Raw genomic sequence first — 57,671 nt, forward strand, 5'->3', positions numbered from 1 at the left:
AATTCGGTGGTATGAATCTGCCAACGTCAATCAACCTTATTAAAGCTGAGATGATCGGTACTGCTAACTGGTCATGGTCGATGTATCCTGGTCTATCAACAGGTTGTATCAACACATTGCTTCAGTACGGTACTGACGAGCAAAAAGCACTGTATTTACCTAAGTTGGTCGAAGGCTCATGGGCAGGTACCATGTGTCTGACTGAGCCACAGTGTGGTACGGATTTGGGTCAAGTTAAATCAAAAGCCATTCCACAAGATGACGGTACCTATAAAATCAGCGGTACCAAAATCTTTATCTCAAGTGGTGAGCATGACTTAACAGATAACATCGTCCATATCGTTCTAGCACGCCTACCAAATGCACCAGAAGGCACGCGCGGTATATCACTATTTATCGTACCAAAATTCACGCCGAATGCTGAAGGTGAAGCTGGCGAGCGCAATGCCGTTGTTTGTGGTTCAATTGAACATAAAATGGGCATCAGCGCATCTTCGACGTGTGTATTGAACTTTGATGGCGCAGTCGGCTACTTGATTGGCGAACCGCATAAAGGCCTAAAAGCTATGTTCACATTCATGAACACGGCTCGTATCGGTACTGGCATCCAAGGTCTGGCCCATACTGAATTGTCTTTCCAAAATGCACTGCCATATGCCAAAGAACGCCGTTCTATGCGTACGCTATCTGGTACTAAAGATCCTGAAAAAGTAGCTGATGCTATTATCCATCATGCTGACGTACGCCGTATGCTACTGACGCAAAAAGCCTTTGCTGAAGGTGGTCGCTCAATGATTTATCATTCAGCACGTTATGCCGACAAAATGGCACAAGGTATCGTTAATGGCGATGACGAAGAGTTCGAAAAATGGGACGACAAATTGGGCTTCTACACGCCAATTCTAAAAGGTTTCTTGACTGAGCTAGGTATCGAAGCTGCTAAGCACGGTCAGCAAGTCTATGGCGGCCACGGCTACATCAAAGAATGGGGCATGGAGATGATCGCTCGTGATGCTCGTATTGCGACGATGTACGAAGGGACTACTGGCGTACAAGCACTTGATCTACTAGGTCGTAAGGTTATCTTACAGTCTAAAGGTAAGATTATCCGTGACTACACGTCAAGCATCATGAAATGGTGTGGCGAGTACGCACTCGATAAAGAAATGCGTAAATTCGTTTGGGCACTGACCAAGCTATGTGCTGAGTGGAATACCTTGACGGTACGCTTGATGCTGATGGCACGTAAAGACCGTGAAATTATCTCAGCAGCGTCAGATGATTTCCTAATGTACTCAGGCTATGTGATGATGGGTTATCACTGGGCTCGTATGGCAGCAGTCGCTTATGAAAAGCTAGAAAATGGTGGTACAGAAGCACCAGAATTCTACAAAGCAAAAATTCAAACTGCTGAATTCTACTTTGATAAGTTGCTACCACGTACTTCTGGTCACGCAGAAGCGATGGTTGCCCCAAGCGAAAGCATGACGTCAATGGAAATCGATCACTTTGCTTTCTTGGACTAAAACTGACTAAAACTGCATCGATAATCAATAAAAAAGCGCCTATCATTTAGGCGCTTTTTTATGCTTAACTGAAAATATGCTTATTTAGAATTCACAGCAACGAGCAATTTAAGGCAAGTACTGTTAACTACCAAGCATTTTCTTATGATAGACCTCACTTATCTCTTCAACTTCTACACATATCTGCAATGCTGCACGTCCTGATTGCTCTGCGCCTATTTTTTCCTCGATAGTAGCAACCAACAGCTCAGCTAACTGGTCACGAGTAGCCATATCACGTCCGCTCATCAGCTTTAGGTGGGCATAAATAAATCCATTGGCCTGCTCATCATCTTCAACACCAACTAGAAATGACTTAATAGGCACAATGCGGGCTTTGATATCAGCAGGCTGCTTAAACTGACCACTATCCCACAACGCCTTGTTTAGCGATTTGAGCAATGATTCTTCGTGAGCGATACTGACGTTGGGTGTCACTTGAATAGTTAAATGTGGCATGAGCATGTCCTTAAATGTAGATAAAAATAATAGATAAGCTGGTGTATAAGTCTACGCCTTATCGCTATGGTCAATCTACAACAATCTTGCGCCAAAATATCTTCAATACAAGCGAACCCAGTATAGATTACTCATAAATATGCTGAGCGAAATTGTCGACACGGCCATTTTGTAATAGACAGATTACAACCTCCGTATAATCTTTTATTCATCCGTAATAGCGTCAAAACAAGCATCAAGCGTCGCGGCCAACTGTGCAGGCGGCAATTCAATCTCTAGACCGCGGCGACCCCCACTTACATAGACAGTGGCCTGATCTTGAGCTGTACTATCTATCACGGTTTTTAGTCGCTTTTTTTGACCCAGTGGACTGACGCCGCCCAACACATAGCCCGTGCTGCGCTCTACTTGTTTGGGGTCAGCCATCTGTACTTTCTTGCAGGATAACAATTTATTAGAAGATAGCGCCTTCGCCATTTTTTTAAAATTAAGTGTTTTATCTACTGGTAACACCGCCACAGCAAGTACACCCGTATCAGTGGTCACCACTAAAGTTTTAAACACTTGTGCCACCGCTACGCCGAGTTTTTCTGCAGCTTCTAAACCAAACGATGCGGCATTGCTGTCATGAATATATTCGTGTACTTGGTAATCAAGGTTACGTTTTTTGGCAAGATCGATAGCTGGAGTCATAAGTTTTAGGCTTAATAAAATGAAATTGAAAGTAGACGCTATATTTATGAGTCATCGGTGATAAAAATATATTATTACGCTAAACATGTTAACTTTCAAATGTTTGAGCATTTTGTATAATTTGTCACTCACTACAGCGTAACCAAACCGTATTAATATTGGTAGTATATACAGACACTATATATCGCTTTGGTGGCTTTTATGGCATCATAAGCGCAACATATTTGACTATTTTTGATACTGATTATGATACCGAAGTTCCTAAAAAAACGGATTTTTAAAGCGCCAGTCGCGACTGATAGCACTGCTAAAACTGATGGTGTCGCGACTGATAGCACTGCTGAAACTGACGGCAATGCAATCGCTACTAAGCCTTATTCTAATGCACCGATCAATCAGCTGTATCGTAAGCTGTCAGGTCAGATGCTCGATATCGCCGTAAAACCTAAGCTATTAGGCGAGCTACCTGAGTTCGACAATGATGATCAAACGCTACGGTTTTATGTACTACAGGACTATTCTCGTTCCAACAGTATTCTGATTGACTTGCAGACGCAAGAGCACAACTTACCGCCAGCACTGGTTGGAGTAAATGATGCTGCCCATAATATTAAAGAAAATGCGGCCATCATATTTTTGAATCATCCAAGTGCCAAAGACAGTCAACTGTCTCCTCGCCTTTCTCGCCTGGTATCTGCTGTGTTGCAATATCCAGAGTTGAAAGTACGTCTAGTACCAGTATCGATTCTTTGGGGACGTGCACCTGAAAAAGAAGATTCGCTATTTAAGCTGCTAACTGCTGACAACTGGCAAGACCCTAGTATTACCAAGCAACTATTCAATATCGGGGTGATGGGCCGTGATACTTTTGTACAGTTTCACCCACCGCAAGACTTACGTACTATTATCAATGATAATCTTAAAGGCGATGTGGAAGGACCTGCTACCTTTGACTCAGTTGCTACAGATGCCCTGAAAGCAGATTTAACCGCGACGGATTCACTCGTTACAGAGTCAACGGCTACTAACAGTGATGCTGACGCTGAGCAGACACCAAGCTATGCGCTAGTCGCATCGGCTGATAGCAATCGTGAACTGGTTCGTATGTTGCAGCAGCAACTGTCAATTTATTTAGATAAACAGCGCGCCAGTATGCTTGGCCCAGACCTATCAGATAGACGTAACTTGGTAGACAAACTGGTGTATTCGCCAGCGATCAAGCATGCGATCGAGATGGAAGCGGCAGAAAAAGGAACTAGCGTTCGAGAAGCTCGTAGTCAGGCCAGAGGCTATGCTAATGAGATGGTCAATGACTACTCTCATTCTATCATCCGTGGTTTTTACAAGTTTTTGACATGGTTGTGGACGCAGTTATATGACGGCGTAGAAGTTCATCACTTCGAGAGAGTACGTGACCTTGCGACCGATTATGAGCTGATTTATGTACCTTGTCATCGCAGCCATGTCGACTATCTATTACTGTCTTATGTTATCTACAAACGTGGCCTGAGTATCCCTTATGTCGCAGCAGGTGATAACTTAGATGTACCGGTATTAGGCCCACTATTACGCGGTGCAGTCGCTTTTTATATTCGTCGTAGCTTCCGTGGTAACGCACTATATACCGCTGTACTGCGCGAATATATGCATACCCTTATAACGCGCAACACCCCGATTGAATACTTCATCGAAGGTGGTCGCTCACGTTCAGGTCGCCTACTACCGCCAAAAATGGGTATGCTAGCGATGACCGTCCATAGCCAATTACGCCAAACCAATAAGCCCGTGGTATTTATACCGACTTATATTGGTTACGAGCGTATTATGGAAGGCGGCACGTATGTCGGTGAGCTAAAAGGCAAGCCAAAAGAATCAGAGTCTTTGATTGGATTACTCAAAGTTGGTCGTAAAATCGAACGTATCTTCGGCAATGTGCACTTGAGCTTTGGTACGCCGTTACACCTTAGCGACTTTATGACAAAGTTCGATGTGCCAGCCAATAGCTTGCCATCCGATCGTACTGACTCACCGCTCGATGAAAAGACCAGCGCCATGGTTGATAACATCGGGGTGAAAGTTATGCAGCATATCAATAAAGCTGCGGTTGTCACCCCTGTATCGCTGCTGTCATTAGTGTTGCTATCGGCACCGAAAGCTGCATTGGATGAAAACATCTGCCGTGAGCAAATTGCTTTGTATCAAGGTCTGGCTCAGCAGCTGGTCTACTCGGATGATACAGTTATCACTGATATGACGCCGCAGCAAATCATTGATTATGGTATTAAGCTAAAACTTATTGAGCGTACACCGCACATCTTGGGTGATATCATTCAGGTCGCAGGTAAGCAAGCAGCATTACTCAGCTACTTCCGTAACAACATCTTGCATGTCTTTATTTTGCTGTCATTCCTGTCTGCACTAGTCGCACGCAACGGGCGTATCAAACGCAGCCGTCTCGATAGTATCGCTGAGCAGCTATATCCGTTCTTACAAAGTGAGCTATTCTTGTATTATCCAGCACATGGCTTGGCTGATACGCTTAATAAGAAAGTTGATAACCTGCTGTCTCATGGACTTATCGTTGACTTGGGTGATGATACGCTCAGTGTTCCTGAGTCTAATAGTAAGCACTATCAACAGCTGCAAGTGCTGGCAACTCCAGTTGGACAAAGCCTTGAGCGTTACTTTATGACGCTTGCTCTACTTGCTCAACAAGGCTCTGGCAATTTAACTGAAAACGAAGTTGTTGACCTATGTCACCTGCTCGGGCAGCGTTTGTCTGTACTCTATGCAGATGATATTCCCGATTTCTTTGATCGCGCCTTGTTTACCAGTTTCATTAGTGCGTTGACTCGTCTTGACTATCTACAAAAGGATGATGAAACAGGCATACTGACTTTCGATCATCGTATTAATGACATTGCTCATCATGCTAAGTACGTGCTAACGCCTGATATGATGCAAATCTTGCAACAAGTCGCTAGTTTGGACGAAGAAGAAATCACTCACGCCATTACTGAAATTAGTAATAAAAAGCAGCGTAAGTTTGGGCGTAAGCGTTAATTTTAACGACTACCCATACCCTTTAAGATTTTAAGCTAAACAAAAAAAGACCGCTAATGATTAGCGGTCTTTTTTTGGATTGGACTATATTAAACAGCCGTATTAGTTGGTAATTTTCTTATACTTGGCACGTTTAGGACTGGCGTCATCACCCATCGTTTTCTTACGATACGCTTCAAACTCAGTATAGTTACCGTCGAACCAGACTGGGCCTTCTTCTTCGAACGCCAAGATATGAGTCGCGATACGATCAAGGAACCAGCGATCATGCGATACGACCATTACTGTACCTGGGAATACTTGAATTGCATCCTCTAGTGCACGTAAGGTTTCGATATCCAAATCGTTTGATGGTTCATCGAGGAGTAATACGTTGGCGCCTTGCTTTAGCGTCTTCGCTAACTGCAGACGGTTACGCTCACCACCTGATAATTGACCGACGTGTTTTTGCTGATCTGAGCCTTTGAAGTTAAAACGTCCGATATAGGCACGGCTTGGCGTGGTGTAGTCGCCAACGGTAATGATATCAAGGCCATCAGAGACTTCTTCCCATACGGTTTTATCATCATCTAGATGATCACGTACCTGACCGACATAGGCAACTTTAACACTTTCACCCAAATCAACTGAACCAGTATCTGGCGTATCGCGCTCAGTAATCATGTTAAACAACGTGGTTTTACCCGCACCATTTGGACCGATAATACCAACGATACCACCAGCTGGTACGTTAAAGCTTAGGTTTTCATATAGCAGACGATCGCCAAATGATTTAGAGATGTCATTAATCTCAATAACCTTGTTACCCAAACGTGGACCAGGTGGAATATAAATCTCAGAAGTCTCATTACGTTTTTGGAACTCAGTTGAGTTCAATTCTTCGAAACGCTGTACACGAGATTTAGATTTGGCCTGTTGGCCTTTTTGGTTTTTGCGAATCCACTCAAGCTCTTTTTTCAGCGCTTTAGCAAATGATTCTTCTTGCTTATTCTGCTGCTCTAGACGCGTATTCTTTTGCTCTAGCCATTCAGTATAGTTGCCTTCATACGGATAGCCATGGCCACGGTCAAGCTCCAAGATCCACTGAGCTACATTATCCAAGAAATAGCGATCATGGGTAATGGCAACGATAGTACCGCTGTAGTTCTGCAAGAACTGCTCTAGCCATGCAACAGACTCGGCGTCCAAATGGTTGGTCGGTTCGTCAAGTAATAGCATGTCAGGGCGCGACAATAGTAGACGGCATAGTGCCACACGGCGTTTTTCACCACCTGACAGTTTGCTAACGTCGGCATCCCATGGTGGCAGACGTAGTGCGTCGGCCGCTTTTTCTAGCTGGTTATTTAAGTTGTGCGCATCCCAAGACTGGATGATATCTTCCATCTTGCCTTGCTCTTCAGCAAGCTTATCAAAATCAGCATCAGGCTCTGCGTATTCAGCATAGATAGCATCTAGACGTGCTAGCGCATCTAACGCTTCGCGCATACCGTCTTCGACATTACCACGAACGTCTTTGCTATCATCTAGCTGTGGTTCCTGTGGTAGATAGCCAACTTTGGTACCTGCTTGCGCGCGTGCTTCACCACTAAACTCAGTATCCACGCCTGCCATGATACGTAGCAAGGTTGATTTACCTGAACCGTTGATACCCAAAACACCAATTTTGGCACCAGGGAAAAACGATAGGTTAATATTTTTTAGGATTTCACGCTTAGGGGGAACAAGTTTTGACACGTTGTTCATCGTGTAAATATATTGAGCCATTAACACTCCGATAGACTGCATAGAAGAGAACAGCAAATGCAACTCAGCGATGATGCCAAGCGTGCCGTACCTCAAAATCAGGGTTACAAATTATAGGTCATTATCGCATTGTGGCGCATACCCTGCAAGCTGACAGGTTGTTTTACCAGTTGTTTTACTGTTTTTGGCAGCAGGCTATGCCCTTTAACTATAAAACACGCGTTGGAAAAGTGACTCAAGAAGTCTTATCTTAATGAACCAACTTAACATTTTGATTCATTAGCGTTTTATAAAGACCACAAAAAATAGCATCAAAACTTTCGCAAATTTAATCAATAGCCGTTAGCATGTTAGTGTGGCTTAACAAGGTCTAATGGTTCGATTTCATTTTCGACTATCAAAATGACTTATTAGCTGACTTTGTACGCGTTACATTACTCACTTTCATAGCAATCATACAGGTACTGATAATATGGCCAACGGCTATCGCTCTGAAATTATTCAACGTGCGTTTGTCGATTTTATCGGATCGCGCTTACATCCGTTTTGGTCATTGACGACCCCCAAGTTACGCCTGATCGCACGCTATACATTAAGTGATGATTTGATAGCACTTCATTTTGAGACCAATAGAGCCTTTAAACAGCAGACTTCTGAGGTGATGGGTGGTTGGCAAGGCGGTCAATATCTTGATTTGCGCGTTTGTATCGATGGAGTTTATTATCAGCGTAGTTACTCAATAGTGGGCTTGGCACATCAACCACTCTGGTGGCTCGACGATGATACCGAGAGTCATACGGCAGACCAATGCCATACGGTAACTATCGCGATTAAACCGCAAGGATTGGTATCTGACTATTTAACCAAGCAGATGCCACTGGCTAGCGTCATTAATACAAGTCTGCCACTTGGGCATTTCACTTTGGAGCAGACCTCGATACTAAGGCATGAAATATCTGATAATAAGCAGCTCACTCCTTTGCTATTTATCGCTGGTGGTAGCGGTATCACACCCATGCTCGGACTCATCACTCAAGCGCTGAGTAATGGACATCAGGTGACGCTATTGCATTACAGCCGGACTGTTTCATACCAGCTTCAACATCAGTGGCAACAGCTGAACGAGGCACATCCAGACTTTATTTATCATCTAATCCATACTGAAGGGCCGACTACCTATTTGGCTGACACTAGATACTTGAGTGCAGAGAGTCTGCTGTCGCTAAACTTATCTCTAGCAGATACGCAAATATTTGCCTGCGGTTCACAAGCGTTATTAGCTGGCTTATATACGGCCGCCGCAGAGATAACTTTACCTACAGACAAACAGCTGCGCGATAACATCATCGTAGAGAACTTTGGTAACTCCCTAGCTAATGTTAATAACGGCAGCAATCAAACATTCGATAAGACGATACCTGTAGAAGAACACACTGTCTATTTGCGATCACGGCAGCGGCAATTTGTCAGCGACACGACCATACTGGCTGCGGCTGAGAATGCAGATGTACGACTAGCACATGGTTGTCGGCAAGGCATTTGCCAATTGTGCCGCTGTAATAAAGTCAGCGGCGTGGTCAAAAACGTCCAGACAGGGAAAGTGAGCGGGGATGGTTACGAGTCTATTCAGACTTGCATCAATATTGCCATGACTGATGTGGTTCTTGATGTTTAATGACTGATTTAATAGAACGACTGGCTCAATAGAAAGCATATGCTAGACAACCTATGAGAAATAAAAGACAAACGTTACTTTATAGGCTACAACTCAGATAACTTATCAAACCGGATGCAGTGCTGCTTATTCATGCCGTTTCGGTTAAGGATTTATTTATGCGCTTATTACCACCCGTTACTACGCCACAATCTGCTGTGCCTATCTTGACGCCTTTGTCCGATGCACAGCTAGTAAAACACGCGCCTTTACCTTTGACGCCGCAAACGCCTTACACGCAGCTTAATGATGAAGCAATCAATGATAGCGATCAGCCAGACACGTCAACACGGACTCGCTACCCAACAGTAACTGGCGCACCTTTATCAAAGCTTCAAAGTGATGCTTTAGCTGCAGAGCTCAATGCCCTGTATAAAAGCGTTATGGACTCGCTAGGTAGTAAGGATGCACGCTACATACAGCGGATATATGCCGCCGTGGTATATAGTGAAATTATCGCCCGTGGTCTACTTGCAGCGGCTGGGCGTATGCCATCGAAACGCAGTCTGGTCGCTACTTGGCTACTAGGTACGTCTTTACTTAGCTTTAGCAAAATATTGAACAATATGGAGCTGGGTCATAACGTCATGCATGGTCAATATGACTGGATGCAACACCCGCACCTTAATAGTCAAAAATTCGACTGGGATATTGTCTGCCCTGCTCCATTATGGCAACACTCTCATAATTATCTACATCATACTTTTACCAATATCGTTGGTCGTGATCATGACGTAGGCTATCACTTGATTCGAGTGACTGACGAGCAGCCTTGGACGCCAGAAGATCGCTACAATATGTTTAGTACAGCGGTACTGGCATTTGGCTTTGAATGGGCGGTAGCCTTTCATGACATCCAAATCAGTGCAGATGAATACGCCGACTCCCCTGATCTGCACAAAATCATGCAACAAAAGTCTCGCGCCTTATTTGCCAAAATTGGACGGCAAATAGGCAAAGACTATATCGCACTGCCATCTGTAGTAGCGCTGACACTAGGTCGTCGTAGCGCCTTTAGTACGCTGAGCGGTAACATGACTGCCAACACTGTCCGAAATCTATGGACGTGGGCGGTGATTTTTTGCGGCCATTTCACTGAGCAAGCGCATATCTATACCCAACTTGATGCCAATGAAAGTAAAGGCGATTGGTATGTACGCCAAATCCTTGGCTCTAGCAATATCAAAGGCAGCAAATGGTTTCACCTTTTGACAGGTAATTTGTCTCATCAAATTGAGCATCATATATTTCCTGATATGCCAGCTGGCCACTATGCAAAGATTGCACCGCAGGTACAGGCCATATGCCGTAAGTATGATTTAAGCTACAACACTGGCCGCTTTGGCACACAACTAAAGCAAGTACTGGGACGTATTTATCACTTTAGCAAACCTAGTGAAAAAGAATGGCAAGCCTATATGCAATCAACGGAAAATGCAGATAGTACTACTCTTAAAGATGATAGGTCAGCGAACGATTTAGAAGACAAAATAGAAGATAAATTAGCGATAGAAAATACTAGTGGTCTCACTCGCTTTTTACCTCCAGTCGTTCGTAAAGCCATATCCTATGCATGGTGACATATTCAGATTTGCAACCAGATACGACCATGATAAGGTAGGACAACAAACATAGATGACGTTAACAGTCGTCTTATCAACCATTACGGTAAGCGTCTAGATTGTTAAGCATCAAACCTACATACTAAACTGGCACTATCAAAATTAATAAAACATTTAGTTCATAATAAAAATTCGATAATAAAAAATGGAGTATATTAATGAGTAACCAAACTTCTAAACCAAATCTAGAAATTGTTCATAATCAAGCAGCGAACCGCTTTGAGACATCTGTCAATGGGCAGACAGGTTATATTAGCTATCAGGAAAGTGCTGACAAGTTGGTCTACGATCATACTATCGTACCGCAGCAATTAGGCGGTCAAGGCGTTGGTTCAGCACTGGTAAAGCACGCATTGAATTATGCACGTGAGCAAAACAAAAAAGTGATACCGCAATGCTCATTTGTCGCGTCATACATTAGCAAAAATCCTGAGTATCAAGATTTGATTTAACTGGCTAAGTAATTAGACTTAATCAATTCGTTAACGAGACTCAGTTAAGTGACATCGGGCGAAGCAGAAAAATATGTAGATATTTATTCAGCATAGGAGACATACCCCAACACCACTTTTAATAAACCAATTCGACATAACAATAAAGGTTATTAATATGAGTAGTTTATCTGACAAACAAATCAAGCTACAGCTAGAAGAGCTTGCTGGCTGGCAGCGTGACGGCAATAGCATCGTCAAGACATATCATTTCAGCGATTTTATCGAAGCTATGAGCTTTATGAATCAAGCGGCATTTCATGCTGAAGCGCTTGAACATCATCCTGAATGGCGTAACACCTATAATATCGTAGAAGTTCGTTTAACCAACCACGATACAGGCGGTATATCTAGTCTGGATATTCGTTTAGCCAAGCGCATGGAGCATATTATTCAGCCAAAACGGTTATAATCGCAAGTCTACAATGTATGCCTTGATGCCGATTAGTCTGGCGCTGTACCGATTATTTTATCTGAAACAGACAAAAAAAGACCCTCAATTGAGGGTCTTTTTTGTAGTAGGTGTTTACAACGATAAGCTGTATTTACATTTTACGACTGACAAAGGCAACGATAAACAAAATCACCGCAACTGCTAAGAAAATGTATGCCAAATTAGCAGACAAACCTGCGACACCGCCAAAACCTAGGAAACTCGCTAATAATGCGATCACTGCAAAAATAATAGCCCAACGAAACATAATCTTCTCCTCAAATAATGGTAAAAAACAGATATTAGAGTTTATATAGCATCCATTTAACTTGTTTTTATATAATGCTAGTTATTACTGTTTACGTGTATAGATTAGCAATGTTCGTCTCTAAAAAACGTTCATTTTAGTAATAATATCGGTAGGTTATGTAAAGTTTGTAGTAACTGTTAATGTCTCATACCTCTTTTTCTTTAATAGATGATATTTTCAAAATAGAATTATATTTCTGAATACAGCTTTATTTAACTGAGAATTCTTAGACTACATGCTTTTTTACTGGACTCTATTTCTCTAGCTGTATGCAGAACTATTTTAAATTTCTAACGTTATATGCAATGTTGTATGGGAGGTAGGCTGCAAACTATAAACTGTAGCGACCTCACAAACCCCTAACCTAATCAAACGACTTGGTTTATAGTTTACTATCCACCTATTCTCAAATCTATTAAGGACAATACATATGGATACTAATACGGATACTGAAACCCCTACACAAAAAACCAGCGGCGACACACGCCCTTATGCAGTTGTTCTATATGGTGCGACAAGTTTCGTCGGTCAGATCACTGCCCACTATTTAACCAATTTTTTATCAAATAATAAGAACGAAGATGGCTCAAATGTATCATGGGCGATCGCAGGCCGCGATGAAGACAAGCTCAACAAGCTACAGGCCAAACTTGAGAGCAAGGTAGACATTATTATTGCCAACAGTAACGATGCTGACAGCCTTGATAAGATGACAAAGCAAACTCAAGTCATCATCTCTACTGTAGGCCCATATCTGAAATATGGTGAGCCACTGATCAAATCTTGTGCTGAAAACGGTACAGATTATGTCGATCTTACTGGTGAGGCTATTTTCATTAAAGATATGATGGACAAGTACCAAGACACTGCCAAGCAAAGCGGTGCTCGTATCGTCAATTCTTGTGGTTTTGACTCTATCCCGTCAGATTTGGGCGCGTACTTTACCCAAGCCAAGGCAGAAGAAAAGTTCGGCGAGACCTGTAATGTCATTCATATGCGTGTCAAAGCCGCGAAAGGTGGTATCTCAGGCGGTACTATCGCGTCAATGGCATCAATATTTGAAGAAGCTGGTGAGGACAAAGCACGTCGCAAACAAGTGGCCAACCCTTACTTGTTAAACGATGATACTGATGCACCAAACGTACGTCAGGACAATGTCAGCAAACCAGTATATGACAGTAATCATAAGCGCTGGTTAGCACCGTTCGTCATGGCAACCATCAATACGCGTATCGTCCATCGTACTAACCAATTGCTCAGCTATGAATACGGTCGCGATTTTAAATATGACGAAGCAATGTGGATGAAAGACGGCGTCAAAGGAAAACTGTCTAGCTATGCTATGAGCGCAGGTTTACTAGGTTTTGCCACTGCGATGATGATCAAACCAAGTCGCGAGTTACTATCCAAGCACGTTTTACCAAAAGCTGGCTCAGGCCCTTCTAAGGACGAGCAAGAGAACGGCTACTTTGATATTCGTCACTTTGGACAAACGGCCAAAAATGACACTATTACCGTTAAAGTAACAGGTGATCGAGATCCTGGTTATGGCAGTACCTCTCGTATGATTTCGCAGGCGGCATTATGTCTGGCACAAGATATCAGCAAAGAGGACGTTGGCGGTGGTTTCTGGACACCAGCATCTGCGATGGGAGATAAGCTAATAACTCGCTTAGAAGCGCATTCTGGTCTTAGCTTTGAAGTGATTGATAGTTAATCTATTGAATGATAACAAAGGCTCAATGTCTTTATGACCGTATCTTGGTTTCGAGATACGGTTTTTTTATAGTTTACTCTAAATATTTAGACGAAAATTAAATGAAGAACAACGTATTTTTTTGGTGAACAATGTTTCTGTTTACCGATTATTTAATACTTTATGATACTAACCATTAATCCAATATTACTACTATCGTTTTATAAATATTGTAGAAAAATTATATGTAAACATTAGTTTAATTAAATGTATATTATCAAAAAACTTATGTACTAAAATCTGATAATTATCTAAACACTGGTTTTGAATTATAAATAAAAACTACTGATGAAAGTCTCTGTAATACTGACAAATAGCACTCAAAAAACTATTAATAACAATCAGCTAAGTTAAAATAACAACTATGAGCAATCAAATATTCATATTCTCAATACTAGAAACGTCGGTAGATATTTATTATTAGCAGATTCATTTATTAACAGTTGTAATAACACAATCAACCTTTGCTACTAATGAGTTTTGGGGAATCTAGAAGTTAAAATATTAGCTAGACTTTAGGTATGGCAGTTTCATAACGTCACAAGAAAACATTAAACTGTTAGAACCTTAATGAGTTTGCTACTGAAATATAAACTACATCGTTGATAATTTGCATACAGTATTTACAGACAACTTTAAATAAAAACAGCTCATCATTAAATATGAGTTATCGTTTTTAACTACTGCTAATTATGTATCATGGAGTTTTATAATGAAAAAGAATGTTTTATCACTAATCGTAGGCGCTACCCTTGTATTACCAACTATGGCAATGGCAGCACCCGTTAACAATAGCGATTTAATGCCAGCAGATATGCGTAATGCTGCTGTCGAGAGCACTGTGCAAGCCGAAATAGAAGGTCCTGATGGTGAGTTGCTAGCGACACAACCTGGCGCTGTAGATGTCGAAGCGTCAACTACTGCTGATGTCGATATGGACATGGGTAACGAAGCAGATGAGATGAACGACGAAACTGACGATATGGATAATGAAGCAAGCAATGATAATGCAGCTTTGATGAATAACGCTCAGGCAACAACCAATGCGGCAACAATGACTACTGCTACAACTGCTCAGGCTCCTGTACAGAACGCTCAAGCGCCTAACATGCAACACAGTAATGCAGACTATCAGCCTTTAATCGCTGGTGAAGCGGCTACTGAGAATAAAATTGCAGATGCTGCTAGTACCTTACAAGAAAAGAAAAAAGACAAGCGTGGTGAGTTATTAGCTACTCAGCCAGCAAATGTACAGTTTAAAGAGAACCGTCGTATCGCTGTATCACGCTAAGCAGATAATTAGTTTATTTGATTAGTTTGTAAGCGTATTACTTATATAAAAAGGCAGCCATAGGGCTGCCTTTTTTGTTATATCAAACTATAAATTTTAGCTGTTGTTAGCAGTGTTTATTTCTTAGTTTTAGTCACACCAGCTTCTTGTAATAAAGCGCCGAGTGTACCCATTTTACTTGGGGCTTCAGCTTTATCATTTTTCACTGGCTTACTACGATTGCTCGCGTTGTCTTTATCCTGACGCTTGCCACGTGGCTTAGACGGACGTTTGTCAGCAGCTGGACGGCTATTATTTGGACGGTCACTATTTGCATTATTGTTGCGTGGGCGACTGGTTTTCTCACCATCTGTACTAGCTGTCGTAGACTTGGCAGCCGTACGGACAGGTTTTTCAGATTCAGGTTTCATGCTAAAGCCGATACGACCACGTTTCTCATCAATAGAGATAACCCGTACCGATACGATATCGCCAGGTTTGACACGGTTCATAGGATCGGCGACAAAATCATTGGCCATCTGCGAGATATGTACCAGACCATCCTGATGGACACCCACATCAACGAAACAACCAAAGGCCGTTACGTTAGTGACTACCCCTTCTAACGTCATGCCTTCGCTCAAATCTTTGATGCTATTGACGTCATCACGGAAATTGGCCGTTTTAAACTCAGGACGAGGATCACGAGCAGGTTTAGCAAGCTCTTCGATAATCGCTTTTACGCTAACATTATCATCGTTAGCAGCCAGTATAGTCGTATCAATCGTATTTAATACGCTATCATTACCGATGACTTCTGACAACGGCTTGCCCGCTTGTGCGAGTAAGCTATCGACCAATGCATAGCTCTCTGGATGCACACCAGTGGCATCTAATGGATTGCTACCATTATGAATACGCAAGAAACCAGCTGCTTGCTCAAATGTCTTAGCGCCTAGACGTGGGACGTTTTTAAGCGCTTCACGGCTATCAAATGCACCGTGCTCTTTTCGATAGGTGGCAATTTGCTGCGCTACATTGCGGTTAAGACCTGCGATGTGAGCCAAGATAGCTGGGCTGGCTGTATTTACATCCACGCCAACGGCATTTACGCTATCTTGAGTTATTTTATCCAGACTGTCTGCAAGCTGGTTTTGATTGACGTCATGCTGATATTGACCAACGCCAATGGCTTTTGGATCAACTTTAACAAGCTCTGACAATGGATCCTGCAAGCGACGCGCGATAGAAACCGCGCCGCGTACAGAAACGTCTAGATTGGCAAGCTCATCACTAGCAAGTTCACTCGCTGAATAAACAGACGCGCCCGACTCATTAACGATAACGGCTTTGGCTTTTAGTGCATCGTTCGCAGCCAAAATCTCTTTGATCATCGCATCTGTTTCGCGACTTGCCGTACCATTACCGATAGCGACCAAATCAACGTTATAAGTACTTAATAACGCATCGATGACTTTTTTAGCTTCATCCATCTTATTATCAGGTGCGAACGGATACACTGTCGCTATGACAGGCTTCTCTTCGCTATCTGACATGACATGACCTTGCGCATCGACGATGGCCATTTTTACGCCATGACGGATACCAGGATCGACACCTAAGATTACTTTAGGGCCTGCAGGTGCAGACATTAGCAAATGCTGTAAGTTGCTAGCGAACACATCAATCGCATCCGCCTCTGCGGCTAGGCGCTTTTCAGTTAATAGGCGATGCTCAATATGCGGGCGCCATTTGTCTTTCCACAAGCTACTGGCTGCCGCTGCCAAAAACTCACGGCGTTCTGCTGGTGCTTTGGCATCGACGTCGAAATGACTGATGATTTTTTCGATAAATGGTGCGTCTTCGCCTTCAATTTTTAGACCCAAGACGTTTTCTTGACGGCCACGTAACATCGCCAATAAGCGATGATTTGGCAGTCGAGCAAGGCTTTCGCTATGTTCAAAATAGTCTTTGAATTTTTCGCCAACTTCGCGCTTTTCTTCGCTCGCAACGCTCGATACGATACTGGCAGTTTTGGCAAAACCACTGCGTAAGTTGTCCAACAAGCCCAATGCTTGTGTCCATTCATCAACGATAATCGCTTGTACGCCAGCGAGTTGTTTTTCGATATCGCTAAAATCAACCTCAATTTCATTACCACTGTCATCAGTGATACTTGACTGGACTTGATAATCAGCCAAGGCATCCGTCGGGGTGGTTTCTTGGGTCAAGACCGCTTGGGCAGCAGTATCAAGACCAGCGGCGCGAGCTTTGGCAGCAGGTGAACGACGACGCGGACGATATGGCAGATAGATATCTTCAAGCTCAAGCTTAGACGTCGCGTTATCGACACGCGTCTGTAGCTCGTCAGTCAGATTGCCCTGTGTGCTTAGCAGCTCAGTAATTTTGAGTCGACGTGTTGCCATGTCACGCTCATAGTTAAGCGACTTCTCTAAAGCACGCAGCTGCGCATCATCAAGATTCTGTGTCTTTTCTTTGCGGTAACGTGCAATAAAAGGAACCGTCGCGCCTTCATCATAAAGTTTGACAAACGCATTGACTTGAGCAGTCTTAATGCCAAGCGCGCGAGCAAGCTTGTCGTGAATATTCGCGTGTGTGGTTGCATCTAAAACCTGTGCATTTGTCGAGGTTTGAGATGACGTTAAGGTATCAGTGCTACTCATATACGTATCAATCGTTGAGAAATGTAGCTTTGCATTATAGCAAAAGCTGCATGAATAAAAATCCTTTTTATCTTTTCGTTATTTATTGCGCATTTTAGGACGCAAATCATTCTATATCACACATCCTATGGACTTGTTAAACAAACGCATACAGCATTTATTATCATGGGTGATGCAATTCTCGGTGCAATCTTATACACTAAAGTATCAATAACACAAATATTGATATGTGCTGACATATTGAACAATAGTTTTTAATTTTATGAAGTGCTTATTCGTAACCAATAATTAAATAATGATAATTAGTGGCAGTGTTTTTGCTCATAACTATTTACTTGTAGTTTCTGATAACAATAATTTTTATAAAAGGATGCCTGTATGACTGATAACAACAGCCCTGACACGTTAACTCAGCGTATTTTAGTCGTCGATGACGATGCTCGTCTGCGCTCTTTGTTGCAACGCTTCCTAGAAGACGACGGTTTTGTCGTTCGTACCGCTCATGACGGCAGTCAGATGGACAAACTCATGCAACGTGAGCTTTTCTCTTTAGTCGTACTCGATTTGATGCTACCAGGCGAAGACGGTATCAGTATCTGTAAGCGTCTGCGTGAAGACAATGCAGATATTCCTATCATTATGCTTACTGCCAAGGGTGGCGATGCTGATCGTATCGCAGGTCTAGAAGCGGGTGCAGATGATTATCTGCCCAAGCCTTTTAACCCAAAAGAGCTATTGGCTCGTATTAAAGCTGTACTACGTCGTCAAAACCGTGAATTGCCAGGTGCGCCAAGTCATCAAATGGAAGTGGTCGAGTTTGGTCCATGGACACTAGATCTATCGACTCGTACGCTCAAACGTGATGGCAACGTAGTCACTTTGACGACAGGTGAGTTTTCAGTACTAAAAGCGCTCGTACAACATCCACGTGAGCCATTGACTCGTGATAAGTTGATGAACCTTGCCCGTGGTCGTGAATGGGGTGCGATGGAGCGTTCTATCGACGTCCAAGTATCACGTCTGCGTCGCCTGATTGAGGACAACCCTTCACAAGCGCGTTATATCCAGACCGTATGGGGCGTTGGTTATGTGTTCGTTCCTGATGAAGCTGAGGTAGAAACCATCAAAAGTGAATAACTTTTGACTGATCTAATTTCTTTTAATATAGGCCGTGTTTGGTTACTCACAAACACGTGCCAATATGATGAGCATACCTGTGAAAAACCCTATTATTTTTCAAAACATACCCTGCACGTTAGTGACAGGGTTTTTAGGTGCTGGCAAAACCACCGTCATTAATCAATTACTGGCCACAAAGCCGAATGACGAACGCTGGGCTCTCTTAATCAATGAGTTTGGCCGTATCGGTATTGATGGTGCACTCCTAGCAAGCTCCCAAGATAACGATCTTGAGCAAAAAAATATCGCCATTCGTGAGGTTAGTGGTGGCTGTATTTGCTGTACCAGTCAGCTGCCCTTACAGATTGCAATCAGTCGCCTGCTCAGTGAACATCATCCGCAGCGATTACTCATTGAGCCCACAGGATTGGCACATCCACGCGAGCTGATACTACAACTCAGTGCTTCACATTGGCAAACGGCACTAAAAATGAATGCGGTCATAACCGTACTGAGTGGCGAGCAGTGGCAACAGAGTAAGTATCGTGATCATGATGGTTTTCAAGCGCATGTCCGCGATGCCGATGTGCTGATAATCAATCGTTATACCCAATTAGATACTAGCGAAAAACAGGTCTTGGTAGAATGGATAACCAAGCTAAATTCACAAGTAAAAATTATTTGGGCAGCATCAGGACTAACGGCATCTGAGGCAACAGGCTCATCAGACGTCCATTCATCAGATAAGTTTGTAGCAAACAAACTTGTAGCAGATGCATACTCGTCTACTTTAAACGACCAACTGAATAAGCCCAGCTATATCATTTCGAATCAACGAAAAGTCAGTATTGCTAATCCTAAAAAATCGTTGATTGGTGTACAGTCTCAATCCAACTCTTTAGCAACTCTACCATCATCGAGTTCATCTACCGATGAGAGCGAAGCTCAGGCCAATCCTCAGGCTAGTGCTGATAGTGATCTCCCCTATCGCTACCATGAAGATCAGCAAGATTTTCAATTGGCTGGATGGCGACTACCTGCACACTACATACTAAACGCTGACGATTTACAGAATTGGTTGTTAGCATTGCCAAACTGGCAACGTATAAAAGGCGTGGTGCATACTTCTGATGGCTGGATGCAGATCAATTTTAACCCTGGTAGTCTAACCACCAAAACCATTGATCCACAGACGGATAGTCGATTGGAAATTATTTTGCAATTAGGCAATACTGTCGATACACATGCTGTCGATAAAGCTACAGGAAAATCAGAAACTGAGAATGATGCCAAAGCGTCATCAGTATTGATAGATTGGGAAGAGTGCGATCGCGAACTGATGGCACTGGTTATATAGCAACAGACAAAAAAAGGGCGGACATTGCTATTTTATCTAGCAATGTCCGCCCTTTCTTTTTTCAACGCAACTAGGGCGTGTCCTCATTTTAAAAATGGTGATAAAAATGAAATAAATCGCAGTCAAACAAGGAAAATAGTGCAGATAATATCGAGATATTAGTCAGCTATTTGACGCCGTTTGGCAAGATTTAGCCATTTTTAACCCATTTAGACGACTATCGATTGAATTGAGGACACGCCCTAACTATTTTTTAACGCAATTGACTGTCTTTACTGCCACGACGATTGAATAGCTCAGCCGCTTTTGCTTCTTGTTCAAGCTCCGTCTGACAGCTAACACAATGCTGAATACCGGGCACTGCCAGTCGCCTTGCCTCTGGAATAGGCTTACCACATTCGTCACACAGCTCAGCACTCACACCTGTCGGTAACGAACGTCGCGCTCGCTCCAATGCATCATTGACAGTTGCATCCATTTGTTCGTGCTCAGCACCATCTCTTGACCAGCCACCTGCCATAATCTTATCCTATTTTTTATTCATTATAATTAGACAATACAAATGTCTTTAATAACAAATAGATGGGGCTAGTTATGGTTAATTGCAACCTGCGATAGTGTATAAAACCATCAATAAAGAGTGACGTAATTATTTTGACTCACCTTAAAACTTTGCTACTAATCTTTAGGTTGTAGCTCAATCACTTGACCGCGTACGCCAATGCTTTCATCACTCATCAGGCAGACATAGCCTGCCATGATATCCTCAGGTGTTTTTAAGCTCATAGGGTTTTCACCTGGATACGCATGTGCGCGCATGTTGGTACGAGTACCACCCGGATTAACGCAGTTAAAACGTAGATTGGTAGTGTTCTGAGTCTCTTGAGTAAAGATATCACTCATACCTTCTACTGCTTGTTTGGAAAGTGCATAAGCACCCCAAAATGCGCGAGGATGTGTACCTACAGTGCTAGAGGTGAAAACGACAGAGCCATGATCAGCATCTTTTAATAACGGCAATAGCGCTTGAGTCAGCATAAAAGTCGCTGTGAAATTGACTTTCATCACTTGGGCAAAAGTATCGACGTCATACATCTCAAGCGGCGTCAATTGTCCTAATACACCAGCATTATGCAATATGCCATCTAACTGGCCGACTTCTTTATTGATTAGCCCTTCGAGCTGCTGCATTTCAGCGTAAGTTGCCCCTTCTAGATTCATCGGCAACATAGCAGGCTGCTTACCTCCAAGGCTTTCAATCTCATCGTAGACATATTCAAGCTTGCTACTAGTGCGTCCTAATAATAAAACAGTGGCTCCATAACGCGCATAGGTCAATGCGGCAACACGGCCAATACCATCCCCCGCTCCTGTTACCAAAATAGTCTTACCATCTAGGCAATTACTTGACGGTACAAAGCTACGAATATCATCATGAGTCAAAGGCTGAATAGGACTTTGAACAGTTTGTTTATTGTCTTGTGGATCGACTGGTTGATTATTATTGTCACTCATGGCATTGCTCACTACTTATCATTAAATCGTTGAGGATATGTGCTTATGGTTGAAAAACTGGTGATATATAGCAGTCTATAAATACTCAAACTTACCAGACGATAGCAGTAATTTGTTTAACTGCTCAGGCGTATCCGTAATATAGTCGGCGCCCCATTTTTTTAAAGACTTTTGATCTTCAGGTGGAATATATCCATAAGCGGCCAAAATCGTTGGCATGCCAGCGGCGTTGCCAGCTTCAATATCACGCACATGATCACCGACATAGAGCACGCAGCCTGCCGCGCCTCGTGGAATACCCAGTTTTTCCAGCGCCATATACATTGGCTCTGGGTCTGGTTTGGTACGTGATACATCATCTGGACAGACCAAAACCGCACAGCGTTGATCCAGTTGCATCTCACTTAATAGCTTTTCGGCTAAATAACGTGGCTTGTTGGTAACGATACCCCACGGCACACCTTTTGCTTCAAGTTCAGTCAGTACCGCTTCAAGCGCCTGAAACACGCAGCTATCTACACAGATATCTGCTTCATAATCATCTAAGAACTGCTGACGAAACTCAAGCAACGCTTCCTCGCTGACTTCGAGTTGATCGTTATGTCTTAGCATCAATTGCACCATGGCCGAGGCACCCGCAGAGACTTGCTCGCGGATTTCCGCTTCAGGCGGTGCCTGCCAGTCATTTTCGAGACTCATTTTACCAATGATACGAACAAAATCAGCAGCAGTATCGATTAATGTCCCATCAAGGTCAAATAAAACAGCTTTTACAAATTGGGTCATAGTGAATGCTCTTGAGATTGATGACGTGTTTAGTGAAAGTATGGCAAATAAATGGCTGCGTGCAGCATTAAACCAATGGCTTTTGTACGGCTATCATATAATTAACATCGACGTTTTGGGCAAGCCAGTAGCGTTTGGTCAGCGGATTATAATGCAAACCGATAATATCCTGACGAACAAATCCAGTATTAAGTGCAATCTTGTCTAATTCAGCTGGCGTAATAAACTTGGCATAGTCATGGGTACCACGATCAAGCAATCGCAGCACATACTCTGCACCAACGATGGCAAACAGATAAGATTTAGGATTGCGATTAATCGTTGATAGTACACAGACACCGCCAGGAGCCAGTAACTCATAACAAGCCTGCACAATCGAGCTAGGATCTGGCACGTGCTCTAGCATCTCCATGCACGTCACCACATCAAACTGACCAGCCTGCGTTTTTGCCAACTCTTCAACGGGTATATGCTGATAGCGTAGCGTATTGTCTAACTGGCTTTGCTCCGCATGTAATGCTGCAGCCTTTAGGTTCTCTGTACCTAAATCAATCCCTGTCACATCAGCACCGCGGCGTGCCATAGATTCTGACAATATTCCGCCGCCGCACCCTACATCGAGTACTTTTTTGCCAGCAAGTCCTTGCTCAGCGGTTTTATTAGCAGCGTTTTGATAGCCACGTTTGACGTTTTCTTCTATCCAGTTTAAACGTAATGGATTGATCTCGTGTAGCGTTGCAAAGGCCCCTGTGTTGCTCCACCACTCACTCGCCAAGTTATTAAATTTTTCGACTTCGCTAGGATCCACGTTGATGGTGTTAGACTCTGTATTATTGAAAGTGCTATTGTTATTTTGATCACTCGAAGTTGATGAAGAATTTAAAACTGAGCTCATGGTATGTTCCTTGATTGTCACTATCGTATTATCGTTTACAGTGCACGATTATGTACTTAATATTAGCATGAGAGTAGCAGTTTTGTCGTAAGCACATCGTCACCGATTGTGAATAGGCTTAAACTTTACCCTGTTTTTTGGGCAGTATCTTAATATAGAAGAGCTAAATACTTTTGTGACAATATCGCATCCTAATACTTCCGACTATCTTAAATCTTACATAGAAATAAAGTAGACGTTTGAGAAACAGTAGGTTCAGAAAGTAACAAGCAATATACCTTAAATAATAGCTAACAGCTTTACAACTATCGGTTAAGAATGCGATTCACAAGTACATACATTTTACGTTATCATAGTCGATACTTTGCTATTGTTCGATTATACTCGACACTGTCTGGTTTAGACCCTTTAAAAACTATATATTTTAAAGGGTCACATGTTTAACAACCATATAGACACCAACCTCTTAACCCATTCTAAGTCTCCACACCTCAAGGATAAAGTATGAAACGTGTCATCACACTGACTGGTCTAGCCATGGCCATTGGACTTGCCTCTATGGGCGCACAAGCTGCAGACTATGTCGCTGGAAAAGATTACCGTGTGCTAGACAACCCAGAGAAAATCAGCGGTGATGCTATCATTGTTCGTGAATTCTTTTGGTATGGCTGCCCACATTGTAATGCGCTTAACCCGCACATGGAAAAATGGGCAAAAACCAAAGACAAAGATGTTGCATTCTTCAAGACACCAGCAGCACTTAACCCTGTTTGGGAAGCCAATGCTCGCGGTTTCTATGCGGCTCAGCTTTTAGGCTTTGAAAGCAAAACTCATGACGCATTATTTGACGCTATCCATAAAGATGGTAAAAAACTGTTTGACCAAGCGTCACTAAGCAAATGGTATGCATCAAAAGGTGTTGATGAAAAGAAATTTAATAGCCTATATAACTCATTTGCTGTTGGCACAAAAATCGGTCGTTCTCAAGAAGGCGCCAAGCGTTATCAAATCACTGGTGTCCCATCTGTCGTTGTACAAGGCAAATATGTGGTAACTGGTGAAAACGCTAAAGTCGCTAAAGTTGTTGACTATTTAGTTGACAAAACTCGCGCTGAAAAGAAATAATTCGAGCCATAAGTACTTGAATAACTCACATGACGTATAGCACATTTGTATGTCGTGCACAAAAAAGCCAATCATATATTGATTGGCTTTTTTGCATCTTAACCTTTTAGCTATACGTCTTTTAATTACTCATTTTTTAATTGCTAGTCTTTCAACTAATAAAATTCTAATTAATAGATTTCTAGCTTGGTATATAGATATTATTTCTTCAGCTGCGATAAAATAGCCACTTCACGAATATAACTTGCCAAATCTGCTTTAGATTCTGCTAGCAACTCATCATCTTGCATATGTTTGGCATACTCTATCCACAATAATAACTGATACATACTGTGGTGCTCAGAAGCTTTATATTGCTTCACAAATTGCTTGAGCGTACCTTCATCATTGATATTCAGACGCTCGTACCAGCTCTCTATTTTTGAGACTTGCTCTTTAGGAAAAAAGGCATCAAATAGTGCCTTTATCAGCTCATGACGATTCTCTTCAATCATAAGCTTGCCAACACGTTTGGTCTGACGATTACGAGCATTGGCACTAGTAATATCAGCCAATGCCATTAGCTCAGCCATAAAATAATCACTGGCAGGTAAGGCTTTTAGCTGTTTTTTCGATAAGCTAGCAAGCGGTATCGACAACTGTTGCAAGCGCTCGTGGGCTTTTTTGAGTTCTGTGCGCGAAACGCGCATGTCCTGTTCTTTCCAGTCGATCATAAAAGCTTTCCAAAATAATAATTAATAAATTAAATAGTGTCTGATATCATTACCAACGACTTTTTTCGCGGTGTTTTGCCAATACCTTCACGCCTTTAGGCATGGCCTCAGCAAGGCGGTGTTGTAGATGATCAGTGATAAAAACAGAGCGATGTTTGCCGCCCGTACAGCCTATGGCAACCGTGACCGTATGACGATTATTGTGCAAAAACTCTGGTAGCCAACGGGTCAAAAACTTATCAATATCACCCATCATTTCTGCTACTTCTGGATAATCTGAGAAGAATGCGCCTACCTCAGTATCCAGACCTGTCGAGTCACGTAACTCAGGGTTCCAATGCGGATTCGGTAAAATTCTAACATCGAATACAAAGTCAGCATCAATAGGACTACCGTATTTAAAACCGAAAGACAGTAGATTGATGACAATCTGATTGTCCATGCCTATGTGTTCACGCAAGCTGTCTTTTAACTGATGAATATTTAGGCTACTGGTATCAATCCTAATATCAGCATGACCAGCAATTGGCTCTAATAGCTCAACTTCTTTTTTGATAGCAGCAGGTAAATTAAAGGCAATATGCTTAGCATTGTCACTATCAATATCTTGAGACATTAGCGGATGTACACGGCGTGTCGCATTGAAACGGGCTATCAGCGTACTCTCTTGTGCAGTCACATATAAAATTTGTACCGCATGAGACCCATAAGTTTCCTTGAGAGAAGCATACGTCACTGCAAAGTTAGATAAATCAGCACGTGGCGTTCGAATATCGACACCCAGCGCAATACGATGAATGCCGCTTTCATTGACCAGTTTATGAGCGGCATTAGGTAACAAAGACAGTGGTAAGTTATCAATAGAGTAATAGCCTAGATCTTCTAAGATATTCAATACTGAGGTTTTACCAGATCCTGAACGCCCTGAGACCACCAGTATACTGAGCTTATTCGTAGACGTCTGATCCGCTATCGTTGCTGCCGCATTACTATTTTGATCCTGACTTACACCCATGATCTACTCATCCAAGTCTATTGTATCTAGTCTACTGCTACGTCATAAAAGCTAATTTACCACTACCAACTGATTGTCTAACAAACGCGCTTTTCCTAGCCATGCTGCAACTAAAATAACGATGTTTTTGTTCTCTGTATTAAAGGTTTTAGAGTCACTTACGACAGAACCTAACTCCTCAGTCTTTACTTCCAGATAATCAATAATAAAACCTGCGTCACTAATACGTGTCCGCGTATCTACTAATAGCTTATCAAATGCTTGCTGACTAAGAGCCGTACTTTTCAAACTCTGCGCTAATTCTTGCAATGCTTGATGTAATACAGGGGCAACTTGACGCTCATTTGCACTTAAGTATTGATTACGCGATGATAGCGCTAAGCCATCATCAGCACGAACAATAGGCGCACCAATGATATTAATAGGATAACTCAAGTCACGTACCAACTGCTTAATAATAGTAAGCTGCTGATAGTCTTTTTGTCCAAATACTGCCACATCTGGTTGTAAGATATTGAATAGTTTAGCGACAACAATACCAACACCATCAAAGTGTCCAGGACGTGATTGACCACATAACTGATTGGCAACAGCACCAGCTAATACAGCAGTAGGTGGTGGTAATACTGGATACATTGCATCAATGCTAGGTGCAAATACGTAATCTGCATTCACTGTCGCAAGCTTAGCCACATCTGCATCTAGTGTACGCGGATAGCTGTCAAAATCTTCCCCAACGCCAAACTGAGTGGGGTTAACGAAGATACTGACCACCACTACATCTGCATGCTGTTTGGCAATCTTTACTAGCTCAAGATGACCGTCATGCAGATTACCCATCGTTGGTACTAACGCAATGCGCTGCTGACGGCCTTGTTTGTCACTTTGCTGACCACGATAAGGCTGAAGCGCTTCACGTAGTGACGAGATATCATGATAAATAATTGGAGACATGATTACTTTTCTTCTATTCAAACGTTCTGTTGTTCAATAGCTTCAAAATCAGCTAAATTGGTGCTGCTCAGTCGGGAAGCTACCTTCGCGTACTGACTGCTGATAGAGCCCAAAAGCACCTTCGATACTGTGTGCACTATTGCGCTCATCTGTTAAAAAGTCATGGATAAAACGTGGCACTCGGCCATGCGCCATACCTAGCATGTCGTGCATAACCAATACCTGACCATCAGTATCGGCTCCAGCACCAATACCAATAACTGGCACGGCTACAGCTTCAGTAACGGCTTTTGCAAGCGCAGCTGGCACACATTCTAACACTAGCAGTGCAGCGCCAGCTTCAACGACTGCCTTAGCATCGGCAAGCAGTTTATCAGCTGCTTCATCGCCGCGACCTTGTATTTTATAACCACCAAACACGTTGACTGATTGCGGAGTCAAACCAAGATGCACACAAGTTGGTGTACCTGCTTGCGCTAAGGCTGTTACCAATTCACACAGCTCACTACCACCTTCGATTTTTATGACATGCGCCCCTGCTTGCATTAGCGTGCGGCTATTAGTAACGGCTTCTGGCAATGTCACATAACTCATAAACGGCAGATCAGCCAATATCAACGCGTGTTTGTTACTACGGGCAATATTAGCAGTGTGATAAGCCATATCATTAACTGTCACAGGTAGTGTTGAGTCATGACCTTGTACAACCATGCCCAAGCTATCCCCAATTAAAATCGTATCAATTTCGGCCTTTTCCATCATTCGTGCAAACATCGAGTCATAACAGGTCAAGCAAGTGAACTTGGTACCGTCTTTTTTAAACTTATTTAGAGTAGATAATGTCGTCATATGACCCTCAATTAATCTGCAATGCCTTTGATTATCAATACTGCTACTATTCTAGCTGTGATCGAGAGGTCTCAGACCAATCTCTCAATCATTTATCGTCTATTACCTAGCATCATTTACTTATAATCAATCGCTTGATAGTAATGTTAAACCTGTCCAATCGCGACTTTGTGAATAGTCACCTATCAACTTACCTGCGATGGTTAAATTTGGTGCCAACTCTCGCAGTGGTATTAAGACAAAATTGCGATCACCTAAACCAGCGTGCGGTATTGTCAGTGTTGGATCAGTAATCTGTGTTTCACCGTATAGCAAAATATCAACGTCCAGACTACGTTCACCCCAACGGCGCAAACGTGCCCGCTTGGCCATGCTCTCTAACTGCTGACAAAAAGCAAGCAACTCATAAGGAGCAAACGTTGTCTCAAAACCAGCCACTGCATTGACAAAATCTGGTTGGTCTTGTGGCCCCATCGGTGCTGAAGCGTAAAAAGAAGAGACACTTACCTCACGTACCTGCTCATGTGCTCGCATTACTGCAAGCGCCTGCTGCAAATGATCGGCAGGCGAACCCAGCTCATTAGCGAGGTTGCTACCCAAGCCCACATAACAGGTAACCCAGTTACTATTATCTGTACTGTTATCCATATTATACGCTTTCAGTACTAGGCTGACGGCGGCGGCGCTTCGATGGTACAGGGCCTTTGTTATCAGTTACTTTCACAGCAGGCATCTGATCATTCGTATCTTGCTTCGCTTTAGCAGCCTTTGCAGTAGTTGCTTTCACCGATTTCTTGGCTCTCGCAGGTGCAGCAGTTTTTGTAGTGTCTTTGCTATCTACTGCCTTGCTAGCTGCTACCTTTACACTTTTAGTATCGCTTTTATCAGTCGATTCCATTGCAGGTTTAGGCGCTTTTTTCACATACTTCGCTGCTGGCTGTGCTTTGCCATTACTGCCCTTCGCATCTCTATTGCTTTGTGCTTCAATGTTGCTCGCACTATCTACAGTAGGTTGACGACGGCGACGCTTATGCGGGATCGGCTCGTTATTCATACTGACTAGCGCAGGTGATCTTGCGATCGAGCGAGCTGGTCTAACCTGACTAGCTGACGCTTGAGCTTCTGGCTGATTAGTATTAGACGGCTGAGTGCTACTATCTACGCGCTCAACTTTAGCCGCTTGTTTTGGTGCATTTTGATTGGTTGATGCTGGCTTTCGTACAGGCGCTTTACTACGTTTCGACGTACCATCGGCTGACAATTGCTTCTGCAATGGCGGCACAACGTTCTCATGCTCGATAATAAATAATGGCTTAGGCTTTGCCTGTTGACTTGCCGATTGTTTGTTATTAGCAAGAGACAACTGCTGTAGCTGAGCAAGCTCGTTATTATCTTGCTCTACTTGCTGCACGTTGTGTCTGCCGCTGTCATTGCGACCAGCTTTAGATTGGCTGGCAGCACGGCGACGACGGGCTGGAATATTTGACGAATCATTTACCATTGTTTGATCATTTCTACCTTTTTCAGCACGGTCATCGGCTTTATTTTGCTTTGTACTGTTCTGATTGGGTGTTGCGTTATCAGTAGTCTGTGTTTTTGATTCTTGACGATTACGTCCGCGACCACGTTGCCCTTTTTTATAAGCGCCTCGGCGAATATTTTCGTCAAATTCATCAATCGCCTGCTGCTGCTCTTGTTCAGACAAGGTTTGATACGTCTGCCACCAGTCACCCATATCGTTGGTTGACTCTGATAGCGGATGCTCAGCATCACCACATTGCTCACGCAATAACAAAAAGTCAAAGCCCGCACGGAAACGTGGATGCTCAGATAGCTGAACGATTTGTTTGCTACGTGGAGCTGCAAGTCTTGGCTGCAATATCCAGATATCACGGATAAATTGCTCAGCAAATTTCGGAATAGCGGTTTTGATACGCTGACGGTCGATGACTTTACCAGCAGCATGCATTTGCGCTTCGGCAAACGGCATATTGCGCTTCTTAGCTTTTGCTAATTGATGTAGGTAGTTTTCCCACAGTAAGGCAGCATAGAAGAACGCAGGGTTGATACTCTTGCCCGCTGCAATACGCTTATCAGTATTGATAGCTACCTGATTGACTAAAGCACTTGGCTCAGACGGTGGATAGATAATGAGACTATCAATCGCACCTGATTCAAACAATAATGGCAATAGGGGTACTAGATAGCCACCGGTAAACATCTTTTGCGTTTCATCATAGAGACGATGCGGTGATATTTGCTCAAGCAGCGCCCAGTTCCCATCATTAAATTGAGCAGACAACGCTTCATCAAACTCAAAACCTAACTTGGCTTTGAAACGTAAGGCACGTAACAAGCGCACAGGATCTTCTTCGATACGTACTGGCGCATTGCCCAATAGACGAATGATTCTGTTATCAATATCATCAAGCGCGCCGCAGAAATCATGGACGATGCCTTTGAGCGGTTGATAATAAAGCGCATTAATAGAGAAATCGCGACGGGAGAAATCTTGTTGGATATCGCCCCAAACATTGTCACGCAGAATCATACCGTCTTGATTGGTATTAGCATCACTGGTTGGTGGACCACGGAAAGTAGCAACTTCAATCAACTCGCGACCTGAATACACATGTGCCAACTGGAAGCGGCGACCGATAATGCGGCAGCGCTTACCAAAGACATCTTTAATCTCATGTGGCTTGGCATCAGTGACGGCATCAAAGTCTTTCGGGCGCAGACCTAATAAAGTATCGCGCACACCACCACCGACGATATACGCATCAAACCCAGCACGGGTCAATGTGGCAATCACTTCAGTAATGGAATTGGGTAATTCAGATTTGTTCAGTTCTAACTGCTTGGCGGCACGCTCGGCCATGCATCTACTCCTCGCCGGTATTCTTTAACTACCCCTGAATAACACAGCGTTTATCAGGCGGATGTACCCGCTAGTTTAACAAATTTTGGACCTACTGGGGGTGTTATGACATTTACTTACATGCTATTTTGTCAATATTGGGGTTAATTAATGCAAAACACCATCATTAATCACGCACGCTTAAACGTCTTTGGTTTTTCTCGACTGTTTTTGCACCGATACCTTTAACCTTTACCAACTCGTCCACAGTCTTAAAATCGCCAAACATATCACGATATAAAATTATCGCCTGAGCTTTACTGCTGCCGATACCATCTAACGAAACCAGCTCACCTTCATTAGCTCGATTGATATTGATAACTTTCTGCTCACGCGCTTGTGTAACAGCTTTTTCTTTCGCGATCAAATACTCATAAGCACGCTGAGGTTCGTCAAAACAAGGATCTGCGTTGGCGTTACTGAGTGCGACCACAGACAATAGGAGACTAAAAACTGTGGTCGTCAGTAAACTGGCAAATGAAAATTTACGATGAGCGTTCATACTGTTTCGCCGCTTCCCACAGTGCATCCATTTCTGTTATATCGCTGTCTTCAATACGCTTGCCAGCAGCAGCCAATTGCGTTTCAATATAACCAAAGCGTGACTTAAACTTGTGCACGCAGGTTAAGGTTGCTGTCTCTGCATCCAAATTTAATTTGCGTGCAACATTTACGAGTGCAAACATACAGTCGCCTAATTCTTTTTCGACCTCTCTGATGTTAGCTTTAACCTCGATTGTAGACTTATCTGTTAGCTCATGTTTTAGCTCAGCAATCTCTTCGTCTAACTTGTCTACAGCACCTGCAATACCTTCCCAATCAAAACCTAACTTTGACGCTTGCTTTTGTACATCCTGCGCCTGCATCAAAGCACTACCCGCTTTGACTTGGTCTAAGCGACGTTTTGATTTACCACGTGCTTCGCGTGCCTGCTGCTCCTCGAGCTTAATCTCATCCCAGCGTACTTTTACTGCCGCATCGTCTTTGAGCGTTTCGGCTTCAAACACATGTGGATGACGGCGAACCAACTTCTCTTGTAAAGTCGTAATAACATCACTCATATCAAAGCGCCCTTGCTCCGCATACATCTGACAATGAAACACCACTTGCAGCAGCACATCGCCAAGCTCACCTTGGATGTCTTCATCATCTTCGCTTTGTACCGCTTCGCCTAGCTCATAAGACTCTTCAATGGCATACGGAATAAGGCTATGGTTGGTTTGCTTTTTGTCCCACGGACAGTCTGCCCTTAGTCGTGCCATCAACGCTAACAAATCATCAAGCTGGCCAGTGGCTTCTGGTGTTCCTTGTACTGGTACAGGCACGGTAACTTTATTGTCTGAAATACTCATAAGGGCGGCTCTTATCGTTTTATGTGTTGTTTGCTGATTCGTCTAATAGTTAGTGTATCATTGAACACAGCTTGGCTTATAATTGTGCTACTAACCTCTTCATTTTACCACTGCTCATGCGCGAGGAACTTTATCATTATGTCCACTTCTGCGACCACCAGCTATCAACCAGCCGCGACATTCGACCCTGTTACTATCAGCTCATTCAAAGCCTATGACATTCGGGGTGAGCTTGGGGTCAATCTCGATGAAGAGATTTCCTACCGTATCGGGCGCGCTTTCGCACAGATTTTATATCAGCGTTATCAGGCAGCAGCTCAAACCCAAGCCGATGATGTAGCAACTCTAAAACCAGCTATCGTTATCGGTAGTGATATTCGCCACTCTAGTGAGCAATTAAAACAAGCCGCTATCAAAGGCATCGCTGATGCAGGCGTTGATGTGATTGATTTGGGCATGAGTGGTACTGAAGAAGTATATTTTGCTACCAGTCACTATCAGGCGTTAGGTGGTATCGAAGTGACTGCCAGTCATAACCCTATCAATTATAATGGCCTAAAACTGGTTAAAGAACATTCAAAACCAATCAGCGCTGATGATGGGTTGGCAGAGATTCAAGCACTGGCAGAATCTGGGCAGTTCACTACGGACAACCAAACGGGCAAATTGCAGTTATTGACGGATAAAAGCGCGTACATCGATCATGTCATGACTTTTATCGATACTGATAAACTAAAACCACTCAAACTGGTCGTTAACTCAGGCAATGGTAGTGCAGGTCCTGTGGTCGATTTATTAATAGATAAATTAGCACAAGCAGATGCACCGATTGAAGTGATTAAATTGCATCATACACCAGATGGTAGCTTTCCTAACGGCATCCCCAATCCAATGATTGAAGCCAATAGAGTGGCTACCCAGCAAGCCGTTTTGGAAAACAACGCGGATCTTGGTATTGCTTTTGATGGGGACTTTGATCGCTGCTTCTTATTTGATGAACGTGGCGAATTTATTGATGGTAGCTACATCGTCGGCATGCTCGCTCAAGCATTTTTGAACAAATATCCGAGTGAATCAATCGTCTATGATCCACGGGTAATTTATAATACCGAAGCAGTGATAGAAGAACATAACGGTACAGCTGTCATTAGCAAATCTGGACATTCATTTATCAAGCAAGTCATGCGTGACTCAGGTGCTGTATATGGTGGTGAAATGTCTGCCCATCACTATTTCCGGGACTTCTTCTATTGCGATAGTGGCATGATTCCATGGTTATTGACCATTGAGCTGTTGTCTATCACTGGTAAAACACTATCCGAATTGGTCACAGGCTATATTTCCGCCTATCCTAGCTCAGGTGAACTAAACTTTCGTCTTACAACCTATGACGCACCAACAATTATTAGCGCAATTGAAGATAAATTCAGCAACGAGCAACCAATTAAATCAACACTCGATGGTTTAAGTCTGAGTTTTGGCGAATGGCGCTTTAATTTGCGAGCATCGAATACTGAGCCGCTTATCAGATTGAATATCGAAAGTCGCGGTGAGCAGCCGTTACTGGCTGCTAAAACTCAAGAAATTCAGCAATGGCTAGCAACGCAAGGTGCCGTACCAGCATAAAGTCATTAACTCAGTAAAAATCATTCTGATTGTCAGTCGAAAAAGGCTCGCTAATGAGTATTAGCGAGCCTTTTTTCTATACACAGAAAACCTTAAATCAAACTATTTAGTTCGACCAATACCCATATAGTCACCTATTAAGCTATTAATTTGCGAGCGTGTCAGGGCATTTTGCGCATCAAATACTGGCATGGCTTGCTGATTGATTTTGGCAATATCTAATTGATCTCGCGGTGACCAACTAACGATGAAAATAGCATGGGTATCGCAAAGCTGTTGATAGGGACTAGTAATAAGCTCAAGCAATGGCTGTTGCTGATAGAGCTCGGCAAGTTCATGCTGTGCCTTATCGCTATAAACCAGTGTGCGAATATTATAAGACCACAGTAATGCTAACAACGGATGGATAGCTGAACCAGCGGTACGTCCTGAACCTGATTTATAACTACCGCCCCAAATCATAACTGTTTTATTATCAATGAACCCATCAAAATATTGCCAAAATTTACGGAATATCAGCTCTTTTTGATCTTCATTGATATGCACGATAGATTGTAATAGAGGCATATCCAAACTGTGTGTACGGCTTGATTGTTGCAATTTAGCCAGCTCGGTAGGCAAAGTATTACCACCGAATCCCCACCCTGCTTTTAAATAACTGCTGCCTACCCGCTCATCCAATCCCATAATGCGACTGACTTGACTGATATCGACGTTTTGACTATCAGCCAAACGTGACATCTCATTCATAAAGCTCACTCTAGTCGCTAGCATCGCCATGATACTACTGCGAGCAAACTCTATCGTTGCGATATCAGCATGATGAGTAGCGCGTGCGTGCTGCATCAAGGGCTTCAATACATTCAAGTGCTGGCTGCTACTTGCTGTCTTTTCACCCAGTAGCCATAACGAAGGATTCAACATCGAGCTATACGCATCGCCGTCTTGTAAGAATACAAATGGCACATAATAGACCCAAGCACGTCGTAAACGCTGAGCCAAATCGGCTACATGGCCTAATTGCTCAATGCCGCTCATAATCACAGGTAGCGCCTGCTGATGGCTTTGATTAAACGCGGTAATCCAACTGTCTTCTGTCCATGCTAGCTTGACACTGTCTAAAAACAACCAATAAAGCGTCACCGTACTTTGAATATCAGTTTCGTTATGACTAGCTGCTTCATAGCCCTTTATTAGCATATCGGCACTAGCTGGCAATTCCTTACTGATAATGACCTGCTGCTGCTCATACATTTGCCATAGGGCTTGCAGATGATGCTCAAAACCATATTGCTGTATCTGCTGTTTCAGTAGCGTCTTGTCTGCATAAAGATGTACACACTGACCGAAACTTGCCAGCACCACTGCACTGGTAATCGCCTCTATGCTATGACCGATAAGCACACAGACTGTGGAATCAGTTAATTGGTTTGGTTTAGATTTATTGTTATATTTATTCATATGGCTACCATCTAAAGCCGTCTCCATGAGCGTGCTTTCCTATATTATTGACGTATCAATACTACTAAGACAGCTGTTTAATACGCTGTAGTAATTGGTCAGTAGACGTATCGAATAGACCTTGAGCATCTTTCTGAATATGCTGCATAGCATGGTGTACGGAGTCTGCCATTTGCTTGCCCATCTCGACGCCCCATTGATCAAACGGATTGATATCCCAAATGCTGGCCATGACATAGACCTTATGCTCGTAAAGCGCTATCAATGCGCCTAAGCTATGCGGCGTCAGCTCATCAATCAGTAACGTGGTTGAAGGTTGGTTACCACGGTAATACTTATATTTGTCTGCTTCGGAAACTGTCTGTGGATCGACCAGATCTGTTACAGCAGCATTGCCAAATGCCAATACTCGACTTTGCGCCAAACAATTTGCTAAAGACAATTCGTGCTGTTGCTGCAATGAGGAGTTTCGCGCCTCATCACCGTAGCGACGTACACAAGCGATAAAGTCACAGGAAACCTGCTGCGTGCCTTGGTGTAGCAGCTGATAGAATGCATGTTGTGCATTTGAGCCGATTTCACCCCATAGGATTGGGCAAGTATCATAGTCAATATGATCCCCGTTCCGAGTAACGGACTTACCATTACTCTCCATCTCTAGCTGGGTAAGATAACTCGGCAAATAGCCTAGCCTGCCATCATAAGGTAATACAGTGTGCGCATTTACTTGTAAAAAAGTACTGTTCCAAACGGCAAGCAACCCTAATAATACCGGTAGGTTCTCCGAAAAATCAGCCTGTGCAAAATGCTCATCCATACTATGAGCACCGTTTAATAGTGCCTTAAAGCCATTCATACCAATACGAATAGCAATGGCAAGGCCAATCGCCGACCATAGAGAGAAGCGACCGCCGACCCATTCCCAAAGCTGCAACTGATGCTCAGGATGAATTCCCCAAGCTCTCATTTTTTCACTATTGGCTGAGATGCCGATAAAGTGACGACGCAATACACTATCTTCTGTTCCTGCACGGAGTTTTGCCGTCGCAAGTAGCCAAGATAATGCTGTCTTGGCATTTGATAAAGTATCAACTGTCCCAAAGGATTTGGAAGAGATAATAAATAGTGTGGTCTCAGGATTTAAATGCTTGAGTAGATTATCAAGCTGCGTACCGTCCATATTGGAGACAAAATGCACCTCAATACTGGTATCTGCCCACTCGTCGAGCGCTGTAGTCGCCATGAGTGGGCCTAGATCAGAGCCACCAACCCCAATATTGACAACATCTGTAATCGCCTTGCCCGAAAACCCGCGCCACGTGCCATTGCGCACGCGCTCTGAGAGGCGTGTTACTTGTGCCAAACTATGATGTACATCAGCGACGATATTTTGTCCATCGACTTGTAATGTCGCTGCCGCTGGCAATCGTAATGCTGTGTGCAATGCAGCACGCTGCTCGCTAGTATTTACCATCGCCCCTTGTAGTAACGCATCAATACGAGCATCCAGCTCACAGCTATCAGCCAAACTCAGTAAGTTAGACAATACTGCCTGATCGATACGCTGCTTACTAAAGTCCATATACAGCGCACCAACCTGCACGCTAAAATGCTTAGCACGCTTATCATCTTGCGCGAATAGCTGTGCAAGCGACCACGGGTGCTTTGCAAGCGTCTGTAGTTGCTGCCAGTATTTAGAATGTCGAGCACTGCTATATGCCTTATCGCCCTTTATCTCTTCCATCAGCTATTCATCATCTGCTAATTGATGCTTGGCAAAGTAGATGAATGCCTGCATATACGAGCGCATATCGCCTGCATCGTAGCTATTGCCGCGCATAGTTGTGACATGGACACCATATTCACTAATGAGCGCGTCAATCGCATCCGTCAGCTGAATCTCACCACCGACTGAAGCTTTAGTATTGGCTAGATAATCAAATATCTTATTGCTAAATATATAGCGCCCTACCACAGCCAGATTTGAAGGAGCATCAGCTAAATTAGGCTTTTCTACAAAACCAGCCACTTTAAAGCTAGCATTAATATTTATTTCTTCATCAATGTCATTAGTATCGCTGATCTTTTCATCTAGTTGAGCAATACCATATTTATGTACGTCTTCATCCGCTACTTGATCGACCAATATCTGTGAGTGACCATCTGTAGCAAACTGATCTAACATAAAAGCCAAATTGTCAGCTGACATATCAGTGGTAAATGGATCAAGCACGACATCAGGTAACAATACGGCAAAGTCATGCTCACCGATGATTGGTCGCGCTGCCAATACTGCATGTCCCAAACCTAACGCCTTACCTTGACGTATCATCGACACCGTCACATCTTCTGGCAACCAATTTAAGCTATTAGCCAACTCATCTTTACCTTTATGACGTAATTGATTATCCAATTCCGCATTTATATCAAAATAGTTTTCAATCGCGCTCTTTTGCGCATGACCGACTAAGACAATATGCTTAATACCCGCAGCAATAGCCTCTTCAACCACGTAATGAATAGCAGGACGATTGCCAAGCGGTAACAACTCTTTTGGCACAGATTTCGACAATGGCAGCATACGTGTACCAAAGCCTGCGACAGGAATAACAGCGTGAGTGATATTTTTCATATAAATAAGACTGTTTCAAAAGTTAAGTGAGAATAAGGTAGTAGATAAACGATGATAACTTAACAAGTATCAAGATACATTGTATCCATTCGGGTTCATGCTCTGCCAACGCCATGTATCTCGACACATATCAGCAATCGATAATTCGGCTTGCCACCCTAACAACTTTTTCGCTTTATCGGCACTGGCATAGCAACTGGCGATATCCCCTACACGACGTTCTGCAAACTGATAAGGAATGCTCTGACCAGATACATCAGAAAATGCAGATACCAATTCTAATACAGAAGTACCTTTGCCAGTGCCTAAGTTGATAGGTAAAAAGCCTACTGAGTTCTTTTTTGCCGTACCACTTCCGTTTGATCTGGTTTGTTTATCTAGATAATTTAGGGCAGCCACATGACCTTGCGCCAAATCAGTGACATGAATAAAATCACGGACACCTGTTCCATCGACAGTAGGATAGTCATTACCAAAGATACTGAGCCCATCAAGTTTGCCGACGGCCACTTGAGAAATATAAGGCATCAAATTGTTAGGAATGTCATTAGGGTCTTCGCCAATTTGTCCTGATGGATGTGCCCCTACTGGATTAAAATATCTGAGAGCAATCAGGTTCCAACTGTCATCGGACACAGCTAGGTCTTCTAATATGTATTCGACAGCAAGTTTACTTTGTCCATAAGGATTGGTACAAGAACGTTTCGAGCTCTCACCGATGGGTAAGGATTCAGGATCACCATAGACAGTGGCAGATGATGAAAAAATTATATTCTTAACGCTATACTCTGCTATAACTTCCAATAAGGTAATGGTACCGCTAACATTATTATTATAATACAGCAATGGCTTTGCTACTGACTCCCCAACTGCTTTTAATCCAGCAAAATGAATCACGCCAAAGAATTCGTGCGAAGCAAAGACTTCTCTCAGTAACTCAGGATCTCGTATATCCCCTTCTATAAACTCAACTGTCTGTCCAATAAGAGTAGAGACACGGTTAATCGCTTCACGGCTACTATTAGATAAGTTATCGTATACAACAATATCATAGCCTGCTTCGTGTAGTGCTATACAAGTATGGGAACCGATATATCCAGCACCGCCTGTAACTAATATTGTATTTTTCATAAATTTCTCAGGCACAAAAAAAGACACCTTTATGATAGAAGTGTCTTTATGTTATACCAAGGAATGGTTAAAGATACAATAAGATAGTACTATTTCTAATTAAATTTAGTATTGTCAAAATACCAGTTCATTGAAACACAGGTGAAAAAATATTTTTAATTTCATTTAAACATTTATGCACCGTTATAGTCTTCTTATCTATAGTATATGTTACAACCCAAGTTGTATTTTTATGATATATATCTTGGTGTTTTTGATTAAAACGCCAATTAAACTTATTGCCAGTTGATAAAGCAATTACCTTTTTACCCAATCCCCCACAAATATCTAATAAACTATTGGGCGGAGTAATTATCAGATCACAGCATTCTATTATTGCTGCAATATTTTCAATATCATTCTTTCTATCTATTCTTGGCTCATATACATTAATGTTGTTGAACCCCAATATACCAATGTTTACATATAAAAAATTATCATAAACTTCGAATATTTTATGATAATTTTTGGCAGAAAATATATTAGCTATTCTCTCAGGAGTATTTATTTCTGTACCCGTACAAACACCTATAATTTTATCTTTATCAAAACTATTAAATAACCCAAACCAATAAGCTTTCAGGTTTTTATCAGCCGCTAACGATACATAAATTTTCTCTAGGTCATGTCTAAAATATGAGAATAAATCTTGAGCCGGTACCATAACGTGATGGTCATTCAAAAAGTCATCTTGGTTCATATAGACAAAATCAGGATTAATTCTTGCAAATAGAGCTATCAACCTCTCATCACAAACTATAGTTATTTTTAAAAAACTCTCAGTAAGACACTTAAAAATTAAAGATTGTTTAACTTGGTCACCAATCCCGCCTTCCATTATCACTGTAATCTCTTTAGAATCTAGATGTAATGAATAATGACTTCCATTATCGATCAAATTGCAACTAAAAGGTCTAAAGTGCAATAGCTCCCATGCTTCTTGCAATCTGTGTGAGTGAAGTAGGTAAATATATTTAGCTTGGTTCCAGCCAGCCTTGTCATTAGTTTCTAAGTCTAATATTTCGGTATAACGACCCAAATCCATATATAAATAACTTAGATACTTATAAGCTCTCTTGGCATCCAACTCTATCAACTGCTTAAGTAATTTCTCAGCAGTATTAAAATCTCTGACTCCGTAAGCTGCTATTGCTGCATTAAATATTAAGCTGCTATCTTTAATAAAAATAGTACTATATTTTTTATAATATATAGTATAAGAGCGATTTTTTATAAGATTACTTTTAGCTAACAAGTTCTTTTCACTCAGAAGCAAGTTTTCTCTTAGTACATTTTTATAAAAGTTAGTTTTAGAGGTATTACAGTGTAATTTTATACTTTCCTGCCACTGATTGACTGTTATAGATTCCTTTACATCAGAGTTATTAAATAATATACCAAAATAAGTATCGAAAACCTCAAAATCTTTATTTTTACTTTCTTTCAAAAATGACTGAAACTCTTTGTATAAATTTCTATTTTTCATAGCATAATTGATACAGCTTTCAAGATCTTTAGAGTGAGTACATATTGGTAGAGGAAGGTTAGATGATTTGATAATACCCTCCACTTTATGAGAGTTGGAAGGCAATGCAACGAAGGGCTTACCGCCCAATCCGCTAAGGTAAATCGAGTGATATCTAGGTGCTATAATTAAATCTGCTGTTTGAAAATTAGCGACTGTATGCTGCCACTGATTGTAAGCTTCACTATTCTGTAATGGATAGTATGAAACATCATAGTCAGTTCGGACTTTGCTTACGATGGGATAGATAACTGACTCTACATGGGGATGCCAGTCATTTACAATTACCTTTGAACAAAAATCTATACTAATCTCATCACTGAAGTCAGCATTTACTATACTATCAACTGTTAGCCTACAGTCGATACCTTTACTACGCAGATACTCATAAGACAGCTGCTCTCTGACAGCTAAATCAGTCAAGCTTTTAAAAACATCATCAAAACCGTCTATCTCTTGTATAGTAGCATTAATTAAGAAAACAGGTTTATTGATACTTATTGCAAATTCCGCTATAGCTAGTAAAAACAATCCTCTATTATGATGTAAAGTACCTTCACCATTTATTATAACTCCATCACATAAGTGAACGCCGTTTGCTATATCACTACTTTGTATAAACTCAAGAGAAGATACACGATCCCCTTTCCAATACTGTTTGATTTCAGAATTGCTATAAGTTTTTACTTTTATATTTCTACTAAATAAAGATGTTAAGTGAGCATAGCATACTCCAATACAACCGATATGAGGGTCAATTGCTGTATAGTTGAGATAGATAATACTATTCATTAGAGTGACCGAAGCTATGTAATCTTGTATTCAACTCGCTAACTAATGCTTCTTTATCACCCTTATTTGGGACATCTACAATAGTCATTGAGCTATGCCATACATCAGTAGAGTCATTATTAATTTTTCTCCATGTAATTTCTGAAGAGTTGGAAAATAACCAAGTATTAACTCCTAAGGCACCAGCTAGTTCTGCAACTGTCGTAGCAGGTGCAATAACTAAGTCTAAGCACATCATTAAAGCTGCTACATCGTCTAGATCATTATATTGATCAATATTAGTAAAGTTAATCATCTTCCCAGGAAAGTGCTCTTCGATCCACTCTAACTCTTCTGCACAATCATCATATTGTAAGTTAATAAACTGTATTGAATCATTATGAAAAATAGGAGCTAATTGCTCAATATCTAAATAATGCTCCATACGGGTAAAGTTAGTAAGGCTACTTCTCCAATTTAATCCTACTAGTTTTTTGCCAGATAATTTATAAGATTGTAAGCGTTGCTTATATTTATCAATTAAATCAATATCCGCATATAGATATTTATTACCTGTAAAGTCTGCATAAGTGTCTCTAAATTTCCCTATGAAATCAGTTACTAAAAATACTTTACTGTAATTCTCTAGTTTTTTAAAAGCATTATTATCTAAAATGGTCGTGAGCGTCGTAGAGGGCAGTTGATCATAATCACCTACAGGATAGCTTTCACTAAAACCTCTTGTTCTTCGAATAGGCAAAAAATCTATATTTTTGAACGATCTACTAAGTAAGTTATACAATCTATAATCACACGAGATGGTAAACGACTTAGATGAATAAGCTTTTTCAAGTTCGCTATAGATAGACATAAATCTAATCTCGTCACCGGGACCATAGACTGCCAATATCAAACTATTATTCTCGATAGTAATGTCAGCACTTTTTACAGCTTTTCTAAAATTATTCTGTAATAAGAAACCAATATCATTAGTAAAGTTTTCGTTTATATAACATTCATATGCCTCACCAATTTTTCCTTTATGCTGTAATATTGGCAATTCAAAGGTAGTGTTTAAGCTCATCCCAATACTGGTACAATGCGCAATATGCTCTCCTGCCCTATCAAAATTTCCTATAAATATATTTAGTCTGACCAACTGCTTTGTAATAAATTCACTCGTATTGAACCTTGAATAGCTTTCGAGAATATCTATAGCCTCTAAATCTTTTCCCTCAGAATGTAAAAAATCGGTATATACCTTTAGTAGCTTATCAGGTCTAGTATTTTTAGAATTGTACAACTCCAAAAACAGTTTTTTAGAAGCTATGTAATCACCATGTTCGATCAATCCCATTAAACGAGATATAGACTTATCTGTGCTGAGATATACAGTTGAACCTATTAAGTCAAACCAGGTAGAACCACGACCAACCATGACTCTATATTTAGATATTAGTTCAGGATTCAATTTGGTAGAAAGTAGTACATAATCTATAATACATGGTATAGAATAATTACTTAGAATATATTTATTATCTATATATTGATTCAATGCCTTTCTATTATTTTTTTCTATATCAATCATCATAGACATTAGACTAATACCTAACGACTGATTGAAATTAAAAGTATTATATAAAGTCCTCGAAGCAGTATTGAGGTAGTTTATTTTGTTTATCGTGCTGTCTGGTAATCGTAACAGTTCTTCAATAGTTTTTAATAATTGAGAGAAATCACTTCGTGAACTAAAAAATTCTAATTTGCTTACAAGTAACTGTCGCTTCTGATTATTCCATTCTTCTAACTTTCTATCTTCAGAATCAACTTCAGAATCAACTTCAGAATTCGTCTCTTTTACATTATTTTCATTCGCATTATACAAATCATGAGATATGAGTTCAGATTCTGCAAAAAACTCTTGGGCCTCTATCAAACTTATACTTTTCTGTTTAGGAAAAAAACCTGATATCAATTTATTTAAAAACAAGTTATCTAACTGACTTTTAATAGAAAATAAAAAATCAATAAAAACATCTTGATCGCAGACACTCATAATACTAATTAGGAAGTCTTGTCTTTTTTCTAAAGACACTTCACCCCAAGTATAATTGAGTAAAATTGCATCTATTTCAAAAGGCTTGAAATAGATAAACATTTCTTTATACAGTCTACTATCGCAAGTTGCAAGGTTCCTCAATGTATGTTGAACCGTTAACTGCAAGGAAGGCTCCAAACCCTCATCCAACTCACCTTGATAATCAGCTTTATATGTTAATTGCAGCACTTCACTACGTATCTTATGGATAGTAGTAATCAAGGGGTAGATATTATTTTCAGAACCTTCTGCGACCCCTACTATATATCTCGGATATATAATATAAGCCCCGATAAATAACTCAAGCAAAGACAGCTTTCTATTTCGTCTGGTTAAGTCAAATTCACTTCTATCATCCGTTAATCCCCAACCTGCATAAAAAGGTTGACCTAACACAGTCACCTGTTTTCCTCTAAGTAGTGCCTCTAAACCAGTCAAAGAAGTAATAGTGTAAACATGATCTACCCTTTCAATTAAATCGATAATATGTTCATCAGGCGATAATATTTCAGCGAAAAGCTCTACATTTGTATTCTTAAAATTAGATTCTTGAAACCCTTTGAAGATTTCTGGATGAGGGCGATAACATATTTCGGCATTTGGATTCTCATATTTAGCTAATCGAACCATATCCTCCATAGACCATCCATCTGGATTTCCATATCGAATTGATGCATCGTTATCTACTTGTCCAATAACAAGTACTCTTTTCTTTAGTTTAAGACTAGTAGAGTGATACATAGCAGGAGGGTTGTACTTAGATACTTTCAAATCTATGATTGAGCTTAGAAGCTTAGAAGCTTCTTTTGCTAAATTATTATGAATGTTAAAGTCATAATAATTTAAAATTTTTTCGATATCCGAAGGTTGTGTAGAGTTATAATATAATCCTGATTTATCAAAAACAAGCGAGTATGGAGTGGCTCCATTAGCTCCCAAGTCTGCAGAACGTATAAAACCATCTTCTACACGCCATATATCTATATTTTTATAGCTTATATACCTGTTTAAAAATGTGCTTTCATTGTAGCCCCATATTACTACCACTTCAGGTTTGATAGATAAACGCTGCATTACACCTATCATTTTGTAGTTCGTTAATTTACGTGGTGCAAACGCTACTCTAAATTCATCTAAATAATCTGCAATAAATCCAAACTTCCAATCGTTACAACCTATAGCAACTGCTATAGGCTTATCTGTACCCTCTACCCAGTTTTTTCCTACTAAATATAGCTTTTCAAAACCACTATCTTCTCCAAATATCTCATAAGGGTCATGAACTACGAACTGATACTCTTTACCAGCTGGTACTTTTTTTTTCCAGTGATTTTGAGTACGTTTTGAAAAATACTCGGCTAACTCAGACTTTTGATGGGCTTTAGACTGTTTATCTATCATACTTGATATACTCTAATATATTACTTTGCAATAGCTTCGGATGTCACAGGCGTAGCATAATCAACATTGATTGATACTGTTTTGCCGATAATACTTTCTAACATCTTAGGAGGTAGACCAAAACCTGGTCTTACACTTCTGATAGAATCAGATGTAATTATATCCCCAACTTTCAAAGGTTTTACAAAGTACAGAGACCTTCTAAACTGTGCGTTACCTTCTTCACTTGACTTACGGCCGTAATCCACTCTACCTAATGCCTCCCAACAAATACGTCCAGCATCACATAAATGTTTTAACTCTGCTGCTTCCAGAGAAAAGCTATCATCTGGCCCACCGCCACTTCTATCTAGGGTTACGTGCTTTTCTATTATATTTGCCCCCAGTGCTACACTTGCTATTGCAGTAGTGTTATCCAATGTATGATCTGACAAGCCTGTAATCAGATTAAATCGTTGCTGCATATCTAGTATAGTTCTTAGGTTGTAATCACTAGAAGGGGCTGGGTAACCACTAACGCAATGTAGGATAGCTAACTGGTTACAGCCTGCTGATTTAGCAGCATCAATAGCTTCTGCTATCTCCTCATCGTTAGCCATTCCTGTTGAAATAATCATAGGTTTGCCTGTTTGAGCCACATACCTAATAAGTGGTAAATCAATTGCTTCAAAACTAGCAATTTTATACGCCGGTGCATTTAAGTCTTCCAACATATCAACCGCAGTTGTATCAAAAGGAGAGCTAAACATAGTAATACCTGTTGCCCTTGCCTTATCGAACAATGGCTTGTGCCATTCCCAAGGAGTGTAAGCAGATTGATAAAGATCATATAAAGTTTGACCATCCCACAAGCCACCTTTTATCTGAAACTCTTCTTTATTGGAGTTCAAGGTAATAGTATCCGCAGTATAGGTTTGCATTTTTACTGCATCAGCCCCACAACGCTTAGCCATTTCAATTATTTGAAATGCGTTCTCAATATCGCCATTGTGATTGGCAGACATTTCAGCAATGATGTAAGGAGCGTGCTTAGGACCGATTTGTCTATTTTCTATGAAAAAATCTTTCATCAATTAAACCTTATGATATATATATAAATTAAAGTTTGGACGATACATGCTGTCGTAACTAAAATTATTGGCAGCAAATACCTTCTGAGAGGCAATATTATTTTCATGTATTACAGCATGATATACATCTAAATCAGTAACTTTTATTACCTTATTAATTGTTCGTTTAGCGTAGCCTTGACCAGCATATTTAGGATCAATAGTTAGGGAGATTTCTGCTGTAGACTTTGCACTGTCTAATATCAAATCAAGTCTTACAACCCCAACAGTAATGTTATTATCTGCGATTTTAAATATTTCTGTTGTATTGCTTTTTAGCTTGTCATTAAACCATTTGATATGATCATCATACTTAGGAGTATTAGAATCCAATGCGAACTTCCGTATACCCTCTATACATTGAAGGCTATATAAGTAATCTAAATCATTCTTATTTATTGGAATTAATATAAGCGTATCGTTAATCATCTATTAACACCTTTTTTCATAAGTTAGAACAAGCTCTTTAACTACTCTATTTGCGCCTATTCCATCTACTAAGTTCATAATGTTATGTTTACGTGCTAGATATTTAGTGTTACTTATGGACAATCGAATTAAGTAGCTAAATATAGAATCAACAGTAATAGTATTTAAACTACCTAAATAGTCGACTAGGTCTTTTTCATGTAAGTAATGTACTAAGTCTTTTTGATTGTCTGCCACATCGATTAGAGCTGAATTCAATCCTAAACAGAACCTTTCCCATACTGTAGAACCACAGGCACCTAAGGCAAAGTCACTAACTTTCATTAAAGATGACATTTGATCAGTTTGCTCTTCTAAAAATATATGCCTGGACTGTTTGACCATATTCTTACAATAAGCAAGATCTTCTAAAGATAATTTCCCAGTAATAACATGAAATTTAAATTTGTTATATTTAACTAGTGCTGGTAGGAAAATTTTCCAGACTTCCATATTACCAACACCCCCAAAGTTTACTAATATAGTCTTCAACTCATCTGAAGGTTTTTGTGCTTTAGATTCTCGTAAAGAAACGAATTCATCTCTAAGCAGTGAATATTTTGGTCCTAATAACCTTGAACAATGACCAGACACTAAATCATCATATCTAGAGTTAAGATTTGGCCAATAATTTTGATCAATCAATAAGTCACAAGTATGTTTGCGGTTTGCCAAATCATCAATTACTGCTATAGGTAAAGATATCGCATTTTTTACTATATTTTCCCATGTGCTATCTATCGAGTAATGATCAATGACTATCATATCTATATGTTGCTTAGTAACAGCATTAATGAACTCTTGAGCATCTTGCTCTTGAGAAACCCCTAACCAATTTAAATGGTCTTCAGAAATATCTTCGGATGCAGCATACCCAATAATGTAATAAGTAAAACCGCTAATAACGATTAAACTCAGTAATTCTTTATCATATTCTCTAACGAAGAAAATACTTGAAATAGAGATCTTTTTCAGTTCACGAGCTAATGTAAGACAACGCTGTAAATGACCTGTTCCTATGTGTTTAGCTATGTCAACTCTAAAACCTATTTTCAACTCTATATCCTTAGTTTGTATCTTAACAATTTATCTAGTTACACTATTGAGCTAACATCATTTAGAAAAACACAAAAACTCTAAGAAAATCTTTGCCACTTATTGTTCCAAACTACCAAGCTGTCCATCCACCATCTACCACCAAATTACTACCATTCACGTAGCTAGAGGCATTAGACAGAAGAAATATAATAGCGCCTGTAATCTCTTTTGGGTGACCAACTCTACCTAGTGGCACTTTGTCTGCTAAAACTCTAACAAACTCTGGATTAGCCTTAATAACACTTGTTGAAGGGAATGGGCCAGGAGTAATACTATTGCATCTAATCCCTTCTAAACCAAATTCACATGCTACATACCTAGTCCATTGTAACATTGCAGCTTTCGCTGCCCCATAAAAAGGAGGGTTTGTAGTCACAGCTTCTTCATAAATTCTTTGATCAGGGCTTACTAGTCCATACATTGAAGATATATTAACAAATGAAGCTCCTCCCGACATTTTTACGGCTTCCCTCAACTTCGGTAAGAAAACATTTAATATATTGTGAGCAGCAACAACGCTAATATTGTAACTCTCTATGTAATCAGCTGCACTAGCGATCTCAACTGTTCCACCTCTTCCATTGTATGCATTATGAATCACTCCATCTAAAGCTCTAAGTTTTATACTGCTATTAAAGGCATCAATTGATGATTTATCAGTAACATCAAATACGGCAGCTTCAACGTTGTAACCAAGACCTTTCAATTCATCTACCATTTCTATACATCGTTTATCACTTCTAGAATTTATTAGAACGTGTGCTCTTGCCTTTGCTAAAGCTAAAACCATTTCTTTGCCAAGATATCCTGTTGCACCAGTAACAAGTATAGTTTTCCCTACTAGTGAGAACAAATCATTCGTATCTTTCATGCTATGTTTTCCATTTTGCAGGATTTAATAGAGAACTTGGGATTTCTGGACGTGATGACTCTATTTGGGCTATTTGCAAGGTATTTAATTTAGGATTCATGAGCAGCTTCATATTTTCTTTAAACTGTTCTACAGTCTCCATACCTATAACTAAACCATCTATCCATTCTGCTGAGTTTACGTATGCGATACATAGGTCAGATATACTACTCCGACCTAAGGTACATATAAGATGATTTAACCATGTATTGATAGTTATATAATCCTCGACACCTGCTTTTTGCCAGCTCCTATTATTATTAGATAGCAGCAGACCCTGTAAGTAGATACTGCGCACATGAATAGTTAAGTTACGCTCTTTCTTCTGTTTTAAGACTTCATGTACAACATCACCCCATCTATTGTCTAAGATATTAAATGGCAACTGTATGTACTCAATACTTTTGACCTTTAAAGCTTCTAATAATTCATCAGGCGACTGTACAGAAACGCCTAATGAATTAATTCTAGCTTGCTCTTTATGATAGTTTAGTCGCTCCCAGACAGCATGATCCCAATATTTTAAATGCTCAAATCTATGTAAAAGCAAAACATCAATGTTTTTTTTATCTAGATAAAAAAGGGATTCATAAATACTTTTATCAATAAATGCGTTTATAGCATTTTTATCAGCTATATTAGAACAAGCAGACAACGCTGATAATTTTGTTATAATCTGAACTCTACTAGCCCAACTACCTTTCACAGCTTTACCAATTACTTTTTCGCTATCACCATATTCTCTAGCTGTATCCAAATATTCGATACCATTGGAAATCGCGAGCTTAATTATACTTTCACTTTCTGTACTATCTGGTTGGCCTTTATAGTTGTTTATTCCATAAGCCATACCTAGTTGAGCAGTGCCAAGTACCAACTTATGTAGAGGATTCTGTGTTATTACTTGTGGACTTTCAACTTTCAACTGGTTGATAAGAGTAAACAACGAAGTATTCACTGGCTCATCAAAGTTCTCAAATACATTACTTACTCTCTGATAATCATCGAAGTCATCAATAGTACATCTATACAAACCGAGCTGATGATTCTGGTACTTAGTAAAAGTATTAGAACCATATTTTCTAATAATATAAGGCGTTACATGTTCACGATCATAATCATCATTAGTCTCTCTATTTGCTTCTCTGAGATCAGATAGTTTTAATACCTCAACACTAACCCCATAAGGCAATCCTGAAATTTGACCATTACAAGATAAGTATGTAGAACCATTTGCATAGAAGCTTTGTTCTAATTCATCAATTAGATTTCCATCTGGAAAGACGTTATCTGCTGTTAGTCTAAATACTACTGTATCATCGTCAAACGAAGATAGACCCTCCACTATTCTTCCAAGTACATCATTTAAACTTCCTCTGAAATAGGATATATTCCATTTCTCAAGCTCCTTAATTAAAAGATCATCATCTTTTTCTTTTGATGTAGCTACTATGACCTTTCGATTGGTATTAGCAGCTCTTTGCGCTGCTAATACCGCAAGTGGAATTCCTTTTATTGGTAGTATAACTTTACAAGGAAGCCGACTAGAGCTGGTTCTGGCCTGGATAACTATAACACTAGTTTGTTCCATATTATTCTCAATACCTATTCATCCAATTTTTAAAAAAAATAACAACCCATACAATAAAATATAGAGTAGTAAGATCAATCAAAGCATAGAAACCCAAGAATAATACAGACTTGCGTTAAATGTTAGCTATACAGCACTACCTCTTTGAAAGACTAAGGTCTTGATTGTCATGCTCAATTGATAGCCTATAGTTAACACTATGTCTGATTCGTTAAGAGTTCAGTATACTTTTAAGTGTACAAACCACCCTATCTTGGCTTTCAATACTTAAATCAGGATATAAAGGTAGACTAATAGCTTCTTCATAGTATTGTTCTGCTTGTGGAAAATCACCTAGTTTAAAGCCAAAATGCTCTTTGTAATAAGGCTGAAGATGTACAGGTATATAATGAAGATTGACACCAATATTAGCAGCACGCAAAGCTTTAAAAACTTCTAAATGCGTAGGTTTGATTTCATCTAGCTTTAATCTAATTACATAAAGATGAAGACCAGAATAAGCTTCTTGTATTTGAAAAGGCACAATCACGGCAAGACTAGCTAGTTTCTCATTATATCTATTTGCAATCTCATGACGACTTTTTGTAATACTCGATAGTCTTTTTATTTGTGAGACCCCAAGCGCTGCCTGCATTTCTGTCATACGATAGTTATAACCCAAGTCAACTTGTTGATAATACCAAGGCCCGTCGGGTTCGTGAGTCATGAGATCAGAATCACGAGTAATACCATGACTACGTAACAAATCCATCTTTTGCGCTAGCTCTTCGTTTTTCGTGGTTGCTACGCCGCCTTCAGCAGTCGTAATTATTTTGACTGGATGAAAGCTAAAAATCGTGATATCCGAATATTGGCAGTTACCTATTGGCTGGTTTTTATACTTACCACCTATAGCATGTGAAGCATCCTCGATAATAGAAAAACCATACTTTTTAGAAAGTTGATATATCCTCTCCATATCGCAAGGCTGACCACATAAATGCACAGGAATCACTACCTTTGGTAATTTATCTTGCTCTTTAGCAGCTTCGAGCTTATGTTCTAGAGACTGAATAGATAAATTATAGGTTCTTGGATCAATATCCACGAAATCAACTGTAGCACCGCAATACAAAGCACAGTTTGCAGATGCTACAAACGTAATAGGTGTCGTCCAAACAATGTCACCTTGGCCCACGTTCAAAGCCAAACACGCAACGTGGAGGGCTGAAGTAGCACTGTTCATTGCCAGAGCATATTCAACATTACAATATTCTTTAATTGCATTCTCGAATTCTGGTACTTTAGGACCTTGCGTTAAATAATCAGACTTGAGGACATTGACGACCGCGTCAATGTCCTCCTCTGTAATATTTTGGCGACCGTAGGGAATAAAATTCATTAGATTTTACCAATATTATCTTTGTTCTCTTGTATCCAAGATTCGAGCTCTTCTCTTGGCATCCATTCAGTATTATTATCACTTGAATAAACAAAACCTTCTGGAACTAATTTACCATCTTTTACTCTCTCAGGTGAATGACCCCAATTGTTAATAGTAGGTAAGATTTTAAAGTGTTCAGGGTATTCATAAGTATAATAAGAATCTTCAGCGCCAATCATTTGCTCATGTAGTTTCTCACCAGGTCTAATACCAACCACCTTAGTGGCAGCTTCTGGCGCTACAGCTTTTGCTACATCCATAATATTCATTGATGGAATTTTTTTAACGTAAATCTCACCACCTTCCATATCTTCAAAAGCATGCCATACAAGCTCAACACCTTCTTCCAAAGTAATCATAAAACGTGTCATACGATCATCAGTAATAGGTAGCTCACCTCTTTCTTTGATTGACAAAAAGAAAGGGATCACTGATCCACGTGATCCCATCACATTGCCATATCTTACGACAGAAAATTTAGACACGTGCTGACCGCTGTAAGCATTTCCTGCTACAAATAATTTATCAGAAGTAAGTTTAGTAGCACCATATAGATTTATAGGACTACTTGCTTTATCAGTTGATAGCGCCACTACACCCTTAACACCTTTATCTATGCATGCATCAATTAGGTTCATTGCCCCATGTACATTCGTTTTTACACATTCAAAAGGATTATATTCTGCTGTTGGAACAATTTTAGTAGCAGCAGCATGCACGACATAATCAACTCCATCTAAAGCACGGTATAGCCTTTCTTTATCTCTTACATCGCCAATAAAAAAGCGTACGCGTGGATCATCCTGAAACAGTTTAGCCATTTCCCATTGCTTCATTTCATCTCTTGAGAAAATAATAATCTTTTTAGGGTTATATTTTTCAAGAGTCATCGGGATAAACTTATGTCCGAATGAACCTGTACCACCTGTCACTAAAATCGTTGAATTACTTAACATTTATTTTTATCCTTGAATTACCATTATTAAACCAATAAAAAACACCCCATTGTAGGGGTGCCTTCTCAATATTTCAATAGAGTTTTAGTAGTTAATAGGCTTTTGCCTATTTTACCAACCAGTAACTTCTTTTAGCTTGTCGCCAAGCTTAGATGGGTCACGTGTATACGCGATACCAGCATCTTCAAACGCTTTGAATTTTTCTTCAGCAGTACCTTGACCACCAGAGATGATAGCGCCAGCATGACCCATACGCTTGCCTTCTGGAGCGGTAACACCAGCGATATAACCAACAACTGGCTTAGTTACATGGTCTTTGATATAAGCAGCAGCTTCTTCTTCAGCAGTACCACCGATCTCACCAATTAGGATGATAGCTTCAGTTTGTGGATCAGCTTCAAATAGCTTCAGTGCGTCAATTTGGTTCATACCAGGGATAGGATCACCACCGATACCGATACAAGTTGACTGACCAAAACCAAGCTTAGTAGTCTGAGCTACGGCTTCATAAGTCAACGTACCAGAGCGTGAGATGATACCTACTTTACCTGGCTGATGGATATGGCCTGGCATGATACCGATTTTGCACTGACCTGGAGTAATAACGCCTGGGCAGTTAGGACCAACCAAACGTACGTCGCCAGCTTCTTCAAGATAGCGTTTTGCTTTTAGCATATCGATAGTCGGCACGCCTTCAGTGATCACAACGATCAACTTAACGCCAGCATCTATTGCTTCAACGATAGAATCTAGTACGAATGGTGCTGGTACGTAGATAACAGAAGCGTCAGCTTGAGTCGCTTCCATGGCTTCCGCCATAGTGTTGAATACTGGTAGGCCTAGGTGCGTTTGACCGCCTTTACCTGGCGTCACACCACCAACTACTTTTGTACCATATTCGATGGCTTGTTCAGAATGGAACGTACCATTTTTACCAGTAAAACCTTGTACCAATACTTTGGTATCTTTATCGATTAATACACTCATTATATTTTCCTTGTATTCGGTTGTCTTGTAACAGTGGTCTTTATAACTATCATTATCAAATTTTGATAACCAACTTTTATTATAAAAACCACTATTACGATTTGACTACTATGCTTAAGCGTCTATCTCTAAACACTTATATTTAAAGACTTACGCTTTAACAGCATCGACAATTTTTTGAGCCGCGTCAGATAAACCTTGAGCTGAAATCAATTTCAGACCAGACTCTTCTAGGATTTGTGCGCCTAGCTCAGCGTTGTTACCTTCTAAACGAACAACAACTGGTACTTGTACGTCAACTTCTTTAATAGCAGCGATAATAGCTTCTGCAATCATGTCACAACGTACGATACCGCCGAAGATGTTGATTAGAACGCCTTCAACACTGCTGTCTTCTAGGATAATTTTGAACGCTTCAACAACGCGATCTTTAGTTGCGCCGCCGCCAACGTCCAAGAAATTAGCAGGCTTGCCGCCATACAATTTGATGATGTCCATGGTCGCCATAGCAAGACCAGCACCGTTAACCATACAACCGATGTTACCTTCTAGAGCAACATAGTTTAGGTCAAATTCAGCAGCTTTAAGCTCACGCTCATTTTCTTGAGTCTTGTCTTGTAGTGCTGCGATTTTTGGCAGACGATATAGTGCGTTTGAGTCGATACCGATTTTGCCATCAACACAAACGATTTCGCCATTTTCACGAACAGCTAATGGGTTGATTTCCATTAGAGCAAAGTCGTTTTCAACGAATGCCTTATAAGCGCCAGTCATCAATTTAACGAACTGGTTGATTTGCTTACCTTCTAGACCAAGTTTGAACGCAACGTCGCGCGCTTGGAAAGGCATCAAGCCAACTAAAGGATCGACATTTACTTTGAAGATTTTTTCTGGAGTGCTGTGTGCTACTTCTTCGATATCTACACCACCTTCGGTAGATGCCATGAAAGTTACACGACGAGTTGCACGATCAACGACTGCGCCAAGATATAGCTCAGTTTGTACTGGATACATATCTTCTGCAACTAATACGAAGTTTACTGGCTGGCCATCAGCATCAGTCTGGAACGTTACTAGGTTAGTACCGATCAGCTCTTCAGCAACTTGCTTAGCTTCTTCACGAGTTTTAACTAGCTTTACACCACCAGCTTTACCGCGACCACCAGCATGTACTTGCGCTTTAATTACTGCAATGTCAGTTGGGGTTTTATCAAAAGCTGCAGCAGCTTCTTCGCCGTTATGAGCGATGATGCCTTCTTGAATTGGCAAACCGTAGCTTTTTAATAGCTCTTTTGCTTGATACTCATGTAAATTCATTGATTGTATCCTTTATTTTTTACAATTAATAAAAAGTGAAATCAAGTGCGCACATATACATATTAATCATACGTCTGACGCACTCATGATTGTGGCATCACCAAGATAGCGATACCCCAATCAGGTTGTAAATCGATAATAACTAAACGAGCAACTACTTATTTTTTACGCTTTTTACGCTGGATAGCGTGGATAGCACGGCCATCTGCAGATAGCGCAGCTTCATGCACTGCTTCTGAAATAGTTGGATGAGCAAATGTCATCAACTGCAAGTCTTCGATACTAGAGACAAATTCCATCGCGATCATACCTTGATGGACGATATCACCAGCACCAGCAGCGATAGCATGCATACCTAATAGACGATCTGTTTTCGCATCAGCAACTACTTTCACAGAACCTTGCGCTTCGCTTTGCGCTAATGCACGACCGTTAGCAGCTAAGTTGAAAGAACCTGTTTTAACTTCATAGCCAGCTTCTTCAGCTTCTTGCTCAGTTAAACCTACCCATGCGATTTCTGGGTGAGTATAAATGACATTGATGATAGTGTCATAGTTAACTTGAGGTTTTTCGCCATGAATACGCTCAACAGCCATCATGCCCTCTTCCATAGCTTTATGCGCAAGCATAGGACCACGGACCAAATCACCGATAGCATAAACGCCATCAAGATTGGTTTTGCACTGGTCATTGACATCGATAAGGCCACGTTCAGTCAACTTGATGCCACTATTATCGCCAAGCAGTTTTTCAGAATAAGCGCGACGACCAACACAAACGATCAACTTGTCGAAGCTCTCTTCAGAAGACTCGCCTTTGCTTTCGCTAGTGACGACAACTTGGTCACCTTGTACTTCAGCATTGGTTACTTTGGTATCGACACGGATATCAAGACCTTGCTTCTTCAGCATTTTGCCAGCTTCTTTTGAGATGTCTTTGTCAGCAGCAGCTAAGAAACTAGGAAGTGCTTCATATACGACTACTTCTGCACCTAGACGACGCCATACTGAACCAAGCTCAAGACCGATAACACCAGCACCAATAACGCCTAGACGCTTAGGTACTTCAGTGAAATCAAGTGCGCCAGTTGAATCAACGATACGGTCACCGTCAGTTTTGGCAACAGGAATCTCGATAGGCACAGAACCTGCCGCAAGAATAACATTCTTAGCAGTGATCGTCGTTTCGCTGTCGTCTTCTAGAGCAGTAAATTTGACTTTTTTGTCAGCGCCCGTGCCGTCAACTAAAGTACCCCAGCCCTGTAGCCAATCAACACCATTGCCTTTTAGCAACGCTGCAACACCACCAGTCAACTGCTTAACAATACCTTCTTTACGTTCTATCATTTTTTCGATATTGATACCAACGTCACCAGTACTGATACCGTGCTCGTCAAGGTCATGCTTAGTAGCTTCGTAACGATGTGAGCTGTCAAGTAGGGCTTTTGATGGGATACAACCAACGTTTAAGCAAGTACCGCCAAGTGCTGGCTCGCCTTTATAAACGCGCTTTTCGATACAAGCAACACTCATACCGAGCTGGCCTGCACGAATAGCTGCTTCGTAACCACCAGGACCGCCGCCGATGACGACTAAATCATAATTGTCTTTCATAGTACGTTCCTATTTTTAATTGTATGTGTCATTTAAACTGGTTGTTATATCGCTGATAGATCAGCATTATCTACACTGAATAGTTAATACACTATGTCAATGAGATAGACTCACTTATCAATAGCAAGTCACCATTATTAAATTCATTTAAATACAGTTATCAGCGCATAAAGTGATCGCTGAGTAATAAAAATCATTATCTATACCAAAGTTAAAAAGCTTGTATCAGCGGTTGCCAATACAAGCTTAAAAGCTTACAGGTCTAGTAGTAGCATTGCAGGGTCTTCAACCAACTCTTTGATAGTTACCAAGAACTGTACGGCTTCTTTACCATCAATCATACGATGGTCATAAGATAATGCTAAGTACATCATTGGTAAGATTTCAACTTTGCCATCGACTGCCATTGGGCGGTCATTGATAGCATGCATACCTAAGATAGCAGTTTGTGGTGGGTTCAAGATAGGTGTTGACATCAATGAACCAAATACACCACCGTTAGAGATAGTGAACGTACCGCCAGTCATGTCTTCTAGACCAAGCTTACCTTGTTGTGCTTTACCGCCAAACTCACGGATTGTGCTTTCAACATCAGCCATGCTCATGCGATCAGTATCACGTAGTACTGGAACAACCAAGCCACGATCTGAAGATACTGCTACACCGATATCATAAAAACCATGATAAACAATGTCATCGCCATCTAGTGAAGCGTTTACTGCTGGGAAGCGTTTTAGCGCTTCTGTCGCTGCTTTTACGAATAACGACATAAAGCCTAAACGTACGCCATGACGTTTTTCAAACTTCTCTTTATACTTAGCGCGCATGTCCATCAATGGCTTCATGTTCACTTCGTTAAACGTCGTCAACATCGCAGTATCTTGTGATGCTGATAATAGACGCTCAGCGACACGCTTACGAAGACGAGTCATTGGAACACGTTTTTCAGTACGCTCACCCATCGATTCAGCAACTGGACGGCCGCTATCAGACTTGATACTGCTGTCTGATTTCAATGTTGGATTAGCCATATCAGTTTTGGTTACACGACCACCGCGACCACTACCTTCAACTTCTTTAGGATCTACGCCTGACTCTTTTGCTGCTTTACG

The 57,671-nt window shown here is 41.0% G+C and carries 46 protein-coding genes (2 of these 46 only partly in view); 12 read left to right on the top strand and 34 right to left on the bottom strand.

Annotation, left to right across the window (positions count from 1 at the left end; translation table 11 throughout):
* Window positions 1-1,526, top strand: partial view of an acyl-CoA dehydrogenase C-terminal domain-containing protein gene (locus tag ACIGBM_RS02475; RefSeq protein WP_347162624.1) — the 3' portion only. 295 nt of this gene lie to the left of the window's left edge; the window shows 1,526 of its 1,821 coding nt (coding positions 296-1,821); its start codon lies off the left edge, out of view; the stop codon is at window positions 1,524-1,526.
* A 123-nt stretch (window positions 1,527-1,649) separates the two neighbouring features.
* Here the strand turns inward: ACIGBM_RS02475 and ACIGBM_RS02480 are convergent, their stop codons facing one another.
* The gene (locus tag ACIGBM_RS02480) at window positions 1,650-2,024 is read right to left on the bottom strand and encodes a 5-carboxymethyl-2-hydroxymuconate Delta-isomerase (protein WP_397476636.1); all 375 of its coding nucleotides are present in this window, start codon (window positions 2,022-2,024) and stop codon (window positions 1,650-1,652) included.
* A gap of 204 nt (window positions 2,025-2,228) precedes the next feature.
* Window positions 2,229-2,717 (bottom strand): Cys-tRNA(Pro) deacylase, encoded by a 489-nt coding sequence (gene ybaK / locus ACIGBM_RS02485; RefSeq protein WP_397476637.1) that lies wholly within the window; start codon window positions 2,715-2,717, stop codon window positions 2,229-2,231.
* Window positions 2,718-3,140: 423 nt separating this feature from the next.
* On the opposite strand from ybaK, the gene plsB reads away from it, so the two are divergent.
* Window positions 3,141-5,780, top strand: a complete 2,640-nt coding sequence (plsB, locus tag ACIGBM_RS02490; protein ID WP_397476780.1) for a glycerol-3-phosphate 1-O-acyltransferase PlsB — start codon at window positions 3,141-3,143, stop codon at window positions 5,778-5,780.
* Between the two features lie 102 nt (window positions 5,781-5,882).
* On the opposite strand, the gene ettA is transcribed toward plsB, so the two are convergent.
* On the bottom strand, window positions 5,883-7,544 hold the full coding sequence (gene ettA, locus ACIGBM_RS02495; protein WP_397476638.1) for an energy-dependent translational throttle protein EttA: 1,662 nt from the start codon (window positions 7,542-7,544) through the stop codon (window positions 5,883-5,885).
* A 451-nt stretch (window positions 7,545-7,995) separates the two neighbouring features.
* Here ettA and ACIGBM_RS02500 point away from each other — a divergent pair, with 451 nt between their 5' ends.
* The 4 genes from ACIGBM_RS02500 (at window position 7,996) to ACIGBM_RS02515 (ending at window position 11,762) form a co-directional block, all read left to right on the top strand.
* A complete protein-coding gene (locus tag ACIGBM_RS02500; RefSeq protein ID WP_397476639.1) occupies window positions 7,996-9,198 on the top strand; it encodes a flavin reductase family protein in 1,203 nt (400 codons plus the stop codon).
* 158 nt (window positions 9,199-9,356) lie between these two features.
* Window positions 9,357-10,817: a fatty acid desaturase family protein gene (locus ACIGBM_RS02505; RefSeq protein ID WP_397476640.1), complete on the top strand. Its 1,461-nt coding sequence runs from the start codon at window positions 9,357-9,359 to the stop codon at window positions 10,815-10,817.
* Window positions 10,818-11,017: 200 nt separating this feature from the next.
* Window positions 11,018-11,311, top strand: coding sequence for a GNAT family N-acetyltransferase (locus tag ACIGBM_RS02510; RefSeq protein ID WP_397476641.1), 294 nt, complete (start codon window positions 11,018-11,020; stop codon window positions 11,309-11,311).
* 157 nt (window positions 11,312-11,468) lie between these two features.
* Window positions 11,469-11,762 (top strand): 4a-hydroxytetrahydrobiopterin dehydratase, encoded by a 294-nt coding sequence (locus tag ACIGBM_RS02515; protein WP_397476642.1) that lies wholly within the window; start codon window positions 11,469-11,471, stop codon window positions 11,760-11,762.
* A 133-nt stretch (window positions 11,763-11,895) separates the two neighbouring features.
* On the opposite strand, the gene ACIGBM_RS02520 is transcribed toward ACIGBM_RS02515, so the two are convergent.
* Window positions 11,896-12,051 (bottom strand): DUF1328 domain-containing protein, encoded by a 156-nt coding sequence (locus ACIGBM_RS02520; protein ID WP_082624527.1) that lies wholly within the window; start codon window positions 12,049-12,051, stop codon window positions 11,896-11,898.
* A gap of 472 nt (window positions 12,052-12,523) precedes the next feature.
* Here ACIGBM_RS02520 and ACIGBM_RS02525 point away from each other — a divergent pair, with 472 nt between their 5' ends.
* Both ACIGBM_RS02525 and ACIGBM_RS02530 read left to right on the top strand, forming a co-directional pair.
* Window positions 12,524-13,810 (top strand): saccharopine dehydrogenase family protein, encoded by a 1,287-nt coding sequence (locus tag ACIGBM_RS02525; protein WP_397476643.1) that lies wholly within the window; start codon window positions 12,524-12,526, stop codon window positions 13,808-13,810.
* Between the two features lie 751 nt (window positions 13,811-14,561).
* The gene (locus ACIGBM_RS02530; protein ID WP_397476644.1) at window positions 14,562-15,140 is read left to right on the top strand and encodes a hypothetical protein; all 579 of its coding nucleotides are present in this window, start codon (window positions 14,562-14,564) and stop codon (window positions 15,138-15,140) included.
* A gap of 116 nt (window positions 15,141-15,256) precedes the next feature.
* Here the strand turns inward: ACIGBM_RS02530 and ACIGBM_RS02535 are convergent, their stop codons facing one another.
* The gene (locus ACIGBM_RS02535) at window positions 15,257-17,803 is read right to left on the bottom strand and encodes a Tex family protein (RefSeq protein ID WP_397476645.1); all 2,547 of its coding nucleotides are present in this window, start codon (window positions 17,801-17,803) and stop codon (window positions 15,257-15,259) included.
* A 378-nt stretch (window positions 17,804-18,181) separates the two neighbouring features.
* Between ACIGBM_RS02535 and ompR the strand changes: the two genes are divergently transcribed.
* Together ompR and ACIGBM_RS02545 are read left to right on the top strand one after the other, a co-directional pair.
* Window positions 18,182-18,940, top strand: a complete 759-nt coding sequence (ompR, locus tag ACIGBM_RS02540; RefSeq protein ID WP_057757943.1) for a two-component system response regulator OmpR — start codon at window positions 18,182-18,184, stop codon at window positions 18,938-18,940.
* Window positions 18,941-19,004: 64 nt separating this feature from the next.
* On the top strand, window positions 19,005-20,279 hold the full coding sequence (locus ACIGBM_RS02545) for a CobW family GTP-binding protein (protein ID WP_397476646.1): 1,275 nt from the start codon (window positions 19,005-19,007) through the stop codon (window positions 20,277-20,279).
* 253 nt (window positions 20,280-20,532) lie between these two features.
* On the opposite strand, the gene ACIGBM_RS02550 is transcribed toward ACIGBM_RS02545, so the two are convergent.
* The 4 genes from ACIGBM_RS02550 to ubiG all read right to left on the bottom strand — a co-directional run bounded on the left by ACIGBM_RS02550 (window position 20,533) and on the right by ubiG (window position 23,475).
* Window positions 20,533-20,799: a DksA/TraR family C4-type zinc finger protein gene (locus ACIGBM_RS02550; protein WP_101204603.1), complete on the bottom strand. Its 267-nt coding sequence runs from the start codon at window positions 20,797-20,799 to the stop codon at window positions 20,533-20,535.
* Between the two features lie 158 nt (window positions 20,800-20,957).
* Entirely contained in the window at window positions 20,958-21,794 is an 837-nt protein-coding gene (locus ACIGBM_RS02555) for a YciK family oxidoreductase (RefSeq protein ID WP_397476647.1), read from the bottom strand.
* Window positions 21,795-21,869: 75 nt separating this feature from the next.
* A complete protein-coding gene (locus tag ACIGBM_RS02560) occupies window positions 21,870-22,580 on the bottom strand; it encodes an HAD family hydrolase (RefSeq protein WP_101204604.1) in 711 nt (236 codons plus the stop codon).
* Window positions 22,581-22,647: 67 nt separating this feature from the next.
* Window positions 22,648-23,475 carry a bifunctional 2-polyprenyl-6-hydroxyphenol methylase/3-demethylubiquinol 3-O-methyltransferase UbiG gene (ubiG, locus tag ACIGBM_RS02565; RefSeq protein ID WP_397476648.1) on the bottom strand — a complete coding sequence of 276 codons (828 nt, stop codon included), beginning with the start codon at window positions 23,473-23,475 and terminating at the stop codon, window positions 22,648-22,650.
* 504 nt (window positions 23,476-23,979) lie between these two features.
* Between ubiG and ACIGBM_RS02570 the strand changes: the two genes are divergently transcribed.
* On the top strand, window positions 23,980-24,600 hold the full coding sequence (locus tag ACIGBM_RS02570; protein WP_057757933.1) for a thiol:disulfide interchange protein DsbA/DsbL: 621 nt from the start codon (window positions 23,980-23,982) through the stop codon (window positions 24,598-24,600).
* 200 nt (window positions 24,601-24,800) lie between these two features.
* Here the strand turns inward: ACIGBM_RS02570 and yjgA are convergent, their stop codons facing one another.
* The 8 genes from yjgA to mazG form a co-directional block, all read right to left on the bottom strand.
* Window positions 24,801-25,313: a ribosome biogenesis factor YjgA gene (gene yjgA / locus ACIGBM_RS02575; protein ID WP_057757930.1), complete on the bottom strand. Its 513-nt coding sequence runs from the start codon at window positions 25,311-25,313 to the stop codon at window positions 24,801-24,803.
* 49 nt (window positions 25,314-25,362) lie between these two features.
* Window positions 25,363-26,328: an RNase adapter RapZ gene (gene rapZ, locus ACIGBM_RS02580; RefSeq protein ID WP_397476649.1), complete on the bottom strand. Its 966-nt coding sequence runs from the start codon at window positions 26,326-26,328 to the stop codon at window positions 25,363-25,365.
* Window positions 26,329-26,379: 51 nt separating this feature from the next.
* Complete coding sequence (gene panC, locus ACIGBM_RS02585) at window positions 26,380-27,282, bottom strand: pantoate--beta-alanine ligase (RefSeq protein ID WP_397476650.1); 903 nt, start codon at window positions 27,280-27,282, stop codon at window positions 26,380-26,382.
* A 48-nt stretch (window positions 27,283-27,330) separates the two neighbouring features.
* Window positions 27,331-28,131 (bottom strand): 3-methyl-2-oxobutanoate hydroxymethyltransferase, encoded by an 801-nt coding sequence (gene panB / locus ACIGBM_RS02590; RefSeq protein WP_397476651.1) that lies wholly within the window; start codon window positions 28,129-28,131, stop codon window positions 27,331-27,333.
* Between the two features lie 126 nt (window positions 28,132-28,257).
* Window positions 28,258-28,779: a 2-amino-4-hydroxy-6-hydroxymethyldihydropteridine diphosphokinase gene (gene folK / locus ACIGBM_RS02595; RefSeq protein ID WP_397476652.1), complete on the bottom strand. Its 522-nt coding sequence runs from the start codon at window positions 28,777-28,779 to the stop codon at window positions 28,258-28,260.
* 1 nt (window position 28,780) lies between these two features.
* Window positions 28,781-31,012 carry a polynucleotide adenylyltransferase PcnB gene (gene pcnB, locus ACIGBM_RS02600; RefSeq protein WP_397476653.1) on the bottom strand — a complete coding sequence of 744 codons (2,232 nt, stop codon included), beginning with the start codon at window positions 31,010-31,012 and terminating at the stop codon, window positions 28,781-28,783.
* Window positions 31,013-31,178: 166 nt separating this feature from the next.
* Window positions 31,179-31,553 (bottom strand): ComEA family DNA-binding protein, encoded by a 375-nt coding sequence (locus ACIGBM_RS02605; RefSeq protein WP_397476654.1) that lies wholly within the window; start codon window positions 31,551-31,553, stop codon window positions 31,179-31,181.
* Complete coding sequence (mazG, locus tag ACIGBM_RS02610; RefSeq protein ID WP_397476655.1) at window positions 31,537-32,403, bottom strand: nucleoside triphosphate pyrophosphohydrolase; 867 nt, start codon at window positions 32,401-32,403, stop codon at window positions 31,537-31,539. The genes ACIGBM_RS02605 and mazG overlap by 17 nt, the downstream gene beginning before the upstream one ends.
* Before the next feature lie 138 nt (window positions 32,404-32,541).
* On the opposite strand from mazG, the gene ACIGBM_RS02615 reads away from it, so the two are divergent.
* Window positions 32,542-34,029 carry a phosphomannomutase CpsG gene (locus ACIGBM_RS02615; protein WP_397476656.1) on the top strand — a complete coding sequence of 496 codons (1,488 nt, stop codon included), beginning with the start codon at window positions 32,542-32,544 and terminating at the stop codon, window positions 34,027-34,029.
* 102 nt (window positions 34,030-34,131) lie between these two features.
* Here ACIGBM_RS02615 and ACIGBM_RS02620 read toward each other — a convergent pair whose 3' ends face one another.
* The 17 genes from ACIGBM_RS02620 to odhB form a co-directional block, all read right to left on the bottom strand.
* On the bottom strand, window positions 34,132-35,490 hold the full coding sequence (locus ACIGBM_RS02620) for a UDP-glucose/GDP-mannose dehydrogenase family protein (protein WP_397476781.1): 1,359 nt from the start codon (window positions 35,488-35,490) through the stop codon (window positions 34,132-34,134).
* A 64-nt stretch (window positions 35,491-35,554) separates the two neighbouring features.
* Window positions 35,555-37,234 carry a glucose-6-phosphate isomerase gene (gene pgi, locus ACIGBM_RS02625; RefSeq protein ID WP_397476657.1) on the bottom strand — a complete coding sequence of 560 codons (1,680 nt, stop codon included), beginning with the start codon at window positions 37,232-37,234 and terminating at the stop codon, window positions 35,555-35,557.
* Window positions 37,235-37,237: 3 nt separating this feature from the next.
* Window positions 37,238-38,122 carry a UTP--glucose-1-phosphate uridylyltransferase gene (locus ACIGBM_RS02630; RefSeq protein ID WP_397476658.1) on the bottom strand — a complete coding sequence of 295 codons (885 nt, stop codon included), beginning with the start codon at window positions 38,120-38,122 and terminating at the stop codon, window positions 37,238-37,240.
* 69 nt (window positions 38,123-38,191) lie between these two features.
* Complete coding sequence (gene galE, locus ACIGBM_RS02635; protein ID WP_397476659.1) at window positions 38,192-39,253, bottom strand: UDP-glucose 4-epimerase GalE; 1,062 nt, start codon at window positions 39,251-39,253, stop codon at window positions 38,192-38,194.
* A 127-nt stretch (window positions 39,254-39,380) separates the two neighbouring features.
* Complete coding sequence (locus ACIGBM_RS02640) at window positions 39,381-41,609, bottom strand: polysaccharide pyruvyl transferase family protein (protein ID WP_397476660.1); 2,229 nt, start codon at window positions 41,607-41,609, stop codon at window positions 39,381-39,383.
* Window positions 41,602-45,087, bottom strand: coding sequence for a hypothetical protein (locus ACIGBM_RS02645; RefSeq protein WP_397476661.1), 3,486 nt, complete (start codon window positions 45,085-45,087; stop codon window positions 41,602-41,604). The genes ACIGBM_RS02640 and ACIGBM_RS02645 overlap by 8 nt, the downstream gene beginning before the upstream one ends.
* A gap of 20 nt (window positions 45,088-45,107) precedes the next feature.
* Window positions 45,108-46,160: a pseudaminic acid synthase gene (pseI, locus tag ACIGBM_RS02650; RefSeq protein WP_397476662.1), complete on the bottom strand. Its 1,053-nt coding sequence runs from the start codon at window positions 46,158-46,160 to the stop codon at window positions 45,108-45,110.
* A complete protein-coding gene (locus tag ACIGBM_RS02655) occupies window positions 46,161-46,625 on the bottom strand; it encodes a GNAT family N-acetyltransferase (protein ID WP_397476663.1) in 465 nt (154 codons plus the stop codon).
* Window positions 46,626-46,628: 3 nt separating this feature from the next.
* A complete protein-coding gene (gene pseG / locus ACIGBM_RS02660) occupies window positions 46,629-47,720 on the bottom strand; it encodes a UDP-2,4-diacetamido-2,4,6-trideoxy-beta-L-altropyranose hydrolase (protein ID WP_397476664.1) in 1,092 nt (363 codons plus the stop codon).
* Between the two features lie 112 nt (window positions 47,721-47,832).
* Window positions 47,833-48,633: an SDR family NAD(P)-dependent oxidoreductase gene (locus ACIGBM_RS02665; RefSeq protein WP_296209047.1), complete on the bottom strand. Its 801-nt coding sequence runs from the start codon at window positions 48,631-48,633 to the stop codon at window positions 47,833-47,835.
* A 1-nt stretch (window position 48,634) separates the two neighbouring features.
* A complete protein-coding gene (locus tag ACIGBM_RS02670; protein ID WP_296209044.1) occupies window positions 48,635-50,263 on the bottom strand; it encodes an aldo/keto reductase in 1,629 nt (542 codons plus the stop codon).
* A 211-nt stretch (window positions 50,264-50,474) separates the two neighbouring features.
* On the bottom strand, window positions 50,475-51,644 hold the full coding sequence (gene pseC, locus ACIGBM_RS02675; protein ID WP_296209041.1) for a UDP-4-amino-4,6-dideoxy-N-acetyl-beta-L-altrosamine transaminase: 1,170 nt from the start codon (window positions 51,642-51,644) through the stop codon (window positions 50,475-50,477).
* Entirely contained in the window at window positions 51,644-52,642 is a 999-nt protein-coding gene (gene pseB / locus ACIGBM_RS02680) for a UDP-N-acetylglucosamine 4,6-dehydratase (inverting) (RefSeq protein WP_394124625.1), read from the bottom strand. The genes pseC and pseB overlap by 1 nt, the downstream gene beginning before the upstream one ends.
* Window positions 52,643-52,753: 111 nt before the next feature.
* Window positions 52,754-53,629: a succinate--CoA ligase subunit alpha gene (sucD, locus tag ACIGBM_RS02685; protein ID WP_101204626.1), complete on the bottom strand. Its 876-nt coding sequence runs from the start codon at window positions 53,627-53,629 to the stop codon at window positions 52,754-52,756.
* Window positions 53,630-53,779: 150 nt separating this feature from the next.
* Window positions 53,780-54,946: an ADP-forming succinate--CoA ligase subunit beta gene (gene sucC / locus ACIGBM_RS02690; protein ID WP_057757869.1), complete on the bottom strand. Its 1,167-nt coding sequence runs from the start codon at window positions 54,944-54,946 to the stop codon at window positions 53,780-53,782.
* Window positions 54,947-55,104: 158 nt separating this feature from the next.
* Window positions 55,105-56,559, bottom strand: a complete 1,455-nt coding sequence (gene lpdA, locus ACIGBM_RS02695) for a dihydrolipoyl dehydrogenase (protein ID WP_397476665.1) — start codon at window positions 56,557-56,559, stop codon at window positions 55,105-55,107.
* A 254-nt stretch (window positions 56,560-56,813) separates the two neighbouring features.
* On the bottom strand, window positions 56,814-57,671 hold the 3' portion of the coding sequence (odhB, locus tag ACIGBM_RS02700; protein WP_101204629.1) for a 2-oxoglutarate dehydrogenase complex dihydrolipoyllysine-residue succinyltransferase. The gene runs 390 nt beyond the window's last position; 858 of the gene's 1,248 nt are visible here — the last part of the coding sequence; its start codon lies beyond the right edge, outside the window; its stop codon occupies window positions 56,814-56,816.

The sequence above is a fragment of the Psychrobacter sp. NPDC077938 genome (assembly GCF_044542635.1).
Classification (GTDB): Bacteria; Pseudomonadota; Gammaproteobacteria; order Pseudomonadales; family Moraxellaceae; genus Psychrobacter.

Excerpts from the sequence above, each read along its gene's own strand:
- sucD (WP_101204626.1), bottom strand. The coding sequence starts at position 53,629 with ATGAGTGTATTAATCGATAAAGATACCAAAGTATTGGTACAAGGTTTT.
- ACIGBM_RS02665 (WP_296209047.1), bottom strand. The coding sequence starts at position 48,633 with ATGAAAGATACGAATGATTTGTTCTCACTAGTAGGGAAAACTATACTT.
- mazG (WP_397476655.1), bottom strand. The coding sequence starts at position 32,403 with ATGAGTATTTCAGACAATAAAGTTACCGTGCCTGTACCAGTACAAGGA.
- ACIGBM_RS02605 (WP_397476654.1), bottom strand. The coding sequence starts at position 31,553 with ATGAACGCTCATCGTAAATTTTCATTTGCCAGTTTACTGACGACCACA.
- galE (WP_397476659.1), bottom strand. The coding sequence starts at position 39,253 with ATGAAAAATACAATATTAGTTACAGGCGGTGCTGGATATATCGGTTCC.
- ACIGBM_RS02550 (WP_101204603.1), bottom strand. The coding sequence starts at position 20,799 with ATGGCAGGTGGCTGGTCAAGAGATGGTGCTGAGCACGAACAAATGGAT.
- sucC (WP_057757869.1), bottom strand. The coding sequence starts at position 54,946 with ATGAATTTACATGAGTATCAAGCAAAAGAGCTATTAAAAAGCTACGGT.
- ompR (WP_057757943.1), top strand. The coding sequence starts at position 18,182 with ATGACTGATAACAACAGCCCTGACACGTTAACTCAGCGTATTTTAGTC.
- ACIGBM_RS02615 (WP_397476656.1), top strand. The coding sequence starts at position 32,542 with ATGTCCACTTCTGCGACCACCAGCTATCAACCAGCCGCGACATTCGAC.
- ACIGBM_RS02545 (WP_397476646.1), top strand. The coding sequence starts at position 19,005 with ATGATGAGCATACCTGTGAAAAACCCTATTATTTTTCAAAACATACCC.
- pseC (WP_296209041.1), bottom strand. The coding sequence starts at position 51,644 with ATGAATTTTATTCCCTACGGTCGCCAAAATATTACAGAGGAGGACATT.
- ACIGBM_RS02505 (WP_397476640.1), top strand. The coding sequence starts at position 9,357 with ATGCGCTTATTACCACCCGTTACTACGCCACAATCTGCTGTGCCTATC.
- pcnB (WP_397476653.1), bottom strand. The coding sequence starts at position 31,012 with ATGGCCGAGCGTGCCGCCAAGCAGTTAGAACTGAACAAATCTGAATTA.
- ACIGBM_RS02480 (WP_397476636.1), bottom strand. The coding sequence starts at position 2,024 with ATGCCACATTTAACTATTCAAGTGACACCCAACGTCAGTATCGCTCAC.
- ACIGBM_RS02570 (WP_057757933.1), top strand. The coding sequence starts at position 23,980 with ATGAAACGTGTCATCACACTGACTGGTCTAGCCATGGCCATTGGACTT.
- ettA (WP_397476638.1), bottom strand. The coding sequence starts at position 7,544 with ATGGCTCAATATATTTACACGATGAACAACGTGTCAAAACTTGTTCCC.
- plsB (WP_397476780.1), top strand. The coding sequence starts at position 3,141 with ATGCTCGATATCGCCGTAAAACCTAAGCTATTAGGCGAGCTACCTGAG.
- ACIGBM_RS02620 (WP_397476781.1), bottom strand. The coding sequence starts at position 35,490 with ATGAATAAATATAACAATAAATCTAAACCAAACCAATTAACTGATTCC.
- ACIGBM_RS02560 (WP_101204604.1), bottom strand. The coding sequence starts at position 22,580 with ATGACCCAATTTGTAAAAGCTGTTTTATTTGACCTTGATGGGACATTA.
- lpdA (WP_397476665.1), bottom strand. The coding sequence starts at position 56,559 with ATGAAAGACAATTATGATTTAGTCGTCATCGGCGGCGGTCCTGGTGGT.
- ybaK (WP_397476637.1), bottom strand. The coding sequence starts at position 2,717 with ATGACTCCAGCTATCGATCTTGCCAAAAAACGTAACCTTGATTACCAA.
- ACIGBM_RS02640 (WP_397476660.1), bottom strand. The coding sequence starts at position 41,609 with ATGAATAGTATTATCTATCTCAACTATACAGCAATTGACCCTCATATC.
- ACIGBM_RS02535 (WP_397476645.1), bottom strand. The coding sequence starts at position 17,803 with ATGAGTAGCACTGATACCTTAACGTCATCTCAAACCTCGACAAATGCA.
- ACIGBM_RS02510 (WP_397476641.1), top strand. The coding sequence starts at position 11,018 with ATGAGTAACCAAACTTCTAAACCAAATCTAGAAATTGTTCATAATCAA.
- ACIGBM_RS02645 (WP_397476661.1), bottom strand. The coding sequence starts at position 45,087 with ATGATAGATAAACAGTCTAAAGCCCATCAAAAGTCTGAGTTAGCCGAG.
- ubiG (WP_397476648.1), bottom strand. The coding sequence starts at position 23,475 with ATGAGCTCAGTTTTAAATTCTTCATCAACTTCGAGTGATCAAAATAAC.
- ACIGBM_RS02670 (WP_296209044.1), bottom strand. The coding sequence starts at position 50,263 with ATGGAACAAACTAGTGTTATAGTTATCCAGGCCAGAACCAGCTCTAGT.
- ACIGBM_RS02520 (WP_082624527.1), bottom strand. The coding sequence starts at position 12,051 with ATGTTTCGTTGGGCTATTATTTTTGCAGTGATCGCATTATTAGCGAGT.
- ACIGBM_RS02515 (WP_397476642.1), top strand. The coding sequence starts at position 11,469 with ATGAGTAGTTTATCTGACAAACAAATCAAGCTACAGCTAGAAGAGCTT.
- ACIGBM_RS02530 (WP_397476644.1), top strand. The coding sequence starts at position 14,562 with ATGAAAAAGAATGTTTTATCACTAATCGTAGGCGCTACCCTTGTATTA.
- yjgA (WP_057757930.1), bottom strand. The coding sequence starts at position 25,313 with ATGATCGACTGGAAAGAACAGGACATGCGCGTTTCGCGCACAGAACTC.
- ACIGBM_RS02525 (WP_397476643.1), top strand. The coding sequence starts at position 12,524 with ATGGATACTAATACGGATACTGAAACCCCTACACAAAAAACCAGCGGC.
- ACIGBM_RS02655 (WP_397476663.1), bottom strand. The coding sequence starts at position 46,625 with ATGATTAACGATACGCTTATATTAATTCCAATAAATAAGAATGATTTA.
- panC (WP_397476650.1), bottom strand. The coding sequence starts at position 27,282 with ATGTCTCCAATTATTTATCATGATATCTCGTCACTACGTGAAGCGCTT.
- pgi (WP_397476657.1), bottom strand. The coding sequence starts at position 37,234 with ATGGAAGAGATAAAGGGCGATAAGGCATATAGCAGTGCTCGACATTCT.
- folK (WP_397476652.1), bottom strand. The coding sequence starts at position 28,779 with ATGGATAACAGTACAGATAATAGTAACTGGGTTACCTGTTATGTGGGC.
- rapZ (WP_397476649.1), bottom strand. The coding sequence starts at position 26,328 with ATGGGTGTAAGTCAGGATCAAAATAGTAATGCGGCAGCAACGATAGCG.
- ACIGBM_RS02500 (WP_397476639.1), top strand. The coding sequence starts at position 7,996 with ATGGCCAACGGCTATCGCTCTGAAATTATTCAACGTGCGTTTGTCGAT.
- panB (WP_397476651.1), bottom strand. The coding sequence starts at position 28,131 with ATGACGACATTATCTACTCTAAATAAGTTTAAAAAAGACGGTACCAAG.
- ACIGBM_RS02555 (WP_397476647.1), bottom strand. The coding sequence starts at position 21,794 with ATGAGTGACAATAATAATCAACCAGTCGATCCACAAGACAATAAACAA.
- pseB (WP_394124625.1), bottom strand. The coding sequence starts at position 52,642 with ATGTTAAGTAATTCAACGATTTTAGTGACAGGTGGTACAGGTTCATTC.
- ACIGBM_RS02630 (WP_397476658.1), bottom strand. The coding sequence starts at position 38,122 with ATGAAAAATATCACTCACGCTGTTATTCCTGTCGCAGGCTTTGGTACA.